Annotated in this window: 54 protein-coding genes and 4 pseudogenes (2 of these 58 only partly in view); 36 read left to right on the top strand and 22 right to left on the bottom strand. The window is 37.0% G+C overall.

What is annotated here, in order from left to right; all coding sequences use genetic code 11:
- Positions 1-58: the end of an alkyl hydroperoxide reductase subunit F gene (gene ahpF, locus OSH00_RS10460; RefSeq protein ID WP_266130384.1), read on the top strand. The gene continues 1,508 nt to the left of window position 1, outside the view; only the last 58 of its 1,566 coding nucleotides appear in the window; its start codon lies off the left edge, out of view; its stop codon occupies positions 56-58.
- 143 nt (positions 59-201) lie between these two features.
- On the opposite strand, the gene OSH00_RS10455 is transcribed toward ahpF, so the two are convergent.
- Entirely contained in the window at positions 202-870 is a 669-nt protein-coding gene (locus OSH00_RS10455) for an FMN-dependent NADH-azoreductase (protein ID WP_266130383.1), read from the bottom strand.
- Positions 871-984: 114 nt separating this feature from the next.
- Between OSH00_RS10455 and OSH00_RS10450 the strand changes: the two genes are divergently transcribed.
- Positions 985-1,866, top strand: a complete 882-nt coding sequence (locus OSH00_RS10450; protein WP_266130382.1) for a LysR substrate-binding domain-containing protein — start codon at positions 985-987, stop codon at positions 1,864-1,866.
- A gap of 254 nt (positions 1,867-2,120) precedes the next feature.
- On the opposite strand, the gene OSH00_RS10445 is transcribed toward OSH00_RS10450, so the two are convergent.
- From OSH00_RS10445 to OSH00_RS10435, 3 genes and pseudogenes are all read right to left on the bottom strand, one after another.
- Positions 2,121-2,372, bottom strand: a complete 252-nt coding sequence (locus tag OSH00_RS10445) for a YfhL family 4Fe-4S dicluster ferredoxin (RefSeq protein WP_266130381.1) — start codon at positions 2,370-2,372, stop codon at positions 2,121-2,123.
- Between the two features lie 9 nt (positions 2,373-2,381).
- Entirely contained in the window at positions 2,382-3,782 is a 1,401-nt protein-coding gene (gene trhP / locus OSH00_RS10440; protein WP_266130380.1) for a prephenate-dependent tRNA uridine(34) hydroxylase TrhP, read from the bottom strand.
- A 164-nt stretch (positions 3,783-3,946) separates the two neighbouring features.
- Positions 3,947-4,311, bottom strand: a pseudogene (locus OSH00_RS10435) (ArsC/Spx/MgsR family protein).
- On the opposite strand from OSH00_RS10435, the pseudogene OSH00_RS20565 reads away from it, so the two are divergent.
- A pseudogene (locus OSH00_RS20565) lies at positions 4,250-4,438 on the top strand (transcriptional regulator); the annotation flags it as partial. The pseudogenes OSH00_RS10435 and OSH00_RS20565 sit on opposite strands and share 62 nt — an antisense overlap.
- Positions 4,439-4,605: 167 nt before the next feature.
- Positions 4,606-5,586 (top strand): annotated as a pseudogene (gene arsB, locus OSH00_RS10425) (ACR3 family arsenite efflux transporter).
- Between the two features lie 30 nt (positions 5,587-5,616).
- On the opposite strand, the gene OSH00_RS10420 reads toward arsB, so the two are convergent.
- Positions 5,617-6,021 carry a MerR family DNA-binding protein gene (locus OSH00_RS10420; protein ID WP_266130379.1) on the bottom strand — a complete coding sequence of 135 codons (405 nt, stop codon included), beginning with the start codon at positions 6,019-6,021 and terminating at the stop codon, positions 5,617-5,619.
- Positions 6,022-6,187: 166 nt separating this feature from the next.
- On the opposite strand from OSH00_RS10420, the gene OSH00_RS10415 reads away from it, so the two are divergent.
- Positions 6,188-6,829, top strand: coding sequence for a cation efflux transmembrane domain-containing protein (locus tag OSH00_RS10415; RefSeq protein ID WP_266130378.1), 642 nt, complete (start codon positions 6,188-6,190; stop codon positions 6,827-6,829).
- Positions 6,830-7,146: 317 nt separating this feature from the next.
- Here OSH00_RS10415 and OSH00_RS10410 read toward each other — a convergent pair whose 3' ends face one another.
- Positions 7,147-7,995 carry a hypothetical protein gene (locus OSH00_RS10410; protein WP_266130377.1) on the bottom strand — a complete coding sequence of 283 codons (849 nt, stop codon included), beginning with the start codon at positions 7,993-7,995 and terminating at the stop codon, positions 7,147-7,149.
- Positions 7,996-8,255: 260 nt separating this feature from the next.
- Here OSH00_RS10410 and OSH00_RS10405 point away from each other — a divergent pair, with 260 nt between their 5' ends.
- The gene (locus tag OSH00_RS10405; protein WP_266130376.1) at positions 8,256-8,825 is read left to right on the top strand and encodes a TetR/AcrR family transcriptional regulator; all 570 of its coding nucleotides are present in this window, start codon (positions 8,256-8,258) and stop codon (positions 8,823-8,825) included.
- Between the two features lie 637 nt (positions 8,826-9,462).
- Here OSH00_RS10405 and OSH00_RS10400 read toward each other — a convergent pair.
- The 3 genes from OSH00_RS10400 to OSH00_RS10390 form a co-directional block, all read right to left on the bottom strand.
- Positions 9,463-9,936, bottom strand: a complete 474-nt coding sequence (locus OSH00_RS10400) for a MerR family transcriptional regulator (RefSeq protein WP_266130375.1) — start codon at positions 9,934-9,936, stop codon at positions 9,463-9,465.
- A gap of 1 nt (position 9,937) precedes the next feature.
- Positions 9,938-10,510 (bottom strand): SRPBCC domain-containing protein, encoded by a 573-nt coding sequence (locus OSH00_RS10395; protein ID WP_338150159.1) that lies wholly within the window; start codon positions 10,508-10,510, stop codon positions 9,938-9,940.
- Between the two features lie 279 nt (positions 10,511-10,789).
- Positions 10,790-11,491, bottom strand: coding sequence for a YidX family protein (locus OSH00_RS10390; RefSeq protein ID WP_266130373.1), 702 nt, complete (start codon positions 11,489-11,491; stop codon positions 10,790-10,792).
- Positions 11,492-11,798: 307 nt separating this feature from the next.
- Between OSH00_RS10390 and OSH00_RS10385 the strand changes: the two genes are divergently transcribed.
- The 6 genes from OSH00_RS10385 to OSH00_RS10360 all read left to right on the top strand — a co-directional run bounded on the left by OSH00_RS10385 (position 11,799) and on the right by OSH00_RS10360 (position 18,903).
- Positions 11,799-12,443, top strand: coding sequence for an RluA family pseudouridine synthase (locus tag OSH00_RS10385; protein WP_266130372.1), 645 nt, complete (start codon positions 11,799-11,801; stop codon positions 12,441-12,443).
- 139 nt (positions 12,444-12,582) lie between these two features.
- Positions 12,583-15,420, top strand: coding sequence for an RNA polymerase-associated protein RapA (gene rapA, locus OSH00_RS10380; protein ID WP_266130371.1), 2,838 nt, complete (start codon positions 12,583-12,585; stop codon positions 15,418-15,420).
- 324 nt (positions 15,421-15,744) lie between these two features.
- Positions 15,745-15,954, top strand: coding sequence for a YgaP family membrane protein (locus OSH00_RS10375; RefSeq protein ID WP_266130370.1), 210 nt, complete (start codon positions 15,745-15,747; stop codon positions 15,952-15,954).
- A 4-nt stretch (positions 15,955-15,958) separates the two neighbouring features.
- Positions 15,959-16,480 (top strand): RNA polymerase sigma factor, encoded by a 522-nt coding sequence (locus OSH00_RS10370; RefSeq protein ID WP_266130369.1) that lies wholly within the window; start codon positions 15,959-15,961, stop codon positions 16,478-16,480.
- 33 nt (positions 16,481-16,513) lie between these two features.
- Positions 16,514-16,711: a hypothetical protein gene (locus OSH00_RS10365; protein WP_266130368.1), complete on the top strand. Its 198-nt coding sequence runs from the start codon at positions 16,514-16,516 to the stop codon at positions 16,709-16,711.
- A gap of 494 nt (positions 16,712-17,205) precedes the next feature.
- Positions 17,206-18,903, top strand: a complete 1,698-nt coding sequence (locus OSH00_RS10360) for an AMP-binding protein (protein ID WP_266130367.1) — start codon at positions 17,206-17,208, stop codon at positions 18,901-18,903.
- A 101-nt stretch (positions 18,904-19,004) separates the two neighbouring features.
- On the opposite strand, the gene OSH00_RS10355 is transcribed toward OSH00_RS10360, so the two are convergent.
- The 3 genes from OSH00_RS10355 to fabR form a co-directional block, all read right to left on the bottom strand.
- A complete protein-coding gene (locus tag OSH00_RS10355; protein ID WP_266130366.1) occupies positions 19,005-20,021 on the bottom strand; it encodes an AI-2E family transporter in 1,017 nt (338 codons plus the stop codon).
- Positions 20,022-20,281: 260 nt separating this feature from the next.
- Positions 20,282-21,109 (bottom strand): 4-hydroxy-tetrahydrodipicolinate reductase, encoded by an 828-nt coding sequence (gene dapB, locus OSH00_RS10350; RefSeq protein WP_266130365.1) that lies wholly within the window; start codon positions 21,107-21,109, stop codon positions 20,282-20,284.
- Between the two features lie 43 nt (positions 21,110-21,152).
- Positions 21,153-21,848: an HTH-type transcriptional repressor FabR gene (fabR, locus tag OSH00_RS10345; RefSeq protein WP_266130364.1), complete on the bottom strand. Its 696-nt coding sequence runs from the start codon at positions 21,846-21,848 to the stop codon at positions 21,153-21,155.
- 140 nt (positions 21,849-21,988) lie between these two features.
- Here fabR and OSH00_RS10340 point away from each other — a divergent pair, with 140 nt between their 5' ends.
- From OSH00_RS10340 to OSH00_RS10320, 5 genes are all read left to right on the top strand, one after another.
- Complete coding sequence (locus OSH00_RS10340) at positions 21,989-23,056, top strand: ferredoxin reductase (protein ID WP_266130363.1); 1,068 nt, start codon at positions 21,989-21,991, stop codon at positions 23,054-23,056.
- 12 nt (positions 23,057-23,068) lie between these two features.
- The gene (locus OSH00_RS10335; RefSeq protein WP_266130362.1) at positions 23,069-24,163 is read left to right on the top strand and encodes a fatty acid desaturase family protein; all 1,095 of its coding nucleotides are present in this window, start codon (positions 23,069-23,071) and stop codon (positions 24,161-24,163) included.
- A gap of 61 nt (positions 24,164-24,224) precedes the next feature.
- Complete coding sequence (locus OSH00_RS10330; RefSeq protein ID WP_266130361.1) at positions 24,225-24,404, top strand: SMI1/KNR4 family protein; 180 nt, start codon at positions 24,225-24,227, stop codon at positions 24,402-24,404.
- 39 nt (positions 24,405-24,443) lie between these two features.
- Positions 24,444-24,599: a hypothetical protein gene (locus OSH00_RS10325; protein WP_266130360.1), complete on the top strand. Its 156-nt coding sequence runs from the start codon at positions 24,444-24,446 to the stop codon at positions 24,597-24,599.
- The gene (locus OSH00_RS10320) at positions 24,592-24,906 is read left to right on the top strand and encodes an SMI1/KNR4 family protein (protein WP_266130359.1); all 315 of its coding nucleotides are present in this window, start codon (positions 24,592-24,594) and stop codon (positions 24,904-24,906) included. The genes OSH00_RS10325 and OSH00_RS10320 overlap by 8 nt, the downstream gene beginning before the upstream one ends.
- Before the next feature lie 446 nt (positions 24,907-25,352).
- Here OSH00_RS10320 and OSH00_RS10315 read toward each other — a convergent pair whose 3' ends face one another.
- From OSH00_RS10315 to OSH00_RS10305, 3 genes and pseudogenes are all read right to left on the bottom strand, one after another.
- Positions 25,353-26,120 carry a sulfite exporter TauE/SafE family protein gene (locus tag OSH00_RS10315; RefSeq protein ID WP_266130358.1) on the bottom strand — a complete coding sequence of 256 codons (768 nt, stop codon included), beginning with the start codon at positions 26,118-26,120 and terminating at the stop codon, positions 25,353-25,355.
- Positions 26,121-26,263: 143 nt separating this feature from the next.
- Positions 26,264-28,468, bottom strand: a pseudogene (locus OSH00_RS10310) (TonB-dependent receptor family protein).
- A gap of 200 nt (positions 28,469-28,668) precedes the next feature.
- On the bottom strand, positions 28,669-29,373 hold the full coding sequence (locus OSH00_RS10305; RefSeq protein ID WP_004831412.1) for an SIMPL domain-containing protein: 705 nt from the start codon (positions 29,371-29,373) through the stop codon (positions 28,669-28,671).
- A 503-nt stretch (positions 29,374-29,876) separates the two neighbouring features.
- Between OSH00_RS10305 and OSH00_RS10300 the strand changes: the two genes are divergently transcribed.
- Positions 29,877-31,250 carry a diaminobutyrate--2-oxoglutarate transaminase gene (locus OSH00_RS10300; protein WP_266130357.1) on the top strand — a complete coding sequence of 458 codons (1,374 nt, stop codon included), beginning with the start codon at positions 29,877-29,879 and terminating at the stop codon, positions 31,248-31,250.
- A 3-nt stretch (positions 31,251-31,253) separates the two neighbouring features.
- Entirely contained in the window at positions 31,254-32,786 is a 1,533-nt protein-coding gene (locus OSH00_RS10295) for a pyridoxal phosphate-dependent decarboxylase family protein (protein WP_266130356.1), read from the top strand.
- A gap of 211 nt (positions 32,787-32,997) precedes the next feature.
- Here the strand turns inward: OSH00_RS10295 and OSH00_RS10290 are convergent, their stop codons facing one another.
- The 5 genes from OSH00_RS10290 to mutS form a co-directional block, all read right to left on the bottom strand.
- On the bottom strand, positions 32,998-33,180 hold the full coding sequence (locus OSH00_RS10290) for a hypothetical protein (RefSeq protein ID WP_266130355.1): 183 nt from the start codon (positions 33,178-33,180) through the stop codon (positions 32,998-33,000).
- A 138-nt stretch (positions 33,181-33,318) separates the two neighbouring features.
- The gene (locus OSH00_RS10285; RefSeq protein ID WP_196075465.1) at positions 33,319-34,038 is read right to left on the bottom strand and encodes a D-Ala-D-Ala carboxypeptidase family metallohydrolase; all 720 of its coding nucleotides are present in this window, start codon (positions 34,036-34,038) and stop codon (positions 33,319-33,321) included.
- A 139-nt stretch (positions 34,039-34,177) separates the two neighbouring features.
- Positions 34,178-34,501 (bottom strand): ferredoxin FdxA, encoded by a 324-nt coding sequence (gene fdxA, locus OSH00_RS10280; protein ID WP_266130354.1) that lies wholly within the window; start codon positions 34,499-34,501, stop codon positions 34,178-34,180.
- 336 nt (positions 34,502-34,837) lie between these two features.
- Complete coding sequence (locus OSH00_RS10275; RefSeq protein ID WP_420909515.1) at positions 34,838-35,374, bottom strand: GNAT family N-acetyltransferase; 537 nt, start codon at positions 35,372-35,374, stop codon at positions 34,838-34,840.
- A gap of 142 nt (positions 35,375-35,516) precedes the next feature.
- Positions 35,517-38,171 carry a DNA mismatch repair protein MutS gene (mutS, locus tag OSH00_RS10270; RefSeq protein ID WP_266130353.1) on the bottom strand — a complete coding sequence of 885 codons (2,655 nt, stop codon included), beginning with the start codon at positions 38,169-38,171 and terminating at the stop codon, positions 35,517-35,519.
- A 232-nt stretch (positions 38,172-38,403) separates the two neighbouring features.
- Here mutS and OSH00_RS10265 point away from each other — a divergent pair, with 232 nt between their 5' ends.
- The gene (locus OSH00_RS10265) at positions 38,404-39,753 is read left to right on the top strand and encodes a tyrosine-type recombinase/integrase (protein WP_266130352.1); all 1,350 of its coding nucleotides are present in this window, start codon (positions 38,404-38,406) and stop codon (positions 39,751-39,753) included.
- A gap of 210 nt (positions 39,754-39,963) precedes the next feature.
- On the opposite strand, the gene OSH00_RS10260 is transcribed toward OSH00_RS10265, so the two are convergent.
- Complete coding sequence (locus OSH00_RS10260; protein WP_266130351.1) at positions 39,964-40,752, bottom strand: hypothetical protein; 789 nt, start codon at positions 40,750-40,752, stop codon at positions 39,964-39,966.
- Positions 40,753-40,910: 158 nt separating this feature from the next.
- On the opposite strand from OSH00_RS10260, the gene OSH00_RS10255 reads away from it, so the two are divergent.
- The 13 genes from OSH00_RS10255 (at position 40,911) to OSH00_RS10195 (ending at position 53,415) form a co-directional block, all read left to right on the top strand.
- Entirely contained in the window at positions 40,911-42,593 is a 1,683-nt protein-coding gene (locus tag OSH00_RS10255; protein WP_266130350.1) for a hypothetical protein, read from the top strand.
- A 376-nt stretch (positions 42,594-42,969) separates the two neighbouring features.
- A complete protein-coding gene (locus OSH00_RS10250) occupies positions 42,970-43,962 on the top strand; it encodes a YagK/YfjJ domain-containing protein (RefSeq protein ID WP_266130349.1) in 993 nt (330 codons plus the stop codon).
- A gap of 74 nt (positions 43,963-44,036) precedes the next feature.
- Positions 44,037-45,014, top strand: coding sequence for a hypothetical protein (locus OSH00_RS10245; protein WP_266130348.1), 978 nt, complete (start codon positions 44,037-44,039; stop codon positions 45,012-45,014).
- Between the two features lie 145 nt (positions 45,015-45,159).
- Positions 45,160-45,399, top strand: a complete 240-nt coding sequence (locus OSH00_RS10240) for an AlpA family phage regulatory protein (RefSeq protein WP_266130347.1) — start codon at positions 45,160-45,162, stop codon at positions 45,397-45,399.
- Between the two features lie 337 nt (positions 45,400-45,736).
- The gene (locus OSH00_RS10235) at positions 45,737-47,695 is read left to right on the top strand and encodes an ATP-binding protein (RefSeq protein WP_266130346.1); all 1,959 of its coding nucleotides are present in this window, start codon (positions 45,737-45,739) and stop codon (positions 47,693-47,695) included.
- Between the two features lie 806 nt (positions 47,696-48,501).
- Positions 48,502-48,759: a hypothetical protein gene (locus OSH00_RS10230; protein ID WP_266130345.1), complete on the top strand. Its 258-nt coding sequence runs from the start codon at positions 48,502-48,504 to the stop codon at positions 48,757-48,759.
- A 12-nt stretch (positions 48,760-48,771) separates the two neighbouring features.
- The gene (locus tag OSH00_RS10225) at positions 48,772-48,921 is read left to right on the top strand and encodes a hypothetical protein (RefSeq protein ID WP_266130344.1); all 150 of its coding nucleotides are present in this window, start codon (positions 48,772-48,774) and stop codon (positions 48,919-48,921) included.
- Positions 48,922-48,971: 50 nt separating this feature from the next.
- Complete coding sequence (locus OSH00_RS10220; RefSeq protein WP_338150158.1) at positions 48,972-49,469, top strand: hypothetical protein; 498 nt, start codon at positions 48,972-48,974, stop codon at positions 49,467-49,469.
- 10 nt (positions 49,470-49,479) lie between these two features.
- On the top strand, positions 49,480-50,133 hold the full coding sequence (locus tag OSH00_RS10215) for a hypothetical protein (protein ID WP_266130342.1): 654 nt from the start codon (positions 49,480-49,482) through the stop codon (positions 50,131-50,133).
- 66 nt (positions 50,134-50,199) lie between these two features.
- Positions 50,200-50,532, top strand: a complete 333-nt coding sequence (locus OSH00_RS10210) for a hypothetical protein (protein WP_266130341.1) — start codon at positions 50,200-50,202, stop codon at positions 50,530-50,532.
- Positions 50,533-50,634: 102 nt separating this feature from the next.
- The gene (locus OSH00_RS10205) at positions 50,635-50,931 is read left to right on the top strand and encodes a hypothetical protein (protein ID WP_266130340.1); all 297 of its coding nucleotides are present in this window, start codon (positions 50,635-50,637) and stop codon (positions 50,929-50,931) included.
- A 74-nt stretch (positions 50,932-51,005) separates the two neighbouring features.
- On the top strand, positions 51,006-52,037 hold the full coding sequence (locus OSH00_RS10200) for a DUF932 domain-containing protein (RefSeq protein ID WP_266130339.1): 1,032 nt from the start codon (positions 51,006-51,008) through the stop codon (positions 52,035-52,037).
- Positions 52,038-52,254: 217 nt separating this feature from the next.
- Positions 52,255-53,415 (top strand): YqaJ viral recombinase family nuclease, encoded by a 1,161-nt coding sequence (locus OSH00_RS10195; RefSeq protein ID WP_266130338.1) that lies wholly within the window; start codon positions 52,255-52,257, stop codon positions 53,413-53,415.
- A 72-nt stretch (positions 53,416-53,487) separates the two neighbouring features.
- Here OSH00_RS10195 and OSH00_RS10190 read toward each other — a convergent pair whose 3' ends face one another.
- Positions 53,488-53,712, bottom strand: coding sequence for a DUF2188 domain-containing protein (locus OSH00_RS10190; protein ID WP_019383841.1), 225 nt, complete (start codon positions 53,710-53,712; stop codon positions 53,488-53,490).
- Between the two features lie 200 nt (positions 53,713-53,912).
- On the opposite strand from OSH00_RS10190, the gene OSH00_RS10185 reads away from it, so the two are divergent.
- The 3 genes from OSH00_RS10185 to OSH00_RS10175 all read left to right on the top strand — a co-directional run.
- Positions 53,913-54,848, top strand: a complete 936-nt coding sequence (locus tag OSH00_RS10185; RefSeq protein WP_266130337.1) for a recombination directionality factor — start codon at positions 53,913-53,915, stop codon at positions 54,846-54,848.
- A gap of 77 nt (positions 54,849-54,925) precedes the next feature.
- A complete protein-coding gene (locus OSH00_RS10180; RefSeq protein WP_266130336.1) occupies positions 54,926-55,687 on the top strand; it encodes a hypothetical protein in 762 nt (253 codons plus the stop codon).
- A gap of 88 nt (positions 55,688-55,775) precedes the next feature.
- Positions 55,776-57,671: the start of an NACHT domain-containing protein gene (locus OSH00_RS10175; protein ID WP_266130335.1), read on the top strand. The gene runs 2,361 nt beyond the window's last position; only the first 1,896 of its 4,257 coding nucleotides appear in the window; its start codon is at positions 55,776-55,778; the stop codon falls past the right edge of the window.

Here is a 57,671-nt window from a genome sequence, read left to right as displayed (position 1 = left end):
TGAGGGGGCAAAAGCGTCGTTATCTGCATTTGATTATATTATTCGTTCAGGTCAATAATGACTGAAGATTGTTGAGTTGCAAAACCAGACTGGTCTTTAAACGCTTTGATTTTGCAACTGTTCAACTGATCGTTTTACCCTTGATAGGAATTGAGTTGCTAACAGCTCAATTCCTTTTTTTGTCATAGATGTTGAATGACTTTATGGGGGTGTTTGTGTCTGTAGATTTCTAACCAGTGTTCGGGTTTTTTCTTCAGCAGCAAGTATGGAGTTTTCTAGCAACGTGCCGCCAGTTTCCTGATGTTCAATGGCAATTTCATGAATTTTTCTGATGCCAATAAAATTAAATGCGGTTTTGATCGAGGGCTCCACATGGTTGGCAAAAGGTGCATCAGCTGAATCAAAGTCGTGTGAGCCTCGTGCAGAAAGAATAATCAACGTTTTTTGGTCATCTAACAAGCCTGAGTATGGTTGTGTTTTGGTGGGATCAAAAGAATAGGTTTTATTCATACGTACCAAGTGGTCAATATAGGCTTTTAGATGAGCAGGCGGTCCAAAGTTATACATGGGTACGCCCATTACAATTACATCCGCCCATTGTATTTCTTCAATCAGTTCATCACTGAGTTTTAAGCGTTGTTGTGCTTTTTCTTCGGATTCTGCATAGCCGAATTCTGAAATGATCCATTCTTCATCAATATAAGGTATGGGATTTTGTCCCAAATCACGATACTTAACCTCAATAGATGAATCACTTTCATGCCACTGTTGAATAAATAATGCCGTTAAACGTCGACTTAAAGAACCATGTGGATGTGTTCCAGAAATACCACTTCTTAAACTGGTATCTATTTTCAGTATGTTCGCCATATTAATACGCTGTTGTTAATGTATTGAATATGATTTTTATTTAATTCGAAAAAAACGACAAACGATAAAAATACATGTTATAAATGAATTAAATTCATTCATATATATGGTCTTATGGCTTTACATAATGCACTCGAACAATTATTGGCTTTTCAATATGTCGCAGAAGAACTGAGCTTTAAAAAAGCGGCGGATCAACTTTTTTTGACACCTACTGCCTTAAGCCATCGCATCAAAAAGTTAGAGCAACAATTAAATTTACAGCTTTTTGAACGACGCATAAGATCAATAACGCTGACCCCAGAAGGTGAGTATTTGCTGAAACATGTGCGCACTGGCTTTGAACAGATTCAATCGGCCTTACATCAACTTGAACAACACAAACAACGACTTTTTACGATTACAACGATCCCGTCTTTTGCAAGTGAGTGGATCATTCCATATTTACCAGAATTACAAAACCGCTTTCCCAATATTATGTTTCGGGTACATGCGAGCTATGATTTGGTCAATATGAATTCCGGTCTGTACGATTTGGCAATTCGCTATGGTTCGGGAGGCTATCAGCACGTCACTACTGAATTACTGGCCACCGATGAATATGTCGCTGTTGGGCATCCCTCACTAAATACACAAGAAATGCATTGGAAGACTGTTCCATTGATTCACTTTACTTGGGGAGATGAATACTGCCCCAATTTGGTCAATTGGCAAAAATGGTTTGAAAAGCGTGGATTACAGATACATGCCGGACAACCACAAGTTTTTTATACTCAGGAAAGTCATGCAATTCAGGCAGTATTGTCAGGGCAAGGTGTGGCATTATTAAGTCGTACAGCAATCGCAAATGACTTAAAACAGGGGCGTATGAAAATCGTTTCAGCATATAGTGAACCGGCTTGGAATTATTATCTATTGACTCCACCCGATGCTGATTCTGTTGTGTATGAAGTGAAAAATTGGTGCAAAGAAAAATTTTCTCAAAGTTTTATTTAGGCTTGGGATTTTTTCATAAAAATTAATAAATTAAGGTATTCGTTGGTCCATAAAATTGAAATTAACCCTTTAAATAAGAAAAAGCTAAAGTGTCCCCCAAACACACTTTAGCTTCTCCTTGGTCTTATTGTTTTACCCTATTAATGAGCTGCGCTGCCACTGCTCGATTCCATGTTGTTTATTGTTCTTGTTATTTGCTGACATATTAGTAAAGCAATATACGTTCCAAGATCAGCATTTCTTGGAAAATATTTTTATCCAAAAAAACTTAGATAGTGAAAACGATTTAACAGTTGTGCCTTGCTTTCAATGTGCTCAGGATTTTGAACAATGCATTCAATAGGACAAACATCTACACAAGTTTGGCGATCATAAAATCCAACACATTCTGTACAACGTTCGCTATCGATTTCATAAATATTTTGACCTTCAAAAATTGCCTGATTGGGGCATTCTGCAACACACATATCACAATTGATACACTTGTCAGTAATCATTAAAGCCATTTCAATATCCTATACTGCCTGGTAAGCCAATGATGACGCTGAAATATCAGCAGTTGAGTTAGGTAAGTTTCTAATTAATAAGGCATATTGAATATCAACATCTGCAGGAATAGGAATTTCGACAATGTGCCCGGATCCTTTTGCATCCATAATAGGCTGTCTTTTTTTATCCAATATCTGATGAAGCTTAAAGCTAATATTGCCCGATGTTGTCATCAGCTCCAGAGAATCCCCGACCACAAAACGATTTTTCACATCAATTTTGATGTAATCATCATTTCTTTCCAGCACTTCGCCGACAAATTGTTGATGGTCAAAACGTGATGAGCCTGTTTCATAATTTTGATATTCAGCATGCACATGTCGACGTAAAAAACCTTCGGTATAACCACGATTAGCTAAACCTTCGAGTTGTTTCATCAAAGCCCAGTCAAATGGTTTACCTGATTGTGCATCATCAATCGCTTTACGATAGATTTGCGCTGTTCTTGCGCAATAGAAGTAAGATTTGGTGCGTCCTTCAATTTTCAAAGAATGAATGCCCATTTTGGTTAAGCGATCTACATGTTGTACTGCACGTAAGTCTTTAGAATTCATGAAGTAGGTGCCATGCTGATCTTCTTCGGCAGCAAACATGTCTTCTTCATGACGTTGTAATAAAACCGGCTCGCCAAATTGGTGTTGTTGTATGGCGTGTTGCTCGTTGGCATCTTTATTGTTGCAACATGCTGATGCTGTCTCCAGTGACTGGACTGGAATGACATCCCCAGATGCATCTTCTGTTGCTTCGTGAATATTATATTCCCAGCGACATGCATTGGTGCAAGCGCCTTGATTTGCATCACGTTTATTCATATAGCCTGAAAGTAAGCAACGACCGGAATAAGCCATGCAAAGTGCACCATGTACGAAAACTTCAATTTCCATATCAGGTACATTCTGCTTAATTTCTTCAATTTCTTCGATTGATAACTCACGTGACAAAATCACACGAGTCAGCCCCATGTTTTTCCAAAACTTCACAGTTGCCCAATTGACTGCATTTGCTTGTACAGACAGATGAATCGGCATATCTGGAAAGTGCTCTCGAATCATCATGATTAAGCCTGGATCTGACATGATGAGTGCATCAGGTTGCATTTCAATGACAGGTGTCAGGTCACGAATGAAGTTTTTTAATTTAGCATTATGTGGCTGGATATTGACCACAACGTAAAATTTTTTTCCCAACGCATGTGCTTCGGAAATTCCAACTTTTAAATTGGCATGATCAAATTCATTATTACGGACTCTCAGACTGTAGCGAGGTTGACCTGCATATACTGCATCAGCACCATAGGCAAATGCATAACGCATGTTTTTCAGTGAACCTGCTGGAGAGAGAAGTTCTGTAATGTGAGAGATGCGCATAAAAATCTAAAGGCATACTAAAAATATGGTTTTATTGTAAGGGTTTAAAAATAAGATTCAACCTAGTAAAACACTCAGGATTATTAGGTTAATTTTTAATTAAAAAACAATTTATTCAATAGCTTATGTTTAATTTTTTGTTTATTTCGTACAAGTCTAAAAAATTATTTCATTCTTTTTAATGCACGATTGATAATAATTTCACCATCAGCTTTAGAAAATAGATGCAATTGAGGGGTGGATAATATGTCTAAAGCCATTTAAGAAGGGCGGCATAAACGGACACCTAACTCCGTGACGAGAAATAGACGATTAATCAAGATGGGATGCTGCAGCATGAGTTCAATGAGCTGAACTTCATTGTATTGTTGTTGTCCTAGATTTAAAGCCATGTAGACTTCAACATTTTACTTAGCACATCTTGGATGGATAAACCTGATTGTTGAATGAGTTGAATCAACTGTTGTTTGTTTGGCGGATTATTCAAATACTCAATGATTTTCGGTTCTATTCCAGCATTGCGAATCACAGAAGTTTTAAACTTAGGTCAACCGAAGATCTCAAGGCATTTGGCTTTGTTGAGAAATCTATCCATTGTCTTGGACCAACGAAATGGACAATGGGTGTATTATCGATTGAATCTTGAACTTCCAGAGTAGGCGAGCAAAATATTAAATATGATTGCACTGGAAAATCACAATCCGATAAAAAAGCCTTCAGATCTGATCAATATCAATCATTGCTATGAGTAAATTATGATGCATTTCCCTCAGCGGACTTCAGGATTGTCTTTTTAGATCGCTATCTGACTTTATGAATTTTTATGGCTATGGCATTAGGAATTGCTGTCAACATATTTTTCCTGCAGATATCGACAAATTTAAATCATTTAAGTTTAGATTCTGTCAATGTACCCATTGCGATTGGTCTTATTTTGATGATGTACCCACCACTTGCCAAAGTAAACTATAAAACTCTGCCACAGGTATTTAAAGACAGGCGAACACTGGTTTTATCCTTATTGCAAAACTGGTTGGTTGCGTCTTGTTTAATGTTTATCTTAGCCATTATTTTTTTACATCAGTATCCTGAATATATGACTGGGTTGATTCTGATTGGACTGGCGCGCTTTATCGCAATGGTATTGGTATGGAATAACTTGGCAGGTGGTGATAATCAATACGTTGCGGCTTTGGTTGCTTTCAACAGCATTTTTCAGATTCTTTTTTTGAGTAGTTATGCTTGGTTATTTCTTGATGTATTACTTCCATATTTTGGTGTAGAAGATAAAGTCATTGATGTGGGGGGCTGGACGATTATGCATGCTGTTTTACTCTATTTGGGAGTTCCATTCCTTTTGGGTTTTTCACTCGTTTGATATGGAGCAAAATGAAAGGATTGGTTTGGTAGGAAAATATTTTTATTCCTGCACTCAGCCCGATCAGTTTACTGGCATTGCTGTTTACCCTTGTAGCAATTATTTAGTTTAAAAGGTGCTGAGGTGATCAGTCTTCCTTTAGATGTATTGCGAATTGCAATTCCATTGATTCTTTATTTTGTACTGATGTTTTTTCTAGGCTTTTTTATGAGTAAATGGATGGAGAATAATGATGCAAAAACAAAAGCAATTTCATTTACAGCAGTAGGCAACAATTTTGAATTAGCACTTGCTGTCGCGGTAGTTGCGTTTGGATTGGCATCGCCTGTTGCCTTCGCAATGATCATTGGTCCCTTGGTCGAAGTTCCAGTAGTCATCTTATTGGTCGGGCTATCATTAAAATTAAATAGAATCGTATTTCAATAAAGAGGCTCAGCAATCATAGAAATAAATCGATTATTCGGAGGCTTCCAACTTTTTGACGATTTGGCAGTGATCAATGGTGGTATTCGATGAGCAGGATTGACGTAAGTATTGCAATTGAGATTTAAAATTTTGTAATTCATGAATACGAGCTTCGACATGTTGAATATGTACTTCAATTAACTGATCGATCACTCTACAATCCTGTTCAGGGTGCTGAATCTGTTCTAGAAGTTGGGTAATTTCATGTAAGGTCATATCCAAAGAACGACAGCGCTTGATAAATACCAGTCTTTTTAAGCAATCTTCATCATAATATTTATAATTGTTTTCTGCGCGATAGCAGGACTGGATAAGCTGTTTTTTTTCGTAAAAACGTACGGTATCAGTCGAAAGCTGAGTTTTTTTGGCAAGATCACTGATTAAATATCGCTGCATGATGGTTCCTCAATTTTACTTGACTTAGGACTTACTCCATAGTTTTAAATAGCAGTATAACTTAATTTGATTATTGTCTATAACGCTTCCAATTGCATTAAAAAGGTGATGAGGTTGCTGGAACAAAGACGGATCAACGACTGATATTTTATTAAGGAGATGTGTCATGGCGTGTACATGCAGTCATGAACCAGCACCACAAAAAAACAACAGCAAGTTTAGAACGGCATTGTGGATTGCTTTATTTATCAATCTTGCGATGTTTTTTGTCGAGTTGCTTGGTGGTGCTTATGCACATTCTTCAGCACTCTGGGCAGATTCACTCGATTTCTTTGGTGATGCTGTCAATTATGCTGTTTCCTTGGCGGTTTTAGGGGCAAGTTTGTACTGGCGTGCAACGGTTGCATTGTTTAAAGGCGCAGTCATGGCAATTTTTGGACTTGTGGTGATTGCTAAAACTATTTATGCATATATACAGGGAATTCCACCCGAAGCCATTACAATGGGAGCTATTGGCATACTTGCACTTATTGCCAATGTAATTTCAGCAGTCCTACTTTATGCATTCAGAGAGGGGGATTCGAATATGCGATCTGTTTGGTTGTGTAGTCGAAATGATGCAATCGGCAATATCGCGGTAATTTTTGCTGCAATCGGTGTGTTTGGTACGGGAAGTATGTTTCCAGATTTGATTGTTGCAGTGATTATGGCAACTTTAGGGTTAACGGGGGGATATCAGGTGATTAAAAAAGCAAGTCAAGAACGCAAACAAAGTACTTCCACACAACAAGCTCTAGAATCACGTTAAATTGAAAAGTAGGAAAGTATAAAAACATCGGCTTGAATATGGACGGAAAGGCTATCCTGAATGAGAAACTTGGATCAAATAGAAGATGTGTATGATTCACGTTTCAATTTAGGGGAGTACGCTATGTGAACATCGACTGAGAAATGCTCAGCAAATACCGGTAACAGATCCTTTTCTAGTAAAGCCTGATATCGTTTTAGGGATGTATTTCAAGGAAGATAATCTGCTTACTCTTGTTTATCGCTGGCTTTCATTTCAGCATGTCGCAAAATCTGAGCGTGATGCCAGGTAAAATTGGCTGATGGAAAAGCAAAAAATTAAATGGTTGCAGTACAAACTTTCATTTTGCTCCAGAAATTATTCCATAAAACCAAATATTCAGACTGAACTTGCAGTAGATGTTGCTGATTCTCCGGCGAATAGCATTGCGCAAGCAGTGTCCAAATATCATCTTGATGATTGTCATCATTGGCAAGTGTTGAAGCATCCTGATCAGCTAGACCATGACATGCATAGTAGCCCTCAATATAGATGCTGTTGTAAATTGCCATATTGTTGCGCAATGCTTCACTAAATTTGATCACCTGCAGTTCTGTACATGCCAAAATCAGGAGAAGCTCAGCATAAGAATCCATATTTTTTTGTATATACTCTGTCAGTGCATATGCCTCGATTTGAGTTTCACTCTGATTCAGGGGGTCTAGACCTAACTGTTGCATTAATTTCAAGAAATACACCAGATGGGATTTGGCAGCTGAACTTTGTTCAAGTTGATGGGTATTGAAACCTAATTCATCAATTAAATTGAGTGACAGCAAGTAACGTGCATAGATTTTTGATGCAATTCTATTTTCTTCAAGAATATTTGAGTTTTGTTCCAGCTTGTGCGCTTGATAGATGACCATGCTCAAGGCATCGGTAAAATTTTTAACGATCGCAGTAAAATAATTGATATGGATAAACTTTAATTGATCCAGACTAAATTGGCACTGGTGAAGTTGGTCGAGTATTGGATGTTTAAATAGAGAATGGTGTTGCGTCAGTTGCTTGAGATGATTGACAGCTTGCGTATTTTGTTGCCATATTTCGGGTTTTAAGGAATTTTGGATGAACTGCAGCAACTCAAGACGAGTATGTTCTGATTGCGTAAAAGAGAATGTGTTCATATGCTGCATTAAAATTTTAATTTTACCGTTTTTATCATAGTCAAAAATAAATTAATTTGCTAGTATTTAATCAAGTTTAATATTTTATATTTCATGCACTTGCATTTGCTCTTACATCGTTTTTTTTCAATAATTCTATGTTGTTGTGAATTTAAGATATAATTCTAGGCGTATCGTGAAGTAATGCGTATTTATGTGCTGTTTTTTCAAGCTAATGCCTTAATTTTAATCTTAAATTTTTATACGTCAGGTAAAAATAAATGTCAAAAAAAGAGGACATCATTAATACAGCGCTGAATCTCTTTAATTCTTATAGTTATAATTCTATCGGTATAGACCGGATTATTAGCGAGTCTGGCGTTGCAAAAATGACTTTTTATAAGTATTTTCCATCTAAAGCTAAATTGATTGAAGAGTGTTTGGTGACGAGAAATCACAATTTGCAGCATTCATTGGATGCAGCAATAGCCAAGTGTCATCCCGATGATTATCTGTCACACATCAAAGCAATTTTCGTTTGGTATAACGCTTGGTTCCATACTGAAGATTTTAATGGCTGTATGTTCCAAAAAGCGGTTGAAGAAATTTCAAAAATATACCCATCATCACTTCAGCCTGCTATTGATTACAAGGAATGGTTAAAAGGACATCTCAGCCATGCTTTACGACAGTTAGGAGTTCAACAGGCTGTGCAAATGGCAGGCTTTTTGTCGAGTATTCTTGATGGAATGACGATTCAAGCTCAGATTGATCCAAAGCAAGTGTGTTTAGATGATTACTGGAAAAGAGTAGAAACCTTGATCCAAATGGAACTGGCAGCCGTTTCTTGATATTGAATATTCACATGACAATTTATGTTGAATTGAAGCATATGCTAGTTTTAAGCTGATGCTTTACTGCATAATTTTAAAATAAAAAAGCGCGATAACGTTATGCTATCGCGCTTTGCTGATAAGTTTCTTATGTACTTAACGCTTATTGCAATCACAATCAACGTTAAGATGATGAGATGCTTAAGCGTCTTCTTATATTTATTTCTTTTACCCTCTGAATGCACATGTCATTCGGTTTTATTTCAGCTAAATAGACAGACTTGTCTGTTTGAGTGAATTATAAAGAATCTGTTGTTTTTTACAACAGGTTCTTTGTGAATTTGTTTAATCTTTTACCAATTGGCTAAGGTTTGAATGAAATATATCCAATTTTAAACGGATTTTGTGTTCGTTTTATTATGGCTGCAGTTTTATTTATTGTTTTAATCCACATTTAAACAAATATTTATCTTTAATGGATAAAAAACGATTTAAGTTTTAAAAAGGTAACGATCCAAAGTGCTGTAATCAATTGTTGCAAATAAATCGAATCAAACTTATCAATAAAATGCAGTGCTTAACTGTTGTTGACCTGTCGAGTTCATCATCCAATCTGGATGGTTGACCCTATAAATACAGTCCATCTCTGTGCCGACTATTTGATTTTTATGCTTGGCTCAATATTATTTACATGCAGATGTTTTTGAACTTTCGCCTGTTTAGTCAACTGATATAAGTTTTCAATCATTTGTTCAATTTTGGGTTGGTTTTGAATAAAGGTATTCTCCTTGATATATTGTTTGAGATGATCCAAGGTGTTTTTTCCATATTCGAGCAATTGTATTTGTTGGTGAATCAAAGCTTGTTTTTCATCAATGAGTTGGTTGGAAAGTATATTGCAGTTTTCAGATGCTGGCTGTTGACTTAACTCAAGGATATGTTTGATTTCTATTAAGCTAAAACCAATGCTTTTTAGCGCAATAATATATTTGATCTGCTGTTCATGATGCTCTTGATAGTTTCTATAACCATTTTTCAATCGATCTGGGACAAGTATTTTTAATTCTTCATAGAAGCGTAGCGTATCCGGAGATACGCCATGCTTTTTCGAAAATTGACTAATATTCATTTTATTTTTTCTCATCAATAGTATCTAAACATGGATTTGAATCTAAGTTATACGTTTCAACATATGTTTTAAATGACACATTCATTTTTCTGAAATTGAGTAATGTTGGTTGAATGACCGCTCGATTTAAAAATGGAATAAGCAGCCCTTTGAAATCTTCAGCTTGAATAAGTTCAGTTGTATTCTCATCCAATGACTGAAAAATGAATTGATGACGACCATTAAACAATCCATTGACATACAATTTTCCCTCCCATTCAAGATGATAATTCTCTAAGCTGAGCACAACGGGTTGCATTTGAATTTTTACTTTTCCATTCTCATCGTATAAATCAACATTGATCTGTTGCCCAACTTGTGTTGGAAATTTTTCTATATCGAATAAAGTATTCCATTGTGAATAAGCATCGACACATTTGAATTGTGCCCATACCTGTTCAATGGGCTTATTGATGAAGATCCTGCTTTCTATACGAACATGTCTGGTGGGCATGATGGAAGTCGTGATGAATAGCACCAATAAAATAAAAATTATGCCTAATAGCAGGTAGCCTTTGTTATATAGAATCTGCATAAAACAACCTCTTTGTTGATTGAGTTAAATGTGATTCTAAGATTGGAGTTAACTCGAAGCTCAAGTGTTAAATGAATTTATTTGATCCAGTCACTATTTGAAAAAATATATTAAATAGGGGAGTCTGGATTGCCATGTGCAAAGTTCAATTTTTGGTGGGATTCTTATAGAATTTTGCCAGCCATAAAACACTAAATTTTCAATGAGAACGAAAATTTAGTGTTTTATCAGACCTATCACTTACAAGAACAGGATCAATTTCATCGTTTATAATGACATTCAATCAAAAATTTTATGAATGGCTTGGAAGGGTAAAGTGACGACATCAAAAGCAACCGCAAATGGGAAAAGCACCAATTTATCTGCTGTTTTACCTCCTGCTTTTGAGTAATCTGTTACCTGTTCAGTTGTATAAATACTGACTTGATAGGGTTTGCTTAACGCTTTTAGGGATGCAATGTTTGACGCAGGTGGATAAATACGGCCTGATAATGCGATATTAAAACAGAAACGTTGCGCTTTTAGTCGTTGGTCACTGGAGGTTGTACATTCTTCAGCCCCATTTTCAATAAAAAACTCACGGTCCTGCTTGGTCACATCTTCAGAAAGTTTGATGTAACGCAACGGAAGTGTTCCTGCAAACTCACCATCATTCTTTGCTGAATAAAATGTCAGTTCTTTATCAATTTGGATCAGTTTGGGGTCAAGTCCTGTAATGACTTTGGCAAATCGTGTCCCACCCTGGGTTAACACATAATTATTTTTTTGCCCAGCAATGACGATGCTGTCAGCAGGTAAATCTGCAAAACCTGAAGCGGGTTTACCAAAGGCGACCACATTATCCGAAGTTAAAACATGTTTGACACTATGCGAACGAACACCATTATCTTTATTTAAAAGGGTTGAGGTTGCACAACCTGTCATTACACATCCTGTAAATAGGCAAATTGACAATGTAAACTTATTCTTGAATTTATTCATACTTTACTCTTTCCAATCAATACTTCTGTTTATAGCATTTAAGAAAATGAGTGTTAAGATTTTAAGCTACCAAAAAATAAGCTAAAAATTATTTTTTTAATGATTTTAGTGTATTTGAGGCAAAGAGATTGGCAAAAAGTATCTTGATGTTGGGTGACATGAAATAATTTCAGATGATTTTTGCATAATTGTACGATTTATTATTCTTTCTTTAGAATAATCGAATAAATCAGATAATTTTGATTGTATTTTTAGTCCAAGATTCTTAGAATTGCCTGCTTGTTTGCGTGATCATTGGAACTGAACTTTGAGTAATTTTCTAACCGAACACCTGATACATCGTGATAATGATTTTATGGTGATTCATAAGCCAGCAGGCATACTCACTGTTCCTGGGAAAACAGCAGATTTACAAGATTGTGTCATCAATAGACTATTAAAAATCGAAGCGAAGACTTTACTCATTCACCGTTTAGATCGCGATACTTCTGGGATTCTGGTTTTTGGGTTAAGTAAATGGGGACAGAAAACCATTTCACGGCAGTTTCAAGAGCGCCAGACCGCTAAGATTTATCAAGCTGTTGTTGCTGGAACTTTGGAAGGTGAGGGTACAGTTGATGTGCCAGTGGTATATGATCCGGAACATCCGCCGTTACATATTGTAGATCCGGCACATAACAAGCCAGCTTTAACACACTGGAAAGCAATCGAACATTTTTACATTCAAGAACAGGCTGTAACCCGTGTTGAATTGACACCGATTACAGGACGGTCACATCAGTTACGTGTACATATGCAATATTTAGGTCATCCCATTATTGGTGATACTTTATATGCAACTGTAGCACAGCAGCAGCTTATGCCTAGGCTATGTTTACATGCACAACAACTCAGTTTTCATCATCCTAAAACAGAGGAGCTTGTACAATTTGATTGTCCAGTTCCGTTTTAGTCAAAATTTTTAAGTTGAAATTAAGTCGCTCAAAATTTAATGAGCTTTATGTCAAAAAGTATTGCGTAATGGGTGTAAACTTTGTTCAAATATTCTCCTGATTTGAGCAACCATGTTTCAGCCCTAACATGAGATAAAGGTGGAAAAATTGCAACAATTTGCTATAGGTCAACGTTGGTTATCGGACACAGAAACTGAGTTAGGTTTAGGTGTTTTGATTGATGTCGATGAACGTTCAATCAGTATTCTTTTCCCGAAAAGTGACGAAACTCGTGTCTATGCACGTAATAATGCACCTCTATCTCGTATTGTTTTCAATGTCAATGATGAAGTTCAGGATCAAGAAGGGATTAAATGGATTGTCGAATCCTTTGATGACCGTAATGGCGTGATTCGTTATAACGTTATTCGTACCTTGGACAATGGTGAACAAGAGAAAAAGGCATTGAATGAAACGCGTATTGGTGCGCAAATTCAGCTGTCAAAGCCTTTAGAACGTTTATTGGCAAGCCAGATTGATTATAAGGAATGGTATGACTTGCGTATTGAGGCAATGCAGATGCAAGCCAATATGCAAACCTCACCTCTACGTGGCTTGGTTGGTGCACGGGTTGGATTGATTCCACACCAACTTTATATCGCGCATGAAGTCGGTAAACGTTTTGCACCTCGAGTGTTACTGGCTGATGAAGTGGGTCTGGGGAAAACCATTGAAGCAGGTTTGATCATCCACCAACAGCTTAAAACAGGTCGTTCTGAACGTATTTTGATTCTGGTACCGGATTCACTGCAATATCAGTGGATGATTGAAATGCGTCGCCGTTTCAATTTAAATTTCTCATTGTTTGATTTGACCCGCACAGCTTCGATCAAAGAACACGATCCAGAGCTGAATCCATTCCTGACGGAGCAATGTATTATTGCCTCTGTAGATTTGATGATTGATCATGATGACTTGCGTGAACAGGCAATTGAAGCAGGGTTTGATTTGCTTGTTGTCGATGAAGCACATCATTTGATGTGGAGCGAAGAAGAGGGTGGCAACGATCGTTACGATCTGGTTGAAGAACTTGCTGAAAAAACAGAAGGTGTGTTGCTTCTGACTGCAACACCTGAGCAGTTGGGTGTAGAAAGCCATTTTGCGCGTTTACGCCTACTTGATCCACAACGTTTCAGTTCACTTGATCGCTTTTTGGATGAAGAAGAACAATATCATCATACTGCAAAAATCGCTGAAGTATTGATGTCAGATTTACCACTTGAAGCTGAACATTTGGCAGCAGTTGAAAAACTATTGGGTCATCCAATTGAAGATCAACCAGAACACCGTTTCCGTGCGATTCATGAGCTTTTAGATCGTCATGGTACAGGTCGTATCTTATTCCGTAATACACGAGAAGCGATTCAAGGTTTCCCGGGGCGTGATTGCCAGCCTGCAGCTCTACCTGCTCCAGAAAACTGGTCTAAAGATGGTAAATTACGTGAGCAAATGTGGCCAGAAGAGGGACAGCTTGATGGCGCTTGGATGGAAACAGATCCACGTGTGACATGGCTCATGGAACGTTTGCGTTCAGATTTAAAGCATAAAAAAGTTTTGTTGATTGCACGTAGTGGTCCAGTTGTTGAGGCGCTTGAAAATGCTTTACGTATACATGCAGGTATTCGTACGGCAATGTTCCATGAAGGCATGAGCTTATTGGAACGTGACCAAGCCGCGGCTTACTTTGCTGAAGACTCTTATGGTGCACAGATTTTACTCTGTTCTGAGATTGGTTCAGAAGGACGTAACTTCCAGTTTGCTTCTGATTTGGTACTTTTCGACTTACCTGCAAATCCTGATGTGTTAGAGCAACGTATCGGTCGTTTGGATCGTATTGGTCAAGAAAACCGTATTCAGATTCATGTACCTTATCTTGTCGGCACGGCGCAAGAGCGTATGTTCCGTTGGTATAATGAAGCACTCAATATTTTCAGTAATATTTCACCAACGGCGCAAACACTGCAAGAAAACTTTATTGTCGATTTAAAAGCGTGTTTACTGGCAGATCAAGGGCAGGTTTTTGAAGACTTGCTTGAAGCGGTCAATGTGCAGCGTCAGGCGCTTGAAGCGGAATTACAGGATGGCCGTGACCGTCTGTTAGAGTACAATTCATGTCGTCCGATCGTAGCGCAGGAAATTGTCACTGCTCTAGAAGATTATGATGACAACACTTTATTGCCAATGTTCATGAAACGTTTTATGGCATCCACCAATATTGATTTTGATGAGCAAAGTAACGGTACAGTGATCATTAAGCCTACAGACCAAATGCAAGTGCAAGGTTTGGAGATTGATGAAGAGGGTATGACTGCAACTTTCTATCGTGATCAGGCACAGATTCGTGAAGATGCACAATATTTAACACTTGAACATCCTTTTACAGAAAGTGTGATGGAAATCATCCGTACTCAATCTTTCGGTAGTACCAATGTTGCGATTCTTAAAACCAATGCACTTAAACAAGGGACAATCTTGTTAGAAGTTTGGTTTAAGGTGGATGTGATTGCTCCAAAAGCGTTAAATCTTCCATCAAGTTTACCAACGCAGTTGATTCGTGTTTTATTGACTGAAACAGGTCAGGACATTACAGCCAAACTTGATCCAGAAATCATTAAGCCGTATTTGCATCATCTAGATAGTAACAGTTGCCGTCAAGTGGTCAAAGCGCGTCGAGAAGTAATCGAAGCGCGTTATGCTCAAGCACTTGATATTGCAAAAGGTGCTTTACCACAACTTAAAGAACAGGCGAAAGAGATCTATGGCAGCAAATGGCAATATGAAATTGACCGTTTGAGCTATTTAAAACAATTTAATCCAAGTATTCGTGCGGATGAAATTCAACGTTTACAGAAATTTCAGCAAGAAGGTTTAGGTTTATTGGATGGCTTGTCCGTAACACCAGAGGCAATTCAAGTATTGGTTGTGGTTAAACCTTAATTCAATTTCTGATTTTTTTTAAAGCTCCTTCGGGGGCTTTTTTAACATTGGAAAATAATTGAAATGAACATAGACATTTTATTCATTTCATATAGATGATACATATCTCCCTAGAGTGATTTTCTTTTTTTATTGGTAATTTAAATTATTTTTGACCTAGCTAATAGAAGCTTTTTTTAATTAAGTATTTGTAAAATAATTATATTTAATCATTGTAATAGAGTATTTAATTCATTAGATAAAATGATTTGACTAAAAAATGAATCCTTTTGTATTTTTCATCCCTCTTTATAAATATCAACTTACTCAAAAAAGGCGTTGTTTATGTTTTATTTTAAACGGAACTTACCAGTTTGGGAACGTATAGTTCGCTTATGTTTATCTATTTTAGTTGGAGGTGCAACTAGTTATTTTCTAGATGTAAGAATTTTACAAATTTTAGGGTTTAGTATTGCGGCGATACTTGCTAGCACAGCTTTTTTGGGCTTTTGCCCTGCATGTGCAATGTTTGGACGAAAATCTATAAGTGAATAGGCATATGAGGCAAGAAACAGAACAACTTATTCAAGCCGCTTGTGCTGGTGATAAAGAGGCATTATCAAAGTTATTAACAGTATGCCAACCAGATATCAAGCGGTTTGCAAGGCGAACATGTTCAACCAGTGAAGATGTTGAAGATGCTGTACAGATTGCATTATGGCAACTCTATAATAAAATCGGCACATTAAAAACAATAGTCACTTTTTCAAGTTGGCTATTTCGTATTGTAGAGCGTGAATGTTATCGTTTATTTAGAAAAAAATTACCTCTACATCCATATGATGAGTCTCATTTTGAGCAGATAGTTTCTTCTTCTAATGATCTTGATCTTCAAATTGATTTAACGAATTTAATTATTTCACTTCCACATATATATCGTGAGGTTCTTATTTTGCGTGATATTGAAGAGTTTTCAGCCCCTGAAGTTGCTGAAAAATTGAGTATAACGATAGATGCTGTAAAAACTAGACTCCATCGGGCACGGGCAATGATTCGGCAAGAATTTCAAACCCATGCTTAGAAAGAAAATAAATTTTATTAAAGGAAAACAAATATGTTTGACAACTCTTCGTTAATCTTACATTTTGCTAGGGGAATTGGTGCTATATTTCTGATAGGAATGCTATTTTTTACAACTGTTCATCCCATTGTTGGTATAGCCTTATTAATTGGAGCAATTTTATTATTACGTGGTTGCCCAGTATGTTGGTTTATTGGGCTTACTGATAGATTTACTAAAAAATATAAATAACAAATAAATGGTTGAGAGAGATATAAGGGATAACCTCAAAATATATCATACATTAAAATGGTTATTATTTTTTAGGATTCTATAATTTACACCTTGAAATCATTCAATTAATAAACAGTAACACATTTGTTATAAAAAAGAGGAAATTTTATTGAGCCCCTTTTCTGTTTAGTCATTATGACCCAAAATTAAAACACAATGCTCTAGCTTAATTGTAGCACCTGATATTTTATCAGTGAGATATCATATTTGAGTAAGGGGCTATCATTGAGCCAGTATCAACCGTGAATAATTAGCGAATTTATATATACATCTCAATTCATTTTATGCTATTTAAATAAAGTGCTTTCTGTTTCAAGGATCGAATATGGATTGAAGTTTACGATAACCCTGTAATTTTTTTCATCCAATATTTTGTTGCATATTCAAAAACCAAGTTTAAAACTGAAAGCCTCTACCAGAGATAAAAATTTACAATAAATGGAAGAAACGATATGGAAAACAAGGATTTTGTTGAGTTTCATGATACTCATGTGCATTATTTACTTCATTGGGAAAAACATCTGCCGCAAAAACAGGCATTCGTTCAACCGCTTGCCAATGGGGAGGTGGTGTCTTATACATGGTCTGAAGTCGCATCACAGGTTCGACGAATGGCGGCCTACTTACAATCCTTAGGGCTACCTAAACAAAGTACGATTGCAATTTATGGAAAGAATAGTGCAAATTGGATCATGGCAGATTTAGCAATTTGGATGGCTGGCTATGTTTCTGTCCCCCTTTATCCAACATTGAATGCTGACGGCGCGACCTATGTACTTAACCATAGCGAAACAAAATTGCTGTTTATTGGGAAGCTTGATGGCAAAGCAGACAGTTGGAATGAAGTCAAACATATCATTCCAAAAGATTTACCCTGTATTACTTTAAATTTATCTCCAGAATATGATACAGCGCCTACATGGAATGAGATTGTTCAGACGATTGAACCGCTGCAAGATCCAGCTTTGCCAGATAAAAATACATTGGCAACCATCGTTTATACTTCGGGAAGTACAGGTGCGCCCAAGGGAGTCATGCAAAGCTTTGGTACAATTTTGACAGGTGCACGTGAACTTAAAACGATCTATCAAGTCAATGAAAATGACCGGGTATTGTCTTATTTACCACTAGCACATGTGGCAGAACGTATTTTTATAGAAACCTCGATGATGGTGTGTGGATTCACTGTTTATTTTGCAAATTCGCTAGAAACGTTTATAGAAGATTTAAATCGTGCTAAACCGACTTTATTCTTTTCAGTTCCTCGACTTTGGACAAAGTTTTATTTAGGCATTAATGAAAAAATTCCTCCACAGATACAAAAAGTTTTGTTCAAAATTCCTATATTGGGTCATTTTGCCAAAAAGAAATTATTGACTAAATTGGGATTAAATCACGTGCGCTATGCTTTTACGGCTGCTGCACCTTTACCAATTGATATCTTACTGTGGTACAGAAACTTGGGCTTAGAACTGCTTGAAGTCTATGGAATGACTGAAAACTGTGGTTATTCGCATGTCACGCAAGTAGGACAGTTTGCTGCGGGTTATGTTGGGCATGTACAGCCAAAAGTAGAATGTAAAATTGATGAAAATGGCGAAATTTTAGTAAAAAGCCCTGGAACCATGTTGGGGTATTATAAAAATCCAGAAAAGACCGCAGAAGATATGACAGCAGATGGTTTTTTACGGACTGGTGATTTGGGCGAAATTGATTCAGAAGGGCGGCTAAAAATTACAGGGCGTATAAAAGACATTTTTAAAACTTCAAAAGGCAAATATGTGATGCCTGTTCCGACTGAACAAAAATTGGGTAACAATGCATTAATTGAATCTGTATGTGTGGGTGGCTCGAGCCAACCACAGCCTGTTGCTTTTATCATGTTGGCAGAGGATATAAGGCTTCATTTAAAGCAGAATGGACAAAAAGATGATATTGAAAATACGCTAAAAACTTTAAGGACGACAATCAACGAAGAGCTTGAGCCACATGAAAAGCTGAGTTTTTTTGTCATCGTCAACGAGCCTTGGACCATGGAAAATGATTTACTGACACCCACCATGAAGATTAAACGTAATAGAATTGAAAGTCGCTATGCGCCTTTTTTAGATCATTGGGCTCAACAAAATCGAGAGGTGATTTGGGAGTAAGACACTGGATAAAGTTGACAATGACTTAGAAAAAAGACGCTAAATCGCGTCTTTTTTACAGGACTAGACAATACATATCATTGCATTGATTCAAAATCAGTTTAAATCATTTCAGCTTGTTTAAGTTCAAGTTTGAGATAAGCATAGAAAATTGGTGCGATAATTAAGCCTGCAAGTCCGAAAAGAGATTCAAAAACCAGCATTGCTAATAATACTTCCCATGATGCTGCATGGATTTTGGTTCCAATAATTTTTGCATTGATAAAATATTCAAGTTTATGAATAAAGATCAAATAGAGCAGTGCAATACCGGCTGTAGATACTGAAATGGTCAAGCCTGCAATCACAATAATCGTATTGGAGAGTAAGTTCCCAACGATTGGAATAAGCCCAAAAATAAATGTCAGAATCACTAAGGTATTGGCAAAGGGCAACTGTACACCAAAAGCAGGGAGCAGTAGGTGTGAGAACAGCAAAAATAAGAAAGTATTAATCAATGAGATTTTAAACTGCGCAAAAACCACATTCTTAAAAGAGCTGGAAAGATTCTCAATCCGAGTAATCATGGCACGTTTAAATGCAGGTTGATCTGGTTGTGGGTGTAAGCGATTTAATGAGACTAATATCCCTACAATCATCCCGATCAACATCGTGGCTAAGTTATGTAAAAAACCAGTTCCAGTATTTTTTAAAGTTGATAAATTATCTTTAATTAGATCAAAGGTTTGGTCTTTTAATTCAGTTAAAGAATAGGGAATAAAACTTGGGAAATACTGGGCAACTTCAAGTTGCAGTTTTTGTAGTGTTTGATCTACTTGATCGCTAATGGCATGGATTCCAGCACCTTGCAAATCATGTTGCACAAAACTGATAAGACCGGTGATGCTCAATACAATCAGAGAAATAATAATGATCGCGAGTACAATACTGATGGTCAGTCGTGCTCGTTGACCATCAATATATTTTTCCGTGACCGTGCCTAGACTGTTAATGATTTCAAAAACAACAAATCCTGCAAAAAAAGATGCGAGTAAATGTAGTGGGATGAGTACAGACAAAAAGATCAGCATAAGCAAATAACTTGCAATAATGCTTTGACGATCATTTAACATTTTCATGTGAATTAGACTCAATTATACAATTGATGTATGGGTCATAAAAACCGCAACTAAATTTAAACCGCTCTAGCATTGGACGACAATAACTATTTTTATATATGAATCTTAATTCTATGTGAAATATTTTGCATCAATTTTGAATGAAATATAACTTTAATCAACGTTGAGTGCTTAAAGTTATTCAAGCATATTGATTCAAATGGCTTGAGGTCCTGTCGAGAATTCTAGATGGAAATCACATTTGGATTGAGATTAAAATTTTACTGAGGAGTAAAATTAATTACATCTTTCATGTCATATAAACCAGACGCTTGCGTGACGCTCCAGATTGCTGCACGGACAGCACCAGTAGCAAAATTCATACGATTGGTTGCAATATGCTTGATTTCAACTTGCTCACCATGACCAAAAAAAATTGTGCTGTGTTCACCCACAATGTCTCCACCGCGAATTGCCTGTAATCCGATACGTTGAGGATCTCGTTCTGTTTGATTGCCCAATCGCTGATAAACAGCTAAATCGGAGAGTGATTTCTGTCTTACTTCGGCAATTGCATCAGCGTACATCAGCGCTGTTCCTGAGGGCGCATCTATTTTATGGTGGTGGTGGGCTTCAATAATCTCAGCTTCGAAATCATGTTTAAGTAATTGTGCTGCAACACGCACTAAATCAACTGATAAATTGACACCTATTGAATAATTGCCCGAATGCACAATAGTGATTGTTTGTGCTGCCTCCACAATACGCTGGTTCAATGACTCGGATAGACCTGTAATACCAATAATGAGCGGTTTTTTTTCTTGTTGGCAGATCTCAATATGGCGAGATAACGCTTCAGCTGTGGTGAAATCAATGATGACATCGCAATTTTGAATAACTTTTGCTAAATCTTCTGAAATGATTACATTTAAAGGATCTCGATTGAGATATGTCCCAAGTTCCTTGCCAATACATGGATTTCCGGCTCTGCCTGTTGCAACCGTGATATTTAACTCAGCCTGAATAGCTGCTTGTACAAGCATTTGTCCCATTCTGCCTGTCACGCCAAGTATGCCTACACGAATATTTTGTCGATTTTTATTGGTCATTGGATATTGATGATCGCATTCAGTTATTTAAGAGACAGGAGCATTATTTAATTTGCGCTTCATCCAGATGACGAGAGCCTTCAAGCAACATCCGAATCATAATCATGGTTTGCTCAGCCACTTCTTTACGTTCTGCAATGGGTAAATCAATTACGTTTGCTCCCATATTAAAAACCAACTGTGTGATTGCTTTGGCAACCAGATCAGGGTGGGTTAATTTACTATGATTGATCCGTTCGATACGAATTAAATCATCCTGAAGCTCTTGTTGAAAGTAATTCAACTGTTTTTCAACAGCCAGTTTGTATTGTTTTGATCCCGTATAGCCTTCACGAAGCAATAAACTCAGATTACCTTCATCTGCATCTAATTGTTCAATAAAAACTTCAACAGAACTACGAATAATACTGCTTTGTCTGACCGCTTTAATACGTGCTTCATGCAAAATCTGACGCAATACCACACCTGAGCGATCAATTAATTCAATCGCCAATTCATCAATATCTTTGAAGTGTCGATAAAAGCTATTTGGTGCAATTCCCGCTTCACGGGCAACTTCTCTTAAGCTTAGTGAAGAAATACTTTTTTGTGGGCCAATTAAATTTAATGCCGCTTGGAATAATTCTTGTTTGGTAATGGTTGCTTTGCGTCCAACGGTACGTACAGAAACTTTTTCAAGTTCATGGATTTGATCTTGAACAGAAGAGGCGTTCTGAGGCAGTGCTGACGTTGGATTCATAAACTATCAAATCATTAAAATATATTTCATTATAGCTGTTGCTATTACATAAGTGAAATGTCTAGATACAATACGGTTATATATACAAATATATATACATGTGTATAATAATTAAAATTCACTCAGATGGTGAGCTCAACATGCACGCTATTGAAAAGCAAAAATCTCCTGTAACGTCTATATTTGATATGGTATTGGGGAATGATACTGCCAACTTTTGGCTACAAAAAATTAATCCCTTGTGGTCTGTTCAACAGGCATTAGGGGAAATTGTTGAAAAGAAACAATCAGCTGCAGATACTGTAAGTCTTAAAATTAAAACGAATCGTCACTTTAAAATGGGACAGGCAGGGCAACATCATCCAGTCGTGGTTGAAGTCAATGGTCGACGTTATGAGCGTACTTATAGTCTGACACAGTTGGATAAACAACATATCCTGCTTACTGTGAAAAAAGTTGAAAAAGGAATAATAAGTCAATGGTTGACAGATCATATTCAAATCGGTGATGTCATTGAATTTGGTCAGCCTTACGGTGATATGTTGCTTCCAGAAACGGATGAACCACTGATTTTATTGGCAGCGGGCAGTGGTATTACGCCCATGTACAGTTTGATTCAGGCTTTGTTGAACAGTCATCAACTTAATCCGCAGCCGGTACAGTTATTATACTGGGTAAAAAAACAAGCCGATGTCGCCTTTAAAAAACAGTTCGAACAATGGTCTCAACAGTTTCCGCAATTCAAATTCGAGGTGTTTTGTACGCAGGAAACACCGGCAGATGAACGTTTGAACGCTGAATATCTTCATTTGATTAAAAACCTAGAACACAGCACAGTGTATGCCTGTGGACCATCAGGGTTTGTCGCAACAGCAGAACAGTTGTTTGAAAATGCCCAACAATTTAAAAGTGAAGCATTCAGTTTGAGCCCTGTAAAATCAGATGATACAGGTTTTGTAAATGTCACTTTAACCAAATCCAATAAAGTCATCGCCATCCCCAAAGGTCAAGCTATTTTAGTGGGTTTAGAACAGCAAAATGTTAAACCAGAACATGGCTGTCGAATGGGGATCTGCAACAAATGTGCCTGCAATAAAGTACAGGGTGCGACACAGAATTTGGTGAATGGTCAAGAGAATGCAGAGCCAAATAATTTACTGAGAATCTGTGTAAATACAGCTCAGACAGATTTAGTAATTGATATTTAAGCGAGTTTTACCATGAATATGCCAGTTAAAATTCAATATTTTAAAAATACCAAAAATCGTGAGCTGAGTCAGACTGAGTTAGATGCACTTGCACGAGAGTTGGATGCAATTAAACAAGAAGTCCTGGATGATATTGGCGAGCAAGATGCCAAATACATCAAAAAGGTGTATGCCGCCATTCGTTACAGCAGTATTTTAGGACGTGCCTGTTTATTTGCTGGCTGGTTCCCACCAGCATGGTTATTGGGTACAGGTTTACTCAGTTTTGCAAAGATTATGGAAAATATGGAACTGGGACATAATGTCATGCATGGGCAATATGACTGGATGAATGATCCACGTTTTAAAGGGACTACCTACGAGTGGGATATTGTGGGAACTTCTGACAACTGGCGTCAAACACATAACTATAAACATCATACCTATACCAATATTAAAGGTATGGATGATGATATTGGTTATGGTTTGTTGCGCCTATTTCCGGAACAACGCTGGAAACCGGGTTTTCTGTTCCAACCTTTATATGCCATTCCGTTCTGTTTATTGTTTCAGTGGGGCGTAGCGATTCAAAATCTTGAAATCGGCAGATTAATCTACAAGCGCAAAACTTGGGCACAGTTTAAAGAAGAATGGAAACCGACACAGAAGAAAATTGGTAAACAGTTCTTTAAAGATTACTTGTTCTTTCCATTAATTGCAGGACCAGCTGCTTTACCTGTTTTTGCAGGGAACTTCGTAGCGAATGGTATCCGTAATATTTGGACATTTAGCATTATTTTCTGTGGTCACTTTACCAAAGACGTTGAGGTCTTTCCTAAGACTGTGTTACAGGATGAAAGCCGTGGTCACTGGTATATGCGCCAAATTCGTGGTTCTTCAAATCTCACAGGATCTGAAGCATTTCATATTTTAACGGGACATTTGAGCCATCAAATTGAGCATCATTTATTTCCCGAAATACCTGCACGACGTTATCGTAAAATGGCACCTAAAGTCGAAGCTGTATGTAAAAAATATGGTCTGAACTACAACAATGCAAGTCTGTTTAAACAGTATGGTCAGGTACTTGGACGTATTGTGAAATATGCTTTCCCATTTAAAAAGTAATGAATAATTTAATGCTAAAGCCACTTCAGAGTGGCTTTTTTATTGCCCTCCAAGGTTTTTTTTGAGTACACTGATTTTTGATTGTTATTCCGATGATGAAAACAACATAATCCAAAAACAATTAGAATATATACAACGCTGGTTAGAACAGCACGCTCCACGAGTTGCAACACAGTCATTGAATCCAGCAGCCAATAATACTCAATTAGAAGCTTTTGAAGCTCAGATTTCTAAACAATGACCTGAAGATTTTAAGACCCTTTATCGTTGGCATGGTGGAATGAATGAAGCGCAGAATTTGGGTAGTTTATTTTACGGTATGGAATTTCTATCACTTGCCAATATTGAAAATAGACGTATGCAACTTTCAGATCTTGTCACTGAACTGTTTATACTGAAACATGCTGACCCACAAATCAACCCAAGCAATGCCTAATCATCGAGATTGGATTCAGTTTGCACATGATGGCGGGAGAACAGGTTTGTATATGGATTTGGCACCAACAGGTACAAGTAAAAGTGGTCAGATCATCTTTATCGATCATGAGTATAACGTGGGAATTTTAGTCGCCAACTCGCTCAGAGATTTACTTGAACAATTTTGTAATGATCTACAAAATGATTTATATCAACTGAATGAAGATGCTTTGGAAGACGAAAATGAGTTTTTAGAAAGTAATCCGTCTATTGATTTAGTCAATTGGCATATGAGTGAACGGTGGGCTCGTCCTGATTTTGAGTAAGTGTTCATTATCTTTTTGAGGGCGCTGTGAGAGGTGAAGGACAATATTTCCTAAACTTCAATATTTATTTGAATTTAAACGTAAGTTTGCACGTATTGAAAATGAATACGCTCAGATCCTGTCTGAATAGCAATTGAGTTTCTGAAATTTTAATGACTGAGTGGGTGCAACTTGGACAACACTATATTCAAAATTTTTGCACTTGAGATTTAAATATACTGAGCTTAACTGAATCCATTACCATCAATTCAATCCTATTGCTTGTATTGAACACTTTGATAGCGCTGAACAAGATCTGAACTATCTATGAAGTGTCGGTTTTGAGCGAAACCCCCACAAGGAGGATGGCTTGATGTAAGGGTTTTACTGATTTATATGAGGAGGATAGTGTGATTATTCTGCATCGGGAACCGATCCAAGCTTAAAGATCAATAGATAGGTTTGTATTAAAAGAATAGGTCATATCCCATCCGCCCAATCAGAAAAATCAGTAGTATCAGAAAGAAAATACGAATAAAACCACTTCCATATTTAAACGCTAAAGCAGTGCCTGCGAGAGAGCCGAGTACATTACATATTGCTAAAATAATGCCTGCCACCCATAAAATATGCCCCGAGGGGATAAAGAAGAACATGGCAGAAATATTGGTGGCAACATTGACTAACTTGGCGGAAGCAGATGCATTGAGAAAATCAAAAGCAAACACTTTCACAAACAGAAAGAGTAAAAAGCTGCCTGTGCCCGGTCCAAAAATACCATCATAAAATCCAATCAATGCGCCAAAAAATAGACCCAGCGCAATTTCTTTTTTTCCTGTTTGTAAAACCGTATGTATTTTGCCTAAATCTTTTTTGGCAAAAGTATAGACCGCAATCAAGATCAGTAAAAAGAACACGATATAGCGCATCAACTCCTTGGGAATCAGCGAAACAGACATGGCACCAAAGAAAGAAAATATGAACGCTGTCAACATGGTCGGCAGGATGAGTTTCCAGTTGATTGTTACTTTCTTAAAGTAAGCAAAAGCAGATGAAACGGTACCTGCCATAGCAATAATTTTATTGGTTCCAAAAACTGTGGATAGACTTCGGGTTGGAAAAGCATGCATTAGGGCAGGTAGGAGTACTAATCCACCGCCCCCCACAGCAGCATCAATTAAGCCAGCGCAAAATGCAAAGAACCCCAAACTGAGCAGTATTGTTTCGTATTCCATTACAGAAGTTCTAACTTTTATTTTAAGAAAACAATCATAGAAGATAATCTATTAAAAGTAATTAAAAAAGCGTAAATCTCAATAGATGAGATTTACGCTGAAGTTGAAGTGATTTGAAAATCTATACAGGTTTGTGAATCAGATTAAAAATCAACTGAGGTTTGTAAATAGAAGGTACGTGGTTGACCGACATATTTTCCACCTGTTGAGTCAGACGAGCGGGTAAAATATTCTTGATCAAATAGATTTTTGATTCCACCGGCAATTTTTAGGCCATAAAAATCTTGACCAAAATCATAGCCAGTACGTACAGCAAAAGTCGAATAACCTGGAATATCTCCAATACGGCCATCTGCGCTTTCTATAGTTTGATAGATATTGCCTGAACCTGGTGCATGTTGTTTGGATTGGGCAAACATATCTACATTGACTGACCATTTTTCAAACGCATAGCCCAGACCTAAATTCCCTACGTGGCGTGAATAATAAGGGAGATCTTTACCCTCAAACTTTCCAGCCTCTGATAGTGCTTTGGTAAATGTGTAATTACTATAGATTTTCAGACCTTGAAGCATCTCATTAACATGTCCAAAATCGTAATTTAAGCCCAGCTCTACACCTTTATGACTGGTTGCACCTAGATTGGTCCAGATCCCTGTACCAATATTATCAGGTCGCTCTAATATCAATTCTTTATCAAAGTCCAGATAAAACACGGTCATTTCGGCATTTAAGCCATTGCCAAGATATTTGGTACCAATCTCATAGTTATTGGATTTTTCAGGATGCAATCCATCTAAAGTCGTAACGGCTTGTCCAGCATCAACCTTGGCTAATTGATTATATTGCTGAGGACCAAATGAAACAGCCGCATTGGCAAAAATGTTCCATTGATCAGTGAAGTTATACTGTACTGCCAAGCTTGGCAAAAACTCATCGGATTTGATTTTTGGATGCACGGTGTTGATGAATTTACCATTTTGATAAGCGCTGTAATCATTTTGCGTCTGAATTGATTCAAAACGTACACCAGGTGTAATGGTCAATGCACCCAGACCAAAACGATTATCAATATACACCGCATGGGCCTTGGTTCCACCTTCACTGATCGTATTGGCCAGACGCTCGCCCGGTATTCCCGTTGCAGTGTTATATGGCGCAGTACGGCCTGAGAACTCAGAACTGTCTTCTTTTAAATAACGGTAGCCAACAGTTACTTCGTTATTCATATTGCCTAAGGTATAGGCGTACGAATAACGTGGTTCAATTCCAAAGTACTTATAATCACGTGGAGAGTTGCTGATTCGGCTATTTGCAGTACCTTCTATAGCAGATTCCAGATCACTGGTACGGAAAGAATCGACATAGTAGCCTAAGATTTCAAAATTATTCCGTTCGTCTTTGTGGCTATATTTTACCGAAACATCGGAACGGCGCCCTGCAAAATAATTTCGATCTTGCTTGGACTGGTAAGGATTTTTTGCATAGTCGGCTGTGGTTAACCCTTCAGGCATTTCACCACGGCCTTCATAATGATGCAAATTGACAGCTAAAGCATCCTGATCAGTAAACTGATATGAAGATTTCAACATCACGTCATCGATATCTATGTCATTATTTGCTTCACGATAGCCATTCCCTTTGGTTCCAGAATAGAGTAAAGCAATCCCTAAGCCATTCTCCATGGTCCCGCCAACAAATAGATTCGGGCTGTACTTCAGTTGATCTGTTCCAGTAGCAAACTCAGTCGTTAAGCCTACGGAACCTGATAATTTTTCAGGGATTGAACGGGTATTGAAGTTGATGATGCCGCCGACATTTTGCGGTCCAAAACGTACAGAACCTGCACCACGAACTATATCAATAGATTCAATATTACCCATTGACACAGGTGCCATAGATAATTGTGGTTGCCCATAAGGCGCAAAAGATAGTGGAACACCATCCATCAAAACTGTTGAGCGTGGTGAGAGACGAGAGGTGAGGCCACGAACGCCTAAATTTAATGAAACATCACTGCCACCAGTGCCATTACTCTCTTGAACTTGAACACTAGGAACCTGTTTTAATGCATCGCGAATGGAAGTTACTGCAGATTCATCCATTTTTTTGCGATCAACAATAGTCCGTGCCCCAGCATGTTGGTGAACTTTTTCAGCATTAGCTTCTTCAAGCCAGTTTCCTTCGGCTCGAACTGTAATTGTTTTAAGTGCTTGAGGCGTACCCGCTTGAGCATCCTCAGCAGAGGATGACATGGATATAAAAGTGAATTAAATGGCAATCGCCAAACTCAGTGGGCTGGGTTTGAATACGGCATAACTGTTTGTGTTGTGAATGGATATATTCATAAGGACTTAACAATTTGGAATTGTGCGTATCTTAATCTGTTCAACATTGTTTTTAAATCATGATGATTATCATTTAAAACTATGGTTTAGTGGGATCAAGTGGAATTTTTAATAAACAATCAAACTGTTAAGCATAAATACTCAGAAACCGTGCTTTAGCACGGTTTCTGTGAGTCTCATTTAGGATTAAATAAAATAGATTATTTAAATTGAATAGAACCATTGGCATTCACTGTGATTTTTGATTCTCCAGCAGCCATATTTTGTCCACCAGCATCAGCAGCCTCAAACTTAGCCATCGACGCTCGTGCAGCATAAATCGGTTGCGGGTAAGAGTTGCTGGTGTTGATATTGATATTTACCAAGTTATAAGACGATTTATTCCATGCCTGAGTTAAAATTTGCGCGCGCTGTTGGAAGTTTTTCGAAGCTTCAACCATTAATTCATTTTCAACTTTTTTACGTTGTTCGTCAGACACTGTGAAATTAATTGACTGGGTTTGGAAGCTGTTTTGCAATTCATTGATTAATTGACTTGCCGCTTTAAAGTCCTTGCTTTCGATTTGGATTTCAGCACGGCCGCGCCAATCTTTTAATTTTTGATTGTCATTGTCATATACAGGGTATGTGGTTTGTGAACCTGTTTCTACTTTAACTTGCGGATATTTTTTAGAGATCGCGATCGCTTGATTCATTAACTGAGTAATCTGTGCTGAAAGTTCAGCAGGTTGTTTGTTGGTTTTTTCAATGAATAATACAGCATGCATTTCGTCATTCGATACTTGACGTGTAGCATCTGCTTGGACATTTACAATATTGTAGTTTAGCGGATCATTATCAGCTGCCATTGTCATTGTGCTCAGTGTTGTTCCCAAGAGTAAAGTGGTTAAGGCTAAGTAACGCATAAGTCATCCTTAAAAAATTGTTTGATTAAATTTTATGACCAAAAAATATATTGTATAAATTGAATCTGTTTTTGATGATAATGGTAGTTTGTGGAAAAACTATGGCGGATTTTGTGGTGCATTTGTAATAATTTACATAAAAATTGCAATAATCTCTTTTTTAAAATATTTTAAAAATTAACTGCTTATGCCTTTATGGGGGAGTGGATTTGTATAGGATCATGTCTTATGGGGAACGTGATTTTAATTGTCTACTTTTCTTTGCTTTGTCACATAGTATGATAATAATACTTGAACTGGATTGAGCTAAATGTTTTTTTCGATAAATGGAGAGTAGATAAGTACATAAAAGTTATTTATTTTCTTGTAAAAAACTGTATTATCGCGCTCCTAGTTATGAATATTAAAAGCTCTCTAACTAGATTTCTATAAAGCACCGAGTCAAAGGACCACAAGTCACCCGACTTATTTCTTTCAACCCATATCAGAGATGGTAATTCGATATGAGCGTTACTTCTGTAAATCCTGCTGCCACTTCCACAAACGAATACTACTTGACTCGCCAAAGTCAGATGGAATCGAATGTTCGTAGTTATCCACGTAAATTACCGTTAGCGATAGCGGAAGCACATGGTTGTTGGGTTACCGATGTTGAAGGTACAAAGTACCTCGATTGTTTAGCTGGGGCAGGAACATTGGCTTTAGGCCATAATCATCCTGCGGTGATTAAAAGTATTCAAGACACTTTAGCAAGTGGTTTACCTTTACATACTTTAGATTTAACAACGCCTTTAAAAGATGCTTTTACTGAAGCACTACTTGAACAACTTCCTGGTGGAAAAGAAGAGTATTGTTTGCAGTTCTGTGGCCCATCTGGTGCAGATGGTACAGAAGCAGCGATTAAATTGGCAAAAACATATACTGGTCGTAGTACAGTGATCAGTTTCTCTGGTGGTTACCATGGTATGACACATGGTGCACTTGCGATGACTGGTAACTTATCTGCTAAAAATGCGGTGAATGGCTTGATGCCAGGCGTACAATTTATGCCATATCCGCATGAATACCGTTGCCCATTGGGGATTGGCGGTGAAGCAGGTGTAGATGCCCTTACTTATTATTTCGAAAACTTTATTGAAGATGTCGAAAGCGGTGTGACCAAGCCAGCTGCTGTAATCCTTGAAGCGATTCAAGGCGAAGGCGGTGTTGTATCTGCGCCTGCAAAATGGTTGCAAAAAATCCGTGAAGTGACTGAGCGTCATAACATCGTATTGATTTTAGATGAAGTTCAAGCGGGCTTTGCACGTTCAGGTAAAATGTTCGCCTTTGAACATGCTGGTATAGAGCCTGATGTGGTGGTGATGTCGAAAGCAGTAGGTGGTAGCTTACCATTGGCTGTATTGGGGATTAAACGCAAGTTTGATGCTTGGCAGCCTGCGGGTCATACGGGAACTTTCCGTGGTAACCAATTGGCTATGGGTACCGGTCTTGCAACGATTAAAACCATCAAAGAGCAAAATCTTGCGAAAAATGCGCAAGAACGTGGTGATTTCCTGCAAGCAGAATTGAAAAAATTAGCACAGGAATACCCATGTATTGGTAATGTGCGTGGTCGTGGTTTAATGATCGGCATTGAAATTGTAGATGAACGTAAGCCAGCGGACCATATGGGTTCACTTCCTGCAGATTCGCAGTTGGCGGCTGCCATTCAAACTGCATGTTTTAACAATAAATTATTGTTGGAAAAAGGTGGTCGCAGTGGTACGGTGATCCGTCTACTTTGCCCGTTGATCATTACTCAAGAAGAATGCGAAGACGCGATTGCACGCTTTAAGAAAGCTGTTGCTGAAGCGCTTGTTGCAGTTCGAGGCGCTTGATTTATGGTAGATTTTGCAGAACATCGTAAAGCGTTACTCTGCAATGATGCTCAATCCATTGCTGACTATGAGTCAGCAATGGCTGAGGCGACTAAAGCAGTCGCGGCATGGTTGCAAAACGATAAAATGTATACAGGCGGAAGCATTAAAGAATTGCGTGAAGCAATTTCTTTTACGCCGTCTAAAGAAGGACTAGGGCTTCATCAATCGCTTGAGCGAATGGTTGAACTTTTCCTCAACAAGAGTTTAAAAGTACATCATCCTCATTCTTTAGCACATTTGCACTGCCCAACGATGGTGACCAGTCAAATTGCTGAAGTGTTGATTAATGCCACAAACCAATCAATGGACTCTTGGGATCAAAGCCCAGCAGGTTCATTGATGGAAGTTCAATTGATTGACTGGTTGCGCCAAAAAGTGGGCTATGGTGCAGGTCAAGCAGGCGTATTCACTTCTGGTGGTACACAGTCAAACTTGATGGGTGTACTGTTGGCGCGTGACTGGAGTATTGCCAAGAATTGGAAAGATGAGGACGGTCGTCCTTGGTCGGTTCAACGTGACGGCGTTCCAAACGAAGCGATGCGTAATGTCAAAGTGATTTGCTCTGAAAATGCACATTTCTCTGTACAAAAGAATATGGCAATGATGGGCATGGGCTTTCAGTCTGTGGTCACTGTACCTGTCAATGAAAATGCCCAGATGGATGTCGATGCGCTTGAAAAAACCATGGCGCATTTACAGGCTGAAGGCAAAATCGTAGCATGTGTGGTTGCGACAGCAGGGACGACAGATGCGGGTGCGATTGATCCATTGAAAAAAATCCGTGAAATTACCAACAAATATGGCGCGTGGATGCATATCGATGCGGCATGGGGTGGTGCGCTGATTCTTTCAAATGACTATCGTTCAATGCTGGATGGAATTGAATTGTCTGATTCAATTACATTGGATTTCCACAAGCATTATTTTCAAAGCATTTCATGTGGCGCATTCTTGCTTAAAGATGAAGCAAATTATCGCTTCATGCATTATGAAGCTGAGTATTTAAACTCGGCTTATGATGAAGAGCATGGGGTGCCGAACCTTGTTTCGAAGTCATTGCAAACAACACGTCGTTTCGATGCGTTGAAATTGTGGATGACAATCGAAAACTTGGGTGAAGAGCTATATGGTTCGATGATTGATCACGGTGTTAAGCTGACGCGTGAAGTTGCTGACTATATCAAAGCTACCCAGGGCCTAGAGCTTTTGGTTGAGCCACAATTTGCATCGGTGTTGTTCCGTGTCGTTCCAGAGGATTATCCTGTGGAGTTGCTGGATACATTGAATCAAAACGTTGCAGATGAATTATTTGCACGTGGTGAGGCCAATATTGGTGTAACCAAGGTGGGGCAGGTTCAATCTTTGAAAATGACCACTTTAAGTCCAGTCGCAACTTTAGACAACGTGAAAAATCTTCTTGCTTTGGTGTTGGAAGAAGCAGATCGTATTAAAGCTGCAATTGCAGATGGCACATATACACCTGCAATTGACTAGATTGATATCCAGTTGATTGATCTGAAATAGACTTTGTCTATTTTAAAACGCCCGATGAATTTCATCGGGCGTTTTTATTTAAAGGTGTTTTGATCTAAAATATAGCCAACCTGTCAAAAAATTCAGACGCAAGAATATAATCTCTTTTACTTAATATTTTTAATTCAATCAATTGCCTGTAAGAATAAATTATTTGCTTATAAAAAAGCTTTCAATGCCACACTTTGCATTGAAAGTTTAAATACCTTTGCGTAGGCGATGCTTCACTTTTCGTAGGAGATGTCAAACCTTGCGCTTCAAGCAAAGCAGCGCTTTGTTTTTGCTCATGGGTGAGAGGTATGTCTTGTACCTTCCCAACGGCGACATCCATGTCGCCCCAAGGTAGGATAACCATCTAGGATCCAAAAGCACAAAAAACGAATTAATAACCTGGTTTCTAAAGTTCATACAGAAACATAAGCTTCATTTAGGATCAAAAACTTGGTCATAAAAAAGAGATCTTATCGATCTCTTTTAAATTGAATATGAGGTATTAGAAATTACACATTGAGCTATTACGAGTGAGATCAGGACCCCAGGTACGATAGCCTTGTGTGTCAATATGGATTTGTCCTGAAGCATATAATCCTAAGCCCATATTTAGGCTTTGGCCGTACTGCGCCCAGAATTGGCAAAGTTTGAACTTGGTATGTTCAATATAAGCATAATCTTCAGGTTGAGGATTTTCAGGACCAATACGAAAATCAATGGCTGAATTAAATAAATGCCGTGAAGAGCCAGCACCGCCGGCGCATTGATTTAATGGTAAGTCACGATAGACCGAAGTGACGGTAAAATCAGTCAATACTTTGGATGCAACCAGATACTTAAACACTTTCAATGTTGGTAATTGATTATTCCATAATTCACGGCTTGGGATCATATATTCTGATTTACCACATTTTTCCCAATCACGTGCAGTTTTAAATAGTTCAAAACTTGGAATAATGTTCCCTGCATTGTTTTGTTCAAGGAAACGTTCATAGCCACGCGCACGAGACTGATTGTCACCATACATTAACCATTGGCGATAAGAGGCGGGCATGGTCTTTTGTGGGATTGGCCGTTCAATCGTAATTTTTTCTTCAGGGATATAAATACGTTGACCATGCGGTGTGCTAATTGTTGGATTCTTTTGAGGGGAAGATGTACATCCAGCCAGAATCATTGTAGTAACACCGACAGCAAGTAGACCTTTCAAAATAAATTTCATTCTCAATATTAGCTAAAGAAAGTAACGGAGTATTCTAGTCTAGTTTAGATTGGGTATTATGAATAAATTGCAAATAAATGTATAAATTGCATATTTAAATGCAAAAAGATCAGCCTAAGCTGATCTTTTAGGACAATACTTATTTCTCTAAGTACTGTAATTTATCTGGCTTACCATTCCATTCTTCACGATCTGTTGGTTGATCGCCAATTTGAGTGATATTAGGCCATTTTTGTGCAAGCTCAGCATTTAATTCAATAAAGACTTCTTGACCTTCAGGTAATTCGTCTTCTGAGAAAATTGCATTTGCAGGACACTCAGGTTCACATAATGCACAGTCAATACACTCGTCTGGGCTAATGACAAGGAAATTCGGACCTTCATAAAAACAGTCTACTGGACATACTTCTACGCAGTCTTGATATTTACACTTAATACAATTTTCAGTGACAACAAAGGTCATGGCGTCAGCTACCTAAAAATATGGTTCTAATTAATAATGCTGTATTTTAGGGAAAACGCGACAAAGTAACAATTGCTTTTATTGATATTTAATATAGATGAACCTGCTGAATCAATTTTTTTTATAGGAAAAAGATATTTTTTGTGATGAATTTTGCAATTTTATGAATATCGGTAATGATTCTAAGAAATCTATAGTTTAAAAAATGCTAAGAATATTAAAAAAAAGGTATAACTGTAATATTGAATAAATCACAAAAAATGTTTTATTGCTTGAATAATAAACCGATGATATAGATCCTGTCAGTGCTTGAAGGGGACTGACAGGATTTCATGGCTATTCACTGAGTTCATAAATTAAATGAATATCCTCGGGCTCTAAAGCCCAGAGCTGTTGATCTGGGTTTTCTAAAAGCTTTGCACCTTGTTTGAGATAAAAATCAACTGTACGTTGTGTGGGAGTTGCCGAAATATAGAGTTGTTTGGCACCTAATTGTTTTGCTGAAGTGGCGGCTGTTTGCATCAACTGACTGCCAATGCCGTGCCCTTGATGATCTGCATCGACATAAAAATATTGCAGTAGCTTGGCCTGTGGATAATCAGTAATCCTTTGATTCGATACGACCTGAACTGCGATAAGTTGACTTGATGGATTAAAGCCACCAATGCAAATAGCACCTTGTTGGCAAAGGTGTTTAATCAAGGGCGGATCATTTTCAAGATGATGTTGATCCCAAGTTTGCACATCATAAAAGCAGTCAACGTGCTGCAACTGTTGCCCCTGTTGTTGATACATGCGTGTGATTAATTCCTTTCGATCAATCTGTTGCCAAATCAAATCAATCTCAGTGTGTTGTAATGGTCTAAAGGAAATATTGATTTTACGATCCTCAAATTTGTTTCAACTACTTTTGATATATTAAAATTGTGTGTTGTAGTATTCAGATTTTCACTTTGTTTGCAATATGCTTTTCTAGAACCCGCTTAGAATAACAAGCAGGTTCTGAAATATTGGCTTATGACTTCAAAGCTGCTTTAAGTGCATACAATTGCTCAAGGGCTTGGCGAGGGGTTAGATCATCAAGGTCGATATTTGCCAAAGTATCAAGCACAGGAGAGGGCTTAATGATTTCAATGACTTTCTCAATTTCGATGATTTGTTCCTTCTCTACAGTTTCAATACTGTTTAAGTCTGCAAATAAGTCATTTTGTACCACGGATTGCAATTGTTGCTGTTGTTGCTTTTCTAAAATTTTTAAGCGTTTTTGAGCTTCTTTGATGACTCCAGCAGGAATACCTGCAAGTTTTGCGACTTGTAAACCATGGCTTTGACTGGCAGGACCTTGTTGTACCTTATGCAATAAAATCAAATTACCATTTAACTCTTTTGCCGTGACATGATAATTATCAATCGCGACTTCTTTTGATAATTCAGTTAATTCAAAATAGTGGGTTGCAAAAAGGCATAAGCATTTGATGCGCTTGGTTAAGTCGAGCACACATGCCCAAGCCAGCGACAGACCATCATAGGTACTTGTACCTCGACCAACCTCATCCATCAACACCAAAGACTGATTGGTGGCATGATGTAAAATTTGTGAGGTTTCAGTCATTTCCACCATGAAAGTTGATTTACCGGTAGATAAATCATCGGCAGAACCAATACGAGTAAAGATACGATCTATAGGACCAAGTTTTGCGGCTTTGGCAGGAACGAAACTACCACAGTAGGCGAGTAAGCTGATCAGAGCAGTTTGACGCATGAAAGTCGATTTCCCACCCATATTTGGACCTGTAATGATTGCCATGCGATGATTGAAATCAAGATGGGTATCGTTTGGTGTAAATGGTGCTTTACTCAAGGATTCGACCACAGGATGACGACCAGCAGTAATTTTAATGCCGATTTCTGGGCTATATTCTGGTCGATTCCAATTGTTTAAACGTGCTTGATGTGCAAAGTTCGCCAATAGATCAATATGTGCAATTGAGGCACTCATCATCTGCAAATTTGCAATGTCCGCTCTTAACTCATCTAGCAACATTTCAAAAAGCAGCTTTTCCCTAGCCAATGCACGAGATTCACTGGAAAGTACTTTATCTTCAAAAGATTTTAACTCTGGCGTAATGTAGCGTTCAGCATTTTTTAATGTCTGACGACGAATATAATGTTCAGGAGCCTGCTCTGCCTGAGCGCGTGTTAGTTCAATGTAATAACCACTGACACGGTTATAACCAATTTTTAAGGTGTTAATTCCTGTTGATTCACGTTCCTTGATTTCCAGATCAATCAGAAATTGTCCAGCATGATCTCGGATTTTACGAAGTTCGTCTAATTCAGTATCGAAGCCTTCGGCAATGACATTACCGTCGCGCAACAAAACAGGTGGATGTTCAACGATGGCAGACATCAAACGCTGGTGCAATCCATTAAAATCGCCCAATTCTTCATTTAATTGCCCAATTAATTTAGATTGTTGGGTATTGAGAATAGGTTGCAGGGCATGTCTTAAAAAGGGGATTTGTGCGCATGCCTGACGTAGTTGTACCAAATCACGCGGGCGTGCACTCCCCAGCGCGACCCGACTTAACACACGTTCAATATCTCCAATTTCTTTGAGCACTAAACGTACAGGTGTTTCATGGTAACCTTTGAGCAATGTATCTGTAGCATCAAGCCGCTCATCTAATATTTGTGTATCACGTATAGGCTGCATCAAGGTACGTGCAAGCAGACGACCTCCCATGGCAGTTTGGCAATCATTGATCAGACTAAATAATGATGTTCCATGTTCAAAAAGAGGATCAATAATTTCTAAATTGCGTCGAGTGACAGGATCCAATGCAATAAAATCTGAACTTTGTTCTAATTTAATTGAACGAATATGCGGCAAAGCCGTTTTTTGAGTTTCTTTCGCATAATGAAGTAAGGCAGCAGCTGCGGCTTTAGCCAGGGGTAAATGATCAATCCCAAAGCCAGAAAGTGTAGAAACAGCAAACTGATCACACAAGGTTTTTTGTGCATTATTTAAATTGAAATCAACATTAGGGCGTTTGGTGATAGGACACTCAATTTGTTTTTTTATTTGCTCAATAATATTGGGATCGACAATGTCTTCATCGACTAGAATTTCACTTGGCATTAATCGCGCCAGTTCAATCGCAAGATTTTCAGATTTAAAATCTTGCTGCTGAACTTTAAAAATACCTGCACTTAAGTCAAGCAGTGCTATACCGATCTGATTTTGCTGAAAGCATAAGGCAACAAGATTGGATGATTGTGTCGCCGTCAATAAGGCATCGTCAGTCAGTGTGCCTGGGGTAATGATTCTGACGACACCACGTTCAACAGGTCCTTTTCCTGTGACTTCACCAATCTGCTCACAGATCACCACAGCTTCGCCTTTTTTGACTAAACGAGCCAAGTAGCCTTCAGCAGCATGATAAGGTACACCTGCCATTGGAATAGGTTCACCATTGGCTTTTCCACGGTGCGTGAGCGTAATTCCAAGTAGTTTGGCTGCTTTTTTTGCATCATCAAAGAAAAGTTCGTAAAAGTCGCCCATGCGATAGAACATGAGTGAATGCGGATGCTGCATTTTTACTTTTAAATATTGCTGCATCATTGGGGTGTGAGAAGATAAGTCAGCCAATGTTTCTATGCTATTCATGTATGTTAAATCCTTAAATTTAAATAATAAATAAATTATTTTTGAAAGTTTGGCTGTCCAACCAATTCTAACAACTTCTGTTTAAATCCAACCTAATCTAAGAAAAAAGTGTACCTTTTAGTGTACCTTTTTTTATGTCAAAATTGAGTCAACAGTGTGTGAGAAATCTAATTGATTTCTCACTTTCGGCATTTTAACAAATTGAAGCCAATTAACAAAAAGGAATACTCCTATGAGCGAGGAAATAAACAACAAAAAGAAAGTGGCATTATCGGCTCGTGCTATTGATAAAATGAAGACAGGGGATGCCGTAAAGAGCGATATTGGTGAATATTCTGGTTTGAGAGTGGTTTGTGGCAAAACTGGATTGAAAAGTTTCATTTATCGTTATCGGAGTCCTATAGATAATTCATTGAAGAAAATTACTTTGGGGAATTACCCTAATATGTCTTTAGCTGAAGCGCGTATAGAGTTACAGCGTTTGAAGTTATTAAGATCACAAGGAGTTTGTCCAGTAACTGAAAAGAAAGCAGAAAAACTGGTAATCAAAAATAAAAAAGAAACCCTCTCTGAAACTAATAAAATAGTAACCGTAAAAGATGTAGTTGATCTCTATTTAACTGAAGTGATTGAAGATAAAGTAATTATTGATCCACGATCTGGAGTTAAGAAAAATATACAAGGCGCACGAAATTTAAAAGGGCAACTTGAAGCAAGACGAACTCTATATACTGATGTAGTTGCAGTTTTAGGACATAGACAAGCTGAAAGTGTAGTTAGAAAAGATATTGTAGAATTTATTAAGAAGATTGTTGATCGTGGAGCTCAGGTACAAGCAGGGCGTGTGCTATCGGAGTTAATCATTGCCTATGATTATGCAATAGGTTTAGATTATTTTTCTGAAAGTTTTGCTAACCCTGCTTTACTTGCTAAATCCAGTTTGAAACAAACAAGAATAAAGCTTACCTCTAATAAACGCACAAGAGTACTTTCTGATTCTGAATTGAAAAAAATGCTTGCGTGGTTACCAGAATCAGGGTTTTCTAAACATCATAAGAGTATATTAAAAGTAGCGCTTTGGACAGGTGCGCGAACAGGTGAAATTTGTTCAGCTGAGTGGAAAGATATTAATTTAGAGAACGCGACTTGGCACTTAAAAGGAACAAAAAATGGCAGTGAGCGTTTTGTTCAATTATCGCAACAATGTGTAGAGTACTTAAAAGCTCTTCCACGTTTGAATAGTCTATATTTATTTCCATCATTTCGCACAGGTAAACCGATTGCCCAAAAAACTTTGACTGAAACAAAGTGGGTGTTAAAAGAAAAAGGTAGAGCTACTAATCATAATTTACAACTACATCAATTATGGCCAGAAGAAATCGAGGATTGGAATCCTCATGATTTAAGAAGAACATTGAGAACTAATTTATCTAGGTTAGGATGTCCGACGGATATTGCTGAAGCTATATTGGGGCATTCTAAAAAAGGAATAGAGGGGACGTATAATTTACACACTTATGAAAATGAGTGTGCAACATGGTTACAAAAATGGGCTGATTACTTGGAGTCTTTAGAGGTATGAGTTCTCCATGAGTTCGAATCTCACCGCTTCCGCCAAATATCTAAATAAGCCCTTGTGATTACAAGGGCTTATTTTTCATCTGTGGTTTTACCCCTCAACTTACCCCTCATAAAAAATTGGATTGAATTGAGCAGAATTAAAATGGATCAGATAGATTTAGACGCTGGTCTAATTTGTACTAGTATTCACATCTAATTTTCTATTTTTTAATTAACTTTCTGGGTTTAAGTCTTGAACTTCTATCATTGAAGCTGCTTCCTCTATTCTTGTTTTAATTTCTTCAGATAATTTGTCTAATAGAGATGAGATAACTCTACTTTCAAGGACTTCTGTATAGACCTGTTGATCCAATATGTTTTCTAGACTTTGATTCAGACGCAGTTGAAAATCTTTAGTGACATAGTCAGAAAAAGAACTACTCAAATTTTCTAATTTTTTATTGTGCTGAATGACTAGAGCCTTATTTCGTTTTTTGTACTGATTATTTTGTTGTTTAAGCAAATTTAGTTGTTCATTTTGAAATTGCATCTTTATCGTATTTTGGTGATTTAATTCTTTTGTTTCTCTCATTTTTAAACTTAAACCATCCATTAGAAAGTTAAGCCCATTTTGTATTGTATTTAACTCGTTATCTTTAATAATTTGCTCAAGTCTACTCATTGTTTTTTGATCAATGAAAAGTTGCTTTTTAACTCTGTTTTCATTTTTATTTTTTAAGTTAAATTTGAAAATTCGGAATTTGATTTTTAGTTTATTAAATACTTCATCTGAAAGACTTACTGGAACATAATTCAATGCTAAAAAATTCTTAATGAAAGCTTGATGATCAAAATGAGACTTGAGGTGTGGAGTATCACTGATTAAAAAATTTAGATTTCTTTCATTCGGTTCATATTTTTTTATCAGATTTCCAAGTGCCAACTCTTGTTCTAAAAATTGTTTTTTTAATCCCTCTTCTTTGATCAACCAAGCCTGAAGACTCATAACTTTATTTGCCATTTTTAACTAATGTTTTCATTTAACATAGAAATTAAATTAACATTAAATTTTTATTAAATAAATATTAATTAACTTATATTGTTATTTTAAGTATTAAAACGTGCCTATCATAAAATCGTGGTAGTATTTTTCCAGAGTACGTTTAAGTAAGAAGTGAAATGGAAAGAACCGATTTAACTTTATATGCTTTATATATTTTGAGATTAAATCAGCTCAAGGTCGGTGACTTGTCTCCCTATGGTCATTGGGTTCTATTACGTTTCATTCTTGCATTTGGAACTCATGTCTGTTCTATGCCTTTGCAGGAATTGGCTAACAAAATAGGTGTGCAACATAAAAAGCTAAGGAGGGTATTAGAGGAGCTTCAACAGTCGAATTTAATTACTGTGAGTTATCCCGAGCAGGGTAAGCGTGCAAGAGTAAGGCATATACGAATCAATCATGAGCACTTTTTGGGAGGCATGTTGTCTAATGGAACTAAAAATACTGAGTATCATAAAAGGGCAATCGGCAGATTAAAGCAACGTTTAGCTTTATATCCCATGATTGAAAGGTTGTTTGACGTTATTCAGACAATTTCGACCAGTGAACTAAAACAAGAAAGTAAACTTGATTTTAAATCTGCATTATTGCTGTTAACGTTACTAACTTATAGCAATCAATTTGGTATTGTGATGGGCTGTGGGAATGTTGAAATATATAAATCGACAGGCTTAAAAAAACAGTCGATATATAAATATTTGTACAGACTCATGTATTCACGATTCATACGTAGTCGAGCTGAAGGAAGCATTCGTAATGCTTTCATCTCATTAGAAGATCCAATTTTTAGTTTGAACCTATCTCATACTCTTTGGGGTGAGGCTGCTATTTATGGTCGATTTTATATAATCGAATATCCAGAAAAGCATCAGTTTGAAGTGAAGCGATTAGCTTATGTTAAACATAGAATTTCTAGAAAAATAAAAAAAGAAAATTCAGATGTAGAAAACCAGAATTTTCTTTGTGATCCAATTAGCTATTTATTCAAATCTGAGCGAGTAAATAGGGATTCCTTTGTTCAATACCAACAAGAAGAATATGACCTTCTTTCTGGAGCAGTTAAAGAGTTAAGTGAGCAGGATGCAGACTATCTCAAATTGATTAGATTTGATCATTTAGGTGCTCAAGAACTTAAAAAAATAGTTTACAGCTATAATCAGGGGGATGTTTTACTACAATGCTATCTTGAGCAGCATTGTTGTGAGCTCTATTGTAATGAAGGTTCAGTTTATAAGCAGTTATTGCAAGGGGCTTCAGTAAGGCTTGAACATCAAGGGCTGATGGCATTATTTGCTGGTAAAAAATATTATCGTGAAGTGATTACTGATACTCAATTCGATGTGACGTTTAACGAAGAGAGTTATAATAAGTACTTATTAGAGCGTCAGTTGAAAGAGATCAGACAAGCTTCCTTTGATAGGGTATTGATGTCAATGCTGGACTTAATCGCTTTTAATCAGATCTACCTTTATTTCAAGCTTTCCATAGGATTTGAGGAGCAAGAAAGGATTACGAATAAAAAATATAGAGTCCTCACGATGAAACCCCCATTTAGAATCTTACCTCGAAGTATGGAGCAAACCCGATACAGTTGTATCTTTGTTCCTGATATTGAATTGAAAGAAGATCGGTTTTTTCATGGAAAAGTTAAAGTCCAGATTGAACAATCTTTGCAAATTAATGAAGCTAAATCCATATCCATACTCTCTCAACAAATTACGCCCTCGGATGAGGAGTTAGAGCAGTATGGTATTTTAAGTTCTTTCGCTAATGACAAATTCAGTATAGTAGCGGTGTAGTTAAATAAATAGAAAATAGATTTCCCCCTTAAGTATCGTAAATCTAATTAATATCAATCTTGCAGGATTGCGAGAGGAGAATAACTTGCAAGCTATGGCTAGTCTTTAATTTTTGTATTGTGATGAAGTCGGTAAATATTATTATTAGATTGCTAATATTAATACAATTAGTAAGTTAGTGCTAATTGTAAATGTAGTATGAGTAACTAATGTCATATCAATACCAAGTATCAAATTTATCTTCACTCTATTTCTCAGTAGGCTTAAGCAACAGAGAATGTCACATCTCTATTCATAAGATAGTAATACTCTCAATCAATCATAAATTACTGATTATACCTTAGATATGTCATATTCATATCTAAGGAAATTCTTCGTGTTGTCATTTGATCTATCGCATCAAGCAGCAGTCTTATCTGCAATTAATCACTTTATCGAGCTCAGTTTAAACTTTGATATCAGTGATCGAGAACTTGTTACCTTTTTGGAGCATTTGATTCCAGCCTTTAAGGCATTTGATCAAGATGGGGTTCAGTACAGTGCCTCGATTCAAGTATTTCAGAATGTGGTTAAATTGGTAGATGATGCACGAGATGCAAGAATTTTCATGGATTATCTGGATCAACTTTCCTCTAATCAGATTAAGGAGATTCGCCAAACTATTTTGAAGTATCGTTTTGCTATTCTTGAGGAGATACGACAGTTTCGAGATCAGGAGAGAGAAAATCAGAAAGCATTTCTAGAACAAGTAAAAACCATTATCTATGATCATTATCAGGTCTTGCTTGTTCGCATTGATCTAGGGTATTTGAAAACCTCTATGCCAGCTATTAGCATTAAGGATTTCTATGCACATATTATTTCTCTCATCAGATTTATGAAAGATAAAAATGGCTGCTTTAAGCATCTATTGGGATACGGGCTTGCTCTAGAGCAAGGTGTAACAAAAGGCTATCATGGACATCTACTGTTGATCTATAACGGATCTGAGCGAAATCAGGATTTTGTTCTTGCAAATAATGTGACTAATAAGTGGGAATCCATTACTGATAATGCAGGGTATGGGAGACATTCAAATACAATGGAAATTAAAGAGGGGTATCAAGCTAAAGGAGTTCTGGGAGTAGGGATGATTAAGCGGGAACATTCATTGCAAGTAAGGAACGCTTTAAAAGTGGCTAAGTATCTTGTTGAACCAGAAAAGTATGGACAAATGCTGTTAGTAAAACCAGTTAATCGTAGAAGTTTTTTTAAGGGGATTTATAAACCCCATGGTCGCCAGTATCAATTAAAGTTTGAATCGCGTTTAGTAGACCTTTTGCCAGATATAATCGGGAATCAGGAGGATATTGAATGGTTTCATAACTAGTGCTGTTATTGGAACAATAAAAAAATATCAGGTTACACGTCCTATGAATTTAATTTCTTTATAGGACGATTCAAATGACTTACCAATCACCAGATCTCACGACAGCTCCTCGTCTAGAAAATGACATAAATGAGTTTTATCGAGAAGTTCGCTTCAGTAAATCTGCTGAAGGAGTTAAGTATGATGATTATTTAAAGCAGATACAGCATAGATGGCAAAGTATATTTTTGGTTTATATCAATGACTGGAACTTCTTGCTTCAATTACGTTTAAGGAATTATGAGTTTAGTTTTTGGTTAAATTGCTTTCACAAGGCTTATTTGCATACGTTGGTAGAAGCAAAGCTTTCAGATGTATTTTTTCAACCATCAAAATCTCATAATGAAAAATGGTTGATTCAAAATATTTTGAGAATACTACAAAACCTCTTTCAGACCACAGGCTTTCATGAGCATATGAACCAACAGAATGAACGATATCAGAAGCGTATTGACTCTATTCGAGAAGCTTATTGCGCGACAAGTGAATTGAGTGTAGGGGCAATAGATCATAAGTTCTACCTAAGTTATCTGGAGGGTTCAGAGTTAGTTTTCGACATTAGTGAACTTACAAAAACGTATCATTCATTTGAAAAAAGGCTTAAACAACAGCTTTGGTATAACACTCAGGTTATATTCACTTTCTATGATGTTGTTCGAAATACTAAACTCAACAGATATATGATCCGTTTCTATATTACGATTCATAATACTTTTGGTTCTGAGCATATCAATTATGAACTATGGATTGCTCAGCTATGGTCTGAGGAGACAAGTCGTATGGGGATTCTCTTAAATAAATTCCAGCTAGAAAACCGTGAAACAAGTGAATTCATAATTAATGATGTTAATACCGATGAGATATTTCATTGGGTAGAGCCAAATGATCCACTTGAAAATCTTGATCATTTACCAAGTGCGGTGACAATCACGAGTAAACAAATGGAGAAGTTATGTGTTTATCCATGTGGTTTTAAGACCTTTAATGGTAAGAAGGCGGCATTCTTCAAGTAAAATAATCTTAGAGTAAATAATTTCCCTACTCCCATCAAATGGGAGTAGGGATGTTTATCTCTTTTAATTGCATCATTATTTTTTTATTGGGTTGCACATGCTATGTGCAGAAAGCACGCCTTCATATCGAATAGGAACCAATCAGATGAATGCGTTTAATACTCAAACATTTCAGATCAACCAAATTTTAAACATCAAACAAGTAACTTTAATAACTGGGTTAAGTAGAGCAACGATATACTCGATACTTGATCCAAAATCTAAACACCATGATGCCACATTTCCTAAGCAGATCATTTTATCAACGAATCGGGTAGGATGGATTGCACAAGAAATCCATGAGTGGATACAATTAAAGGTTTCCCAAAGGCTAACGAGAATTTGATGCTGAGATGAACTTTAATATTGAATTCTTGAGAGTATTGGATTTAATGCCATTACTCTTTAGTTTACATGTTGAATTCCTAAATTACTTTTATAATTTTGGTAAGGTGAATAAAAAAGTTATAAAATATGAAAGTGTACATCTTTACTAACTAAATATGAGATATATTGAATTAGGGATTATTGAAAGTTAATAACTTCTCTGAGTTTTCACTTTAGTAAACAGTAAATGAAATAGGAGAAATTATTATTAAAAAATTGTAATACCAGCATCGTGATAAATTCTATGAATAATGATTATTGATAAATCACTGAAAATTAGAAGAGGAATAGATTTGATGAGTACAGAACAATTAACATTTTTGCCAAAACCAAAATTTGATGTACGATTTATGTATAACTATATGGGTAAAATGTGTAGTGATACAATTCATGCTTTAACTGAGTTAGTGGCAAATTCACATGATGCTGGTGCTCAGAATGTCTATATAACTTGGCCTGCATCTAGTGAAATGGCTAATCCAAAATTTATGATCGAAGATGATGGATTTGGATTAAGTGCTCAAGAGTTTACTTCTATTTGGGGGACTCTCAATTACAATCGATTTGCTTCTAATCCAAATGCCACAGTTGAAATTCTAAATAAGGATAATCAAATAATAGATAAAAGAAGTATTTTTGGGAAAAATGGTAAAGGAAGATTTTCTGGATTTTGTCTAGGAAGTACTTACACTGTAGAATCATTTAAAAGAGGAGAGGTGCCTTTCTCTTATATGGTTGCGTTAAACCAAGGTGATCGTTATGGTTCAACAGAACCTTTTATATTTGAGCCTGTAAATGTTCAAGAATCATCATTGAAATCTATATATGGTTTAAAGATCACGGCTTCAATAACAAATCATTGGAATTTAAAATACTCAGTAGAAGATATAAAGTCTGAGCTAGGGGCAAGATTTACCAATAGACCTTCTTTCAATATATTTGTGAATGGTCAAAAAGTGGGATTTAATAATATACCTTCAAATTCATTATTTGAAAGTATCGTTGAGTTCAAGGGTAAAGATATTACTATAAAATATATTGATACTAGTCATACCGATGTATCTGCAAATAAAAGAGGTATAGCTTGGTGGGTAACAGGTAGATTGGTTGGTAATATTGATTGGGATTTTTTAAAAACTCAGACAGGATTTGACTTAAGAACTACAACAGCAAAAAGAGTCAATATAGTTGTAATAGCAGACCACCTACAAGAACTAGGACTTATTAATGAAGACTGGGGTGGTTTTAATGAATACTCAGAATTCTGGAATGAGTTTGAGGATTTAATGATCAAAGAAATTTCTTTATTAATCGATAAGGTGTTTTCTATACAGTCTCAAGAAAAAGTTGACCATATTCTCCATGAAGTTGATACTCAAACTCGTAACCTAGGATATCTATCAAGGCATAAGGTTACAAAATTTGTAGAAGATACTGTGAAAAAATTACCTAGAATAGAAGAAAATATTTTATCTGATATAACTACTATTTTGATTAATCTTGAACAGAGTTCAAATAAGTTTGATCTTATTAGAAAGTTAGCTACCATACCTTCAAGTGATCTTGATCAGTTACATGCGATCTTGATAAATTGGGGAGTAAATATGGCTAAAGCAATTTTGGATGAGGTAGAAGGTAGGTTACGCACGATTGTTGAATTTGAATCTAGAATAAACGTTAAGGGAATTAAAGAGGTTCAAGAGTTACAGCCATTATTTAATAATGCTTTATGGATGTTTGGTGCAAGTTTTGAGTCCATTGAATTTACCTCAAATCAGAATATTACTTCTGTCATGAGAGAATTAGCATCTAAAAAAGTAAAAGCTTCAAGAAATAGACCAGATTATGTTATTGTCCCACATGCTTTCAGTCGTCCAAGGTATGAGGATGATAATGAAAATTATGAACAAATTGGTTTAGAACAAGTCATTATTGTCGACTTGAAAACTACTGGTATTAATTTGGGTAGTACTGAAAAAGATCAGATATGGAAGTATGTTAAAGAGTTAGAGCAAAAAGGTTTGATTAGTCAAACTACCAGAGTGCATGGTTTTATTCTTGGGGACCAAATTGAGAAGGGGGAAGGTCATGCACGTAAAGAATGGGATGGAAAAGTGACTATTACCCCAATACTTTACTCTACTTTATTGGATCGAGCAAAAAAGAGAATGTTTAACTTATCTGAAACTGTTAAAAACTCACCAATTCTAAAGCAAAATTTAGAAGCTGAAGAAAAAAGATTGGCTAGTGCATAGGGAATTATAGAAACCCACTAAAAGTTGGGGGGCTTTATCAATATTGTGTTAGAGACTGTTTTCTTGTCTGTCTATCTTTAAGAGTAAACTAATCATGTGTATTAGAATTTTCTTGTCAATACAGTGAGTGGATAACGAAGACACTTTAACATTAACTCGAATCATTCTTAAATTTACTTAATTGTTTGTTTGAATACCTAATCTGATTAAAATCAATAACAATCTCTTTACTACTCATTCGATAGATCATTGACACCTTAAATTTTGCAGATTATCCTTGGCTTGCTGGTCTACATTTGCCAGTCGGTTTTGACAGACCGTTTACACACAAGTACATCAAAAAATTCATTTTTTTGGTGGCGAACTCGTTCGTTCCTCCTCCGTTGCGGTAGGGCGAGGGAGGGACGCCTTGTGCGTGCTGATTCTTGTGTGTCAGTCTGTCAACCCTTTCTCGTTCTGCCACCATTATTTGACAGTAATTTGGTAGAACTCTTTAATACACACAAGGAGTCCGCCATGCGTACTATTTCAATTATAAATTTCCTTTTATCTTCTCGATCTTTGCTTGTGCTTGATTACAGCACATAGCTCTCTTACATTGATTTTTTTCTAAAAATTTGAACAAGATCAATATAAATCATGAATTTGGGTATTGCCCAGAATAAGTCATGTCTGCGTTTTATTAAAAAAAATGATTGATTTAAATCCGATCTCAAATAAAGAAAATTCACATACACATTACCTCAGTGAAGCCATAACGCTCTAAGCGTGGGCATTAAAAACATAAGTATTTACGAGAGGATTGAATGAAATTAAAACTGATTTTTTCATTGTCAGCTGGTGTTTTGCTGACGGCCTGTAGTAGTGCATTTGAATCAGAATTTAAGGATGGCTGCCGTAACTTTGGTGGCAATCGTAGCTTCTGTTCATGTAGCTATAACGAGGTAGAGAAACACTACGGAGAAGACCGACTTAAGCAAATTAAGACCCCGATTCAATTTCCAGAAGATTGGGAACAGCAAGTCCAGCAAGCAGGTTTAGCCTGTATGTCTGAATTGGATTAGGAGCATCTAAACATGAGAAATCTATTGATTACCTATCTACTAATCATGTTCGGCTACTGGCTCAAATTGATCTGGAGCTTTCCTGCGGGTTATTCCAAAGCCTATCTCTTGGGCAGAGCATTTGTCTGGCCATTTACCTTTTTGGAATGGCTATTTTCTTAGTCGTATCAAACAAATATCTCAAGCAAGCAGATAAAAATGAATGGATAAAAATGATGAATAAATTGATTTTTACAGCAGTATTTGCTCTGGGGATTCATTCCTTGAGTTATGCCGCACCTTCTTATGGATTAGGCTCAGCTGAAACGATGGCACATTTGGTGAATGCCCAACAAGGTCGAGGCTATGACACGATTTGTACCTATCGCTCGGCTACACGTCTTTATGGTGTTCATGAGGTGCAAGCTGCAATGATGAATGGATGTCAACAAAATCTTGCCTATACAGCTACTTGGGAAGGTGGAGGAATCTTAAGAGTATTCGGCACAACCAACTCCATAGATGTTCGGCGAATAGGATATCGTGCACCAGCCAAGGCATCACAACCAGCACCCACGGTAAGCAAATATAAAAACTTATGTGACAACCCGAATATGTCAGTGACGTTTAACCAAAAAACGGGTGAAACAACGGATTGCAGAACAGGGGAAGTGAGTATTGATCCTCAAATCAAAGCATTCAAAGAACAAGGCTTATGGCCACATCAATAGGGAAAGTCTCATGCAGAAACTCAAAAATTCGAGTCTTATTATTTTAATTATTGCCATTACGCTGATGATCTTAGGGACTTATCTGTTTAACCAACATCTACAACGTAAAGCAGATCTACAGTTAGCGCAGTTGACTGTAGAACAAACCCAAGCCCCTAAAAATCAAACTGCTGATATCACTCAATCTGCATCTGAACCAGCCGATCAAGATTTAAATGAAGATGCCACAACACAAACGACCCATGTCGCAGTGAGCGCTGATGAGATTGCAGGTGCTTTAGCTGTGGTTGAAGAAGCCAAAGCCTCACAAAAATCAGCAACTGAACATTTAACCATGCAAGTGGATTCTGAATACCATGAAGGAAAAACATTAAGTTCGAATGCTGCAAAGTATGGTTTAAAGCCGATCAAAACAGCACCCACTGATCTCAAGACAACCGTTCCGAGTATTGATCAAATGTTAGCGTCACATCTCATGGAGGTTTGGGGACGATCTAGCGTAGATCAAGTTGCTAAGCGAGTGGAAGGTTGGAGTCAACAGGGCAACAGCATTACCTATCGTACAGCATGGGACTCAGATCGTTACCAATGTACATGGTATGTGGTGAGTTGGAACCAAAGCAACAATCAAGTTTTAAACGAAGGCTACAAACCTTGTTTTTAAAAATTTATTTCTTCTTAGAAATTGAATTTTCAATCATTTCTAAACCATTAAAACAGGAATATCACCATGAAAAATATCAAAATCATCAGTTGTGGTTTAATCAGCTTATTTTTAACAACAGCAGTCATGGCAAAGACAGAGCAAATTACCTTAAAAAAAGATCTGGGATTTGGTGAGGAAGCCGTGATTTTTCCAACCACCAAAGGTGAAGTGATTCTTAATCGTTATGCACTTACAGCAACAGTTGCCAAACAAATCAAATCCTATAAAAAAGGGCAATGCTTAGAAATCCAATCTCAATATGGTTTCTTTAAAGATACTGGGGATGGGCAATACATTCAAAGTATCCGACCATGTAAAAGTACAACGGGTTTGGCTATCCCTAAAGTCAATCGATAAGCTGTACGCATTCAAATTTAAATCGAATCAAACCTAAAAACCACGAGCCGATGCTCGTGGTTTTTTTTATGTCTATTCCTTCATAAATTAAGGAGCCACACGATGCAGCAATGCCCCTATTGCCATTCACCCCATGTGCAATTACTACGGCGAAGTCAACAATCACAACCCAAGACTCATTTAACGTTTTCAACCTGTTCGCCAATGTCTTTGGCGACGGTCGGAATGCAACTTTCTAAGAAGTTTAAGATCAATCCCTTGCTCGGTGGCCTGATTGGTTTAGTCGCAGGCGGGATGTTTTTACTCTATATCCAACAGCAAGACAATCTGATCACCCTACATTACCAGTGCGAGCAATGTCAGGAACACTTCGACATTCAACACGCTGAATCAATCTAAACAATATCTCAATCTGAAATATTCACATTGAATTGATTCAATTCATTCTTCACTCAATCAGAAGGAAAAACTTTATGGCACATCAACTTGAACAAATGGCTTATGTGGGTCAAACCCCTTGGCATGGACTCGGAAATCAACTTAGCCCAAATCAACCGATTGAAGTCTGGGCAAAACAAGCAGGTATGGACTGGCACATCGAGAGCTCTAATGTCAGCTATATGGCAGAAAACTATAAAGGACAAAGTCTGATTCTTCCGCATGATGAGCAACGTGTGCTCTATCGCTCTGATACTCATGCACCTTTATCAGTAGTCAGCCAACGCTATCAAGAAGTTCAGCCTAAACAGATTCTTGAATTCTATCGTGATCTCACTGAGCAATCAGGCTTTGAACTGGAAACCGCAGGAGTACTCAAAGGTGGAAAGAAATTCTGGGCTTTGGCAAAAACAGGACAAACGACTGCACTCAAAGGTAAAGATGTCAGCAATGGCTATATTCTCTTAGCCACGGCGTGTGATGGTACGCTCGCCACCACAGCACAATTTACTTCCATACGTGTGGTGTGTAATAACACCTTAGCGATTGCATTGAAAGGACAGGACGCAAGTCGAGGTGTGGTCAAAGTACCGCATAGTACCAAGTTTGATGCAGACAAGATCAAACAACAATTGGGGATTTCGGTACGGGCATGGGATGAACACATGTATCAAATGAAACAACTCAGCCAACGCAAAGTGACTCAACAAGAAGCAGCAGCCTATTTCGATGCCGTGTTTAATAACACCAGCCTCAGTGTCGCAGAACAGGATGAACGTTTTATTCAATACTACCGACAAGTTGCCAATAGCGCAGATACCCATAAAACCGAACCGAATGGACGAGCGATGTCTAAAGTCATGACCATGTTTAATGGGCATGGACGAGGGGCAGAGCTATCCTTAGCTAAAGATACCGCTTATGGTTTACTTTGTTCGATCACTGAATATTCAGATCACGAACGTCGTGCCATGAGCCAAGACCATCGACTGGATTCAACTTGGTTTGGTTCAGGCGCTGCACTAAAACAACGCGGATTAGAACAAGCTTTAAGGATGATCTTTTAATTATTTATTCATTTCATCTGAATAATGAATAAATAATTAAAGACTATCTTTACAATGGCATTAAAATAGCAGAAACTCGAAGCGGATTTATTCTTAAATTGTTTGTCGTTTCTCTTTTAACACCACATCTTCGGATGTGGTTTTTTTATGCCCAAAATTTAATCTTAAAAAGAACTGATCAACACCTTTCCACTGTCTATCAATTTAGGAATATCCCATGAATACAAACAACAGCATTCACAACCATGCTACAAATAATCCACCGACTACACCAACTCCACCGAATATTTCAATCCCATTTCCCTTACCACAACGCCCTCAAACAAAACCCGTTCCACTCCGATCACGACAGCATCAACGTCCCAAAACGCAACAAGGGTTAAAACACAGTCGAGTTGGTACATTACGTCCCAAACGCTTGACGGATACCAAAAAACTCACTCAGACAGAATGGCTGAAGTTACGCAAACAAGGCATCGGTAGTAGTGACTGTGCCGCAGCCTGTGGACTCAATCCCTATATGTCGATGTTGGAGTTGTGGATGATTAAAACAGGGCGCATCCAACAGAACATTGAGGATGAAAGTGAAGGGCATGCTCCACTCTATTGGGGTAAACGCCTAGAGCCGTTGGTGGCTGAATATTACAGCATGCATACCAACTACAAAGTACGTCGAGTCAATGCGGTACTTCAACACCCTGAAGCTGATAAACACTTTATGTTAGCCAACTTGGATTACTCGGTAGTGGGTGATGCAGATGTACAAATTCTCGAATGTAAAACCGCAGGGGAACACGGTGCCAAGCTATGGCGAGATGGTGTGCCTCTGTACGTTTTATGCCAAGTACAACATCAATTGGCAGTGACAGGTAAGAAAGCAGCGCATATCTGTGTGCTGATCTGTGGGCATGAAACCCGAATCTTTAAAGTGACTCGTTCAGAATCAGTGATCCAACACATCATCCATGCAGAACGACACTTCTGGGAATGTGTGGAAAAAGATACGCCACCTGATGCTGATGCATCTGAATCAGCAGCTAAAGCCTTACAACAGCTTTATCCTGAACATGTGCCACTGACAACCACTGACTTATCTGAAGATGAACAAGCCAATCAACAATTTGAACAATTGATTCAAGCACGCCATCAAATTGAAACTGGTCAAGAGACATTCGATTTACTCAAACACCAACTACAAGCCAAGATGCAACAGGCTGAACGAGCCACCTTTAAAATAGGTTCAGTGACTTGGAAGAAGTCGAAAGACTCAATCAGCTTAGACAGTAAGGCATTACTCAAACAGTACCCTGAATATCTCAATCAATTCCCTCAAAACAAACAAGGCTCACGCAGATTTCAAATTTATACAGATTTATGAATTTTGTTTAGATAGCTATAAATTTCTTATAGCTATCTTTCCTTTGGTGAAATTTTGCATCTTGTTAAGCTCTTAACCTTCTGGCGGAAAAGGATCATTACCATAAGAGTTACGCTCACGGATTTGTCCATTTCTACCGTGAATGAGAACTTCACTTTTTTGGTTTTGTGCAATTTCACGAGCAGCATCGAATGCTTCTTGTTGAGTGCGATGGTGAGAAGTGTCCTTGGAATTTTTTTCACCACGGACAGCCCAACCATTATCACGTTTAACTACATGTTGATTTTTACCAGCCATATGTCATCTCCTTCGTTTTCATGACAATTAATAAATTATCATGAAAATTAATAAAAACACAATATATTGTGTTTGTTATTAATTTAACAACTATATATAGATATTAAATTACCTAAAATATAGATTTTTTATTGTTTCAATGATCCTATGCTATTTGGCATGGGATTTTTTAACTTCAATTTTACTAGAAGGAAATTAACATGATCAAAGGTTTAGCAATCACACCACCAGTGTTAGGACGTATCAGTATTGGCAAGATTGTTGAAAAGAATGGTAAGCGTGTCCCTGAAAAAGATGATCAATTTACCATTACCAGTCAAATCCAAGGTAAGGATGGCTGGATTAAACATCCACTTGATGAACAACTTCGAGCCAAAGCACCGAATCAAAATCAAAAACTCAGAACAATTCCAGTAAGGATGATCTTTAATGATCCTGAACTCAACCTTAGAGCAGAATATACTTTGTTTGATCGGCAAACTGGACGACCTGTTTGTATTGGCAATGGCGAGACATGCCAAAGACAAACCAACCAAGGCGTAGAACAACATTCATGCCCATCTCCTGACCTATGTCCATTAGCACAAGGTGGCAACTGTAAACCCTTTGGTAGATTACATGTCAACTTAGATGAGTCGGATGAACTTGGAACATTCATTTTTAGAACGACTGGCTTTAATAGTATTCGAACCTTGGCAGCACGACTGAGTTATTACCATGCAGCATCAAATGGTTTGCTGTCATGCCTTCCTTTACAACTTACACTTCGAGGCAAGTCCACCATACAAAGCTATCGCACACCTGTGTATTACGTCGACTTAACGCTCAAAGATGGTATCAATCTTCAACATGCTATTCAAATGGCAAAAGAGATTGATCAACAAAGCAAAGCATCTGGATTTAATCAAAATGCTTTAGATCAGGTGGCACGACAGTGTTTTAGTAATGCAAGATTTGAGGTGAATTCTGAAGAGGGCCTAGATTTGGTTGAGGAGTTTTATACGGATGAAGTTACTGAGTTTGAACAATCACAACCTGAGTCAAAATCTAAAGTTAATCCTAAGCTCAATCAGGGTGATGGGTTTGTGCAGCATATTCAGCAGGGATTACAGGGAAGTGTGAGGGCGGTGAATTGATTTGAAATAGGAAATCATTAGTGGTTTCCTTTTTATATTATTGTTTGTATTTTAATCATTTTAACAAGGTGATAAAAATGATTCAGAAAATTTGGTTTAGTTTTAGACAACAAAACAATTCAATAAAAATTTATATAGTTGCCCTCATTATTTTTTTGCTGGCTATTAGTTCTATAAAAATTCTAGGCTCTAGTGTTTCTTTGGGGGGGGTATATGTCTCAATAGTTCTATTCGCAATCGGTTTTATGATTTGGATGTTTAATTTTGTCAAAAAATTCCTTGTACAAATACAAGGTAAAGAGAAAATATTAAAATGTATTAAATTTTCATGGTTTATTTTTCATTTGTGGGTACTATGGTTAGCCGCTGTATACGCAAGTAAGATTGTCAATGTGGGGCTTGGCTTGCCTGCTTCAGATTTTAACTTCACGACGACCTTCTTTACTTTTGTTTGTTATTTTCCTGCCCTATTGGTCAGTGTTGTAGGATTTGGATTGATAATTTACCTAGCAGCATGGATCATTTTTACTTTTCGATTTATGTTTAAGAAGCAGGCTTTTTTTGAGAACTTCTCAATATTTCATATAGTTGGTTTTATCATTATAATAAGTCTGCTTGCATTAGGGCATGATAAATTCATGTCTAATGTTATTGTAAATGCACCGAAATATGTACGATATATTGCTTTTCAGACTGATTATCAATATCTGCCAATGTATTTAAAGCAATTTCCCCAAATAGATAATACTGTAAAAATAAAATTGCATGAAAACGGTGTTTATTCGATCTTAAAAGAACAAGAAAATGGTTATGAGTTAGTTGTTGAAAAGATTGAGTGAATTCTATAGCTGATAAATTTGATCTGCTTATTGGTTTTACTCATTGTATTGATTATGATGAGTATTCAATCGAAATCTGCTTTATATCATGGACTATATCCAATTAAACCGTAAGTTTACATTAATAACTTCTAAACAAAATGAAGATGTGTCTAATTTAGATTATTCACTGAATATAAAGTATGCAGAAAAAAATAGTTGGGATGATTTATTAACTGAATATAGATGTGTGATTCTTGCTGAAGCAGGTGCAGGAAAAACTAAAGAGTTTGAAGAGTGTGCTAAAAGAATTCAAGCAGATGGTAAATACGCCTTTTTCATTCGAATAGAGGATATAGATAATGATTTTGTTAATGAATTTGAAATTGGAGATGAGGATCAATTTGATGAATGGTTAGCCTCTACAGATTCTGCATGGTTTTTTTTAGATTCTGTAGACGAAGCTCGTTTAGAAAATCCAAAACAATTTCATAAAGCTATAAAAAAATTTGCAAGAAAAATTAAAACAGCTGTACGTAGAAGTCATATTTATATTTCAAGTCGCCCTTATAGTTGGAGATTTAAAAATGATGAAGAAATTTTAGATACAGAACTGTTTTATGGTGTTAAGAAAGAACAAGATAAATCTGGTAATGATAAGCAATTAAAAAGTGCATTAAAAATTTTTGCTATTACCCCCTTAATTATTGAGGATATAAAAATATTTTGTGAAATTAGATCCGTAGAAAATATTTCAGAATTGCTTAATCAAATTGAAAGATATGACTTATTAGAATTCGCTGGAAGACCTTTTGATTTAGAAAATATTATTTTGAAATGGAATGATGAGGGTATATTAGGCTCTCGTTCGGACATTATTCAATATAATATTGAACAACGTTTAAGAGAATCACATACGCAAGCTAGAAAATCGACTCCTATAAGCTTTACAAAATTAGTTGAAGGCGCACAACGCCTTGCAGCAGCAGTTATATTAACTTGTAGACCAGATATAGGTGTTCCTGTATTGGCACATACCAAAGAGAATTTAAATGCTTCGACTATTCTTCCAGATTGGAATGATGATGAAATACTGCGATTATTAGAATCTGGAATTTTTAACGATATTATTTATGGAGCTGTACGTTTTAGACATAGGGACACTCGTGAGTTTCTCGCAGCTCAATGGTTCTCAAAACTATTAAAGGGTGATAATCGACTTTCAACAGAAAAGCTTTTGTTTAGTGAACAATTTGGAGAAAAAATTATTGTACCAGCACTTCGCTCCATCCTTCCTTGGTTAATATTGTTAGATGAAAAGATTTGCCAAGATGTAATGAAACTCCAACCAGAAATTGCTTTTGAAAGTGGGGACCCTGCACAGTTATCATTAAATATACGTAGAAAATTTTTTTCACAATTTGTTGAAAGAATTGCAACAAATCAAGATGATCGAACAATTAGAGATAATGACTCTATTGCAAAAATTATTGATTTTGAATTAGAAGATGAAGTTTTATCACTGATAAAAACTTATTATGATAATGAAGATGTTATTTTCTTCTTAGGACGAATGGCTTGGCAAGGAAAGTTTACTAAATGTATTTCTTTACTTACATCGATTGCTCTTGATTCTAAAAGAAATATATATTCTAGGAGAGTGTCGACTCGTGCAATTATGGCATGTGGGGAGAAAGAACAAAAAGTTGAACTTTGGGGTAATTTAAATCACAGCGGAGAAAAACTAGATAGGCAGTTAATTGTAGAACTTGTGAATGAAACTGATCCTGATCAAGAGTTTATCAGTTTACTCATAGAGTCTTTAAAAAATGCAGCTTTATATAAAAGATTTGAACGTAGTGGGTTAACTGCAGTCTTAGAAGAATTTGTACAGAATCTTGATGTTATACTAGGATATGAGTTGCTTGCTGGTATAGCAGAACTGTTAACCTTAGAACCTTTTTTCGATATAAAAGGATACCAAATATCGAAAGAATATGCTTGG

The sequence above is a fragment of the Acinetobacter nematophilus genome, assembly GCF_026344175.1.
GTDB classification, from domain to species: Bacteria; Pseudomonadota; Gammaproteobacteria; order Pseudomonadales; family Moraxellaceae; genus Acinetobacter; species Acinetobacter nematophilus.
The sequence above is the reverse complement of the archived record's forward strand: the minus strand, read 5'-3'. Positions and strand labels throughout refer to the sequence as shown.

Excerpts from the sequence above, each read along its gene's own strand:
- OSH00_RS10455 (WP_266130383.1), bottom strand. The coding sequence starts at position 870 with ATGGCGAACATACTGAAAATAGATACCAGTTTAAGAAGTGGTATTTCT.
- OSH00_RS10450 (WP_266130382.1), top strand. The coding sequence starts at position 985 with ATGGCTTTACATAATGCACTCGAACAATTATTGGCTTTTCAATATGTC.
- OSH00_RS10445 (WP_266130381.1), bottom strand. The coding sequence starts at position 2,372 with ATGGCTTTAATGATTACTGACAAGTGTATCAATTGTGATATGTGTGTT.
- trhP (WP_266130380.1), bottom strand. The coding sequence starts at position 3,782 with ATGCGCATCTCTCACATTACAGAACTTCTCTCTCCAGCAGGTTCACTG.
- OSH00_RS10420 (WP_266130379.1), bottom strand. The coding sequence starts at position 6,021 with ATGCAGCGATATTTAATCAGTGATCTTGCCAAAAAAACTCAGCTTTCG.
- OSH00_RS10415 (WP_266130378.1), top strand. The coding sequence starts at position 6,188 with ATGGCGTGTACATGCAGTCATGAACCAGCACCACAAAAAAACAACAGC.
- OSH00_RS10410 (WP_266130377.1), bottom strand. The coding sequence starts at position 7,995 with ATGAACACATTCTCTTTTACGCAATCAGAACATACTCGTCTTGAGTTG.
- OSH00_RS10405 (WP_266130376.1), top strand. The coding sequence starts at position 8,256 with ATGTCAAAAAAAGAGGACATCATTAATACAGCGCTGAATCTCTTTAAT.
- OSH00_RS10400 (WP_266130375.1), bottom strand. The coding sequence starts at position 9,936 with ATGAATATTAGTCAATTTTCGAAAAAGCATGGCGTATCTCCGGATACG.
- OSH00_RS10395 (WP_338150159.1), bottom strand. The coding sequence starts at position 10,510 with ATGCAGATTCTATATAACAAAGGCTACCTGCTATTAGGCATAATTTTT.
- OSH00_RS10390 (WP_266130373.1), bottom strand. The coding sequence starts at position 11,491 with ATGAATAAATTCAAGAATAAGTTTACATTGTCAATTTGCCTATTTACA.
- OSH00_RS10375 (WP_266130370.1), top strand. The coding sequence starts at position 15,745 with ATGTTTTATTTTAAACGGAACTTACCAGTTTGGGAACGTATAGTTCGC.
- OSH00_RS10370 (WP_266130369.1), top strand. The coding sequence starts at position 15,959 with ATGAGGCAAGAAACAGAACAACTTATTCAAGCCGCTTGTGCTGGTGAT.
- OSH00_RS10365 (WP_266130368.1), top strand. The coding sequence starts at position 16,514 with ATGTTTGACAACTCTTCGTTAATCTTACATTTTGCTAGGGGAATTGGT.
- OSH00_RS10360 (WP_266130367.1), top strand. The coding sequence starts at position 17,206 with ATGGAAAACAAGGATTTTGTTGAGTTTCATGATACTCATGTGCATTAT.
- OSH00_RS10355 (WP_266130366.1), bottom strand. The coding sequence starts at position 20,021 with ATGAAAATGTTAAATGATCGTCAAAGCATTATTGCAAGTTATTTGCTT.
- dapB (WP_266130365.1), bottom strand. The coding sequence starts at position 21,109 with ATGACCAATAAAAATCGACAAAATATTCGTGTAGGCATACTTGGCGTG.
- fabR (WP_266130364.1), bottom strand. The coding sequence starts at position 21,848 with ATGAATCCAACGTCAGCACTGCCTCAGAACGCCTCTTCTGTTCAAGAT.
- OSH00_RS10340 (WP_266130363.1), top strand. The coding sequence starts at position 21,989 with ATGCACGCTATTGAAAAGCAAAAATCTCCTGTAACGTCTATATTTGAT.
- OSH00_RS10335 (WP_266130362.1), top strand. The coding sequence starts at position 23,069 with ATGAATATGCCAGTTAAAATTCAATATTTTAAAAATACCAAAAATCGT.
- OSH00_RS10325 (WP_266130360.1), top strand. The coding sequence starts at position 24,444 with ATGAATGAAGCGCAGAATTTGGGTAGTTTATTTTACGGTATGGAATTT.
- OSH00_RS10320 (WP_266130359.1), top strand. The coding sequence starts at position 24,592 with ATGCCTAATCATCGAGATTGGATTCAGTTTGCACATGATGGCGGGAGA.
- OSH00_RS10315 (WP_266130358.1), bottom strand. The coding sequence starts at position 26,120 with ATGGAATACGAAACAATACTGCTCAGTTTGGGGTTCTTTGCATTTTGC.
- OSH00_RS10305 (WP_004831412.1), bottom strand. The coding sequence starts at position 29,373 with ATGCGTTACTTAGCCTTAACCACTTTACTCTTGGGAACAACACTGAGC.
- OSH00_RS10300 (WP_266130357.1), top strand. The coding sequence starts at position 29,877 with ATGAGCGTTACTTCTGTAAATCCTGCTGCCACTTCCACAAACGAATAC.
- OSH00_RS10295 (WP_266130356.1), top strand. The coding sequence starts at position 31,254 with ATGGTAGATTTTGCAGAACATCGTAAAGCGTTACTCTGCAATGATGCT.
- OSH00_RS10290 (WP_266130355.1), bottom strand. The coding sequence starts at position 33,180 with ATGGTTATCCTACCTTGGGGCGACATGGATGTCGCCGTTGGGAAGGTA.
- OSH00_RS10285 (WP_196075465.1), bottom strand. The coding sequence starts at position 34,038 with ATGAAATTTATTTTGAAAGGTCTACTTGCTGTCGGTGTTACTACAATG.
- fdxA (WP_266130354.1), bottom strand. The coding sequence starts at position 34,501 with ATGACCTTTGTTGTCACTGAAAATTGTATTAAGTGTAAATATCAAGAC.
- mutS (WP_266130353.1), bottom strand. The coding sequence starts at position 38,171 with ATGAATAGCATAGAAACATTGGCTGACTTATCTTCTCACACCCCAATG.
- OSH00_RS10265 (WP_266130352.1), top strand. The coding sequence starts at position 38,404 with ATGAGCGAGGAAATAAACAACAAAAAGAAAGTGGCATTATCGGCTCGT.
- OSH00_RS10260 (WP_266130351.1), bottom strand. The coding sequence starts at position 40,752 with ATGGCAAATAAAGTTATGAGTCTTCAGGCTTGGTTGATCAAAGAAGAG.
- OSH00_RS10255 (WP_266130350.1), top strand. The coding sequence starts at position 40,911 with ATGGAAAGAACCGATTTAACTTTATATGCTTTATATATTTTGAGATTA.
- OSH00_RS10245 (WP_266130348.1), top strand. The coding sequence starts at position 44,037 with ATGACTTACCAATCACCAGATCTCACGACAGCTCCTCGTCTAGAAAAT.
- OSH00_RS10240 (WP_266130347.1), top strand. The coding sequence starts at position 45,160 with ATGAATGCGTTTAATACTCAAACATTTCAGATCAACCAAATTTTAAAC.
- OSH00_RS10235 (WP_266130346.1), top strand. The coding sequence starts at position 45,737 with ATGAGTACAGAACAATTAACATTTTTGCCAAAACCAAAATTTGATGTA.
- OSH00_RS10230 (WP_266130345.1), top strand. The coding sequence starts at position 48,502 with ATGAAATTAAAACTGATTTTTTCATTGTCAGCTGGTGTTTTGCTGACG.
- OSH00_RS10225 (WP_266130344.1), top strand. The coding sequence starts at position 48,772 with ATGAGAAATCTATTGATTACCTATCTACTAATCATGTTCGGCTACTGG.
- OSH00_RS10220 (WP_338150158.1), top strand. The coding sequence starts at position 48,972 with ATGATGAATAAATTGATTTTTACAGCAGTATTTGCTCTGGGGATTCAT.
- OSH00_RS10215 (WP_266130342.1), top strand. The coding sequence starts at position 49,480 with ATGCAGAAACTCAAAAATTCGAGTCTTATTATTTTAATTATTGCCATT.
- OSH00_RS10210 (WP_266130341.1), top strand. The coding sequence starts at position 50,200 with ATGAAAAATATCAAAATCATCAGTTGTGGTTTAATCAGCTTATTTTTA.
- OSH00_RS10205 (WP_266130340.1), top strand. The coding sequence starts at position 50,635 with ATGCAGCAATGCCCCTATTGCCATTCACCCCATGTGCAATTACTACGG.
- OSH00_RS10200 (WP_266130339.1), top strand. The coding sequence starts at position 51,006 with ATGGCACATCAACTTGAACAAATGGCTTATGTGGGTCAAACCCCTTGG.
- OSH00_RS10195 (WP_266130338.1), top strand. The coding sequence starts at position 52,255 with ATGAATACAAACAACAGCATTCACAACCATGCTACAAATAATCCACCG.
- OSH00_RS10190 (WP_019383841.1), bottom strand. The coding sequence starts at position 53,712 with ATGGCTGGTAAAAATCAACATGTAGTTAAACGTGATAATGGTTGGGCT.
- OSH00_RS10185 (WP_266130337.1), top strand. The coding sequence starts at position 53,913 with ATGATCAAAGGTTTAGCAATCACACCACCAGTGTTAGGACGTATCAGT.
- OSH00_RS10180 (WP_266130336.1), top strand. The coding sequence starts at position 54,926 with ATGATTCAGAAAATTTGGTTTAGTTTTAGACAACAAAACAATTCAATA.